The organism is Microbacterium barkeri (assembly GCF_027921765.1).
Classification (GTDB): Bacteria; Actinomycetota; Actinomycetes; order Actinomycetales; family Microbacteriaceae; genus Microbacterium; species Microbacterium barkeri.
Map to the genome: position 1 here is coordinate 1 of NZ_BSEJ01000020.1, position 51,874 is coordinate 51,874.

Annotated in this window: 48 protein-coding genes and 1 tRNA gene; 19 read left to right on the top strand and 30 right to left on the bottom strand. The window is 71.4% G+C overall.

Features of this window, described 5'->3' with window-relative positions:
• Positions 1–166: 166 nt before the first annotated feature.
• The 9 genes from PKE79_RS15410 to PKE79_RS15450 all read right to left on the bottom strand — a co-directional run bounded on the left by PKE79_RS15410 (position 167) and on the right by PKE79_RS15450 (position 8,760).
• Positions 167–1,036: a dihydrodipicolinate synthase family protein gene (locus PKE79_RS15410; RefSeq protein ID WP_271174594.1), complete on the bottom strand. Its 870-nt coding sequence runs from the start codon at positions 1,034–1,036 to the stop codon at positions 167–169.
• Positions 1,033–2,688 carry a tripartite tricarboxylate transporter permease gene (locus tag PKE79_RS15415; protein WP_271174595.1) on the bottom strand — a complete coding sequence of 552 codons (1,656 nt, stop codon included), beginning with the start codon at positions 2,686–2,688 and terminating at the stop codon, positions 1,033–1,035. The genes PKE79_RS15410 and PKE79_RS15415 overlap by 4 nt, the downstream gene beginning before the upstream one ends.
• Entirely contained in the window at positions 2,685–3,203 is a 519-nt protein-coding gene (locus tag PKE79_RS15420) for a tripartite tricarboxylate transporter TctB family protein (protein WP_271174596.1), read from the bottom strand. Before PKE79_RS15420 ends, PKE79_RS15415 begins: the two co-directional genes overlap by 4 nt.
• Complete coding sequence (locus PKE79_RS15425) at positions 3,203–4,162, bottom strand: tripartite tricarboxylate transporter substrate binding protein (protein ID WP_271174597.1); 960 nt, start codon at positions 4,160–4,162, stop codon at positions 3,203–3,205. The genes PKE79_RS15420 and PKE79_RS15425 overlap by 1 nt, the downstream gene beginning before the upstream one ends.
• Positions 4,163–4,269: 107 nt before the next feature.
• The gene (locus PKE79_RS15430; RefSeq protein ID WP_271174598.1) at positions 4,270–4,932 is read right to left on the bottom strand and encodes a GntR family transcriptional regulator; all 663 of its coding nucleotides are present in this window, start codon (positions 4,930–4,932) and stop codon (positions 4,270–4,272) included.
• Positions 4,933–5,016: 84 nt separating this feature from the next.
• Positions 5,017–6,006, bottom strand: a complete 990-nt coding sequence (locus PKE79_RS15435; protein ID WP_271174599.1) for an SRPBCC family protein — start codon at positions 6,004–6,006, stop codon at positions 5,017–5,019.
• Between the two features lies 1 nt (position 6,007).
• Entirely contained in the window at positions 6,008–6,367 is a 360-nt protein-coding gene (locus PKE79_RS15440; RefSeq protein WP_271174600.1) for an ArsR/SmtB family transcription factor, read from the bottom strand.
• 53 nt (positions 6,368–6,420) lie between these two features.
• Positions 6,421–7,779 (bottom strand): aldehyde dehydrogenase, encoded by a 1,359-nt coding sequence (locus PKE79_RS15445; RefSeq protein ID WP_271174601.1) that lies wholly within the window; start codon positions 7,777–7,779, stop codon positions 6,421–6,423.
• Between the two features lie 39 nt (positions 7,780–7,818).
• Positions 7,819–8,760 (bottom strand): LysR family transcriptional regulator, encoded by a 942-nt coding sequence (locus PKE79_RS15450; RefSeq protein WP_271174602.1) that lies wholly within the window; start codon positions 8,758–8,760, stop codon positions 7,819–7,821.
• A 120-nt stretch (positions 8,761–8,880) separates the two neighbouring features.
• Here PKE79_RS15450 and PKE79_RS15455 point away from each other — a divergent pair, with 120 nt between their 5' ends.
• The 3 genes from PKE79_RS15455 to PKE79_RS15465 are packed head-to-tail and all read left to right on the top strand — an operon-like array spanning position 8,881 to position 11,496.
• Positions 8,881–9,873, top strand: coding sequence for a DUF1852 domain-containing protein (locus PKE79_RS15455; protein ID WP_271174603.1), 993 nt, complete (start codon positions 8,881–8,883; stop codon positions 9,871–9,873).
• A 17-nt stretch (positions 9,874–9,890) separates the two neighbouring features.
• Positions 9,891–10,931, top strand: a complete 1,041-nt coding sequence (locus PKE79_RS15460) for a methionine synthase (RefSeq protein ID WP_271174604.1) — start codon at positions 9,891–9,893, stop codon at positions 10,929–10,931.
• A complete protein-coding gene (locus PKE79_RS15465) occupies positions 10,918–11,496 on the top strand; it encodes a flavin reductase family protein (protein WP_271174605.1) in 579 nt (192 codons plus the stop codon). Before PKE79_RS15460 ends, PKE79_RS15465 begins: the two co-directional genes overlap by 14 nt.
• A gap of 21 nt (positions 11,497–11,517) precedes the next feature.
• Here the strand turns inward: PKE79_RS15465 and PKE79_RS15470 are convergent, their stop codons facing one another.
• The 4 genes from PKE79_RS15470 to dnaK all read right to left on the bottom strand — a co-directional run bounded on the left by PKE79_RS15470 (position 11,518) and on the right by dnaK (position 15,538).
• Positions 11,518–11,955, bottom strand: coding sequence for a heat shock protein transcriptional repressor HspR (locus PKE79_RS15470; RefSeq protein WP_271174639.1), 438 nt, complete (start codon positions 11,953–11,955; stop codon positions 11,518–11,520).
• Between the two features lie 45 nt (positions 11,956–12,000).
• A complete protein-coding gene (locus PKE79_RS15475; protein WP_271174606.1) occupies positions 12,001–12,981 on the bottom strand; it encodes a DnaJ C-terminal domain-containing protein in 981 nt (326 codons plus the stop codon).
• 77 nt (positions 12,982–13,058) lie between these two features.
• Positions 13,059–13,679, bottom strand: coding sequence for a nucleotide exchange factor GrpE (locus tag PKE79_RS15480; protein WP_271174607.1), 621 nt, complete (start codon positions 13,677–13,679; stop codon positions 13,059–13,061).
• Positions 13,679–15,538, bottom strand: a complete 1,860-nt coding sequence (dnaK, locus tag PKE79_RS15485) for a molecular chaperone DnaK (protein WP_271174608.1) — start codon at positions 15,536–15,538, stop codon at positions 13,679–13,681. Before dnaK ends, PKE79_RS15480 begins: the two co-directional genes overlap by 1 nt.
• A gap of 310 nt (positions 15,539–15,848) precedes the next feature.
• Here dnaK and PKE79_RS15490 point away from each other — a divergent pair, with 310 nt between their 5' ends.
• From PKE79_RS15490 to PKE79_RS15500, 3 genes are read left to right on the top strand one after another with little or no spacing between them, the layout of a single operon-like run.
• Complete coding sequence (locus PKE79_RS15490; RefSeq protein WP_271174640.1) at positions 15,849–17,246, top strand: MFS transporter; 1,398 nt, start codon at positions 15,849–15,851, stop codon at positions 17,244–17,246.
• Between the two features lie 24 nt (positions 17,247–17,270).
• The gene (locus PKE79_RS15495) at positions 17,271–18,101 is read left to right on the top strand and encodes a Cof-type HAD-IIB family hydrolase (RefSeq protein ID WP_271174609.1); all 831 of its coding nucleotides are present in this window, start codon (positions 17,271–17,273) and stop codon (positions 18,099–18,101) included.
• Positions 18,102–18,143: 42 nt separating this feature from the next.
• A complete protein-coding gene (locus PKE79_RS15500; RefSeq protein ID WP_271174610.1) occupies positions 18,144–19,028 on the top strand; it encodes a helix-turn-helix transcriptional regulator in 885 nt (294 codons plus the stop codon).
• A gap of 294 nt (positions 19,029–19,322) precedes the next feature.
• Here PKE79_RS15500 and PKE79_RS15505 read toward each other — a convergent pair whose 3' ends face one another.
• Positions 19,323–20,534, bottom strand: coding sequence for an MFS transporter (locus tag PKE79_RS15505; RefSeq protein ID WP_271174611.1), 1,212 nt, complete (start codon positions 20,532–20,534; stop codon positions 19,323–19,325).
• Between the two features lie 269 nt (positions 20,535–20,803).
• On the opposite strand from PKE79_RS15505, the gene PKE79_RS15510 reads away from it, so the two are divergent.
• Positions 20,804–23,122, top strand: coding sequence for an immune inhibitor A domain-containing protein (locus PKE79_RS15510; RefSeq protein WP_271174612.1), 2,319 nt, complete (start codon positions 20,804–20,806; stop codon positions 23,120–23,122).
• A 55-nt stretch (positions 23,123–23,177) separates the two neighbouring features.
• On the opposite strand, the gene PKE79_RS15515 is transcribed toward PKE79_RS15510, so the two are convergent.
• Both PKE79_RS15515 and PKE79_RS15520 read right to left on the bottom strand, forming a co-directional pair.
• Positions 23,178–23,507, bottom strand: a complete 330-nt coding sequence (locus PKE79_RS15515; protein ID WP_271174613.1) for a TfoX/Sxy family protein — start codon at positions 23,505–23,507, stop codon at positions 23,178–23,180.
• A gap of 92 nt (positions 23,508–23,599) precedes the next feature.
• Positions 23,600–24,166: a MarR family winged helix-turn-helix transcriptional regulator gene (locus tag PKE79_RS15520; protein WP_271174614.1), complete on the bottom strand. Its 567-nt coding sequence runs from the start codon at positions 24,164–24,166 to the stop codon at positions 23,600–23,602.
• Between the two features lie 88 nt (positions 24,167–24,254).
• Here PKE79_RS15520 and PKE79_RS15525 point away from each other — a divergent pair, with 88 nt between their 5' ends.
• Positions 24,255–24,854, top strand: coding sequence for a winged helix DNA-binding protein (locus PKE79_RS15525; RefSeq protein ID WP_271174615.1), 600 nt, complete (start codon positions 24,255–24,257; stop codon positions 24,852–24,854).
• A 52-nt stretch (positions 24,855–24,906) separates the two neighbouring features.
• Positions 24,907–25,275 carry a YchJ family protein gene (locus tag PKE79_RS15530; protein WP_271174616.1) on the top strand — a complete coding sequence of 123 codons (369 nt, stop codon included), beginning with the start codon at positions 24,907–24,909 and terminating at the stop codon, positions 25,273–25,275.
• Position 25,276: 1 nt separating this feature from the next.
• Here the strand turns inward: PKE79_RS15530 and PKE79_RS15535 are convergent, their stop codons facing one another.
• The 3 genes from PKE79_RS15535 to PKE79_RS15545 are packed head-to-tail and all read right to left on the bottom strand — an operon-like array spanning position 25,277 to position 28,101.
• Positions 25,277–26,050, bottom strand: coding sequence for a hypothetical protein (locus PKE79_RS15535; RefSeq protein ID WP_271174641.1), 774 nt, complete (start codon positions 26,048–26,050; stop codon positions 25,277–25,279).
• Positions 26,051–26,087: 37 nt separating this feature from the next.
• Positions 26,088–26,813 carry a lytic murein transglycosylase gene (locus tag PKE79_RS15540; RefSeq protein ID WP_271174617.1) on the bottom strand — a complete coding sequence of 242 codons (726 nt, stop codon included), beginning with the start codon at positions 26,811–26,813 and terminating at the stop codon, positions 26,088–26,090.
• Between the two features lie 52 nt (positions 26,814–26,865).
• Positions 26,866–28,101, bottom strand: a complete 1,236-nt coding sequence (locus PKE79_RS15545; RefSeq protein WP_271174618.1) for an MFS transporter — start codon at positions 28,099–28,101, stop codon at positions 26,866–26,868.
• 57 nt (positions 28,102–28,158) lie between these two features.
• Between PKE79_RS15545 and PKE79_RS15550 the strand changes: the two genes are divergently transcribed.
• Positions 28,159–28,698, top strand: coding sequence for an NUDIX domain-containing protein (locus tag PKE79_RS15550; RefSeq protein ID WP_271174619.1), 540 nt, complete (start codon positions 28,159–28,161; stop codon positions 28,696–28,698).
• A 1-nt stretch (position 28,699) separates the two neighbouring features.
• On the opposite strand, the gene dcd is transcribed toward PKE79_RS15550, so the two are convergent.
• Both dcd and PKE79_RS15560 read right to left on the bottom strand, forming a co-directional pair.
• Positions 28,700–29,305: a dCTP deaminase gene (dcd, locus tag PKE79_RS15555; RefSeq protein WP_271174620.1), complete on the bottom strand. Its 606-nt coding sequence runs from the start codon at positions 29,303–29,305 to the stop codon at positions 28,700–28,702.
• Between the two features lie 32 nt (positions 29,306–29,337).
• Entirely contained in the window at positions 29,338–30,318 is a 981-nt protein-coding gene (locus tag PKE79_RS15560; RefSeq protein ID WP_271174621.1) for a hypothetical protein, read from the bottom strand.
• 84 nt (positions 30,319–30,402) lie between these two features.
• On the opposite strand from PKE79_RS15560, the gene PKE79_RS15565 reads away from it, so the two are divergent.
• Positions 30,403–30,476 (top strand) — tRNA-Gly (locus PKE79_RS15565).
• Positions 30,477–30,501: 25 nt separating this feature from the next.
• Here PKE79_RS15565 and PKE79_RS15570 read toward each other — a convergent pair.
• Positions 30,502–31,074 (bottom strand): TetR/AcrR family transcriptional regulator, encoded by a 573-nt coding sequence (locus PKE79_RS15570; protein WP_271174622.1) that lies wholly within the window; start codon positions 31,072–31,074, stop codon positions 30,502–30,504.
• 50 nt (positions 31,075–31,124) lie between these two features.
• Here PKE79_RS15570 and PKE79_RS15575 point away from each other — a divergent pair, with 50 nt between their 5' ends.
• Positions 31,125–31,451, top strand: a complete 327-nt coding sequence (locus PKE79_RS15575) for a DUF952 domain-containing protein (protein WP_271174623.1) — start codon at positions 31,125–31,127, stop codon at positions 31,449–31,451.
• Between the two features lie 9 nt (positions 31,452–31,460).
• Here PKE79_RS15575 and PKE79_RS15580 read toward each other — a convergent pair whose 3' ends face one another.
• Complete coding sequence (locus tag PKE79_RS15580) at positions 31,461–35,045, bottom strand: ATP-binding cassette domain-containing protein (RefSeq protein ID WP_374727756.1); 3,585 nt, start codon at positions 35,043–35,045, stop codon at positions 31,461–31,463.
• 160 nt (positions 35,046–35,205) lie between these two features.
• Between PKE79_RS15580 and PKE79_RS15585 the strand changes: the two genes are divergently transcribed.
• From PKE79_RS15585 to PKE79_RS15595, 3 genes are read left to right on the top strand one after another with little or no spacing between them, the layout of a single operon-like run.
• Positions 35,206–36,321, top strand: a complete 1,116-nt coding sequence (locus tag PKE79_RS15585; RefSeq protein WP_271174625.1) for a Fic family protein — start codon at positions 35,206–35,208, stop codon at positions 36,319–36,321.
• A 58-nt stretch (positions 36,322–36,379) separates the two neighbouring features.
• Entirely contained in the window at positions 36,380–36,928 is a 549-nt protein-coding gene (locus tag PKE79_RS15590; protein WP_271174626.1) for a hypothetical protein, read from the top strand.
• Entirely contained in the window at positions 36,925–39,768 is a 2,844-nt protein-coding gene (locus PKE79_RS15595) for an ATP-binding cassette domain-containing protein (RefSeq protein ID WP_271174627.1), read from the top strand. Before PKE79_RS15590 ends, PKE79_RS15595 begins: the two co-directional genes overlap by 4 nt.
• On the opposite strand, the gene metH is transcribed toward PKE79_RS15595, so the two are convergent.
• On the bottom strand, positions 39,683–43,303 hold the full coding sequence (metH, locus tag PKE79_RS15600) for a methionine synthase (RefSeq protein ID WP_271174628.1): 3,621 nt from the start codon (positions 43,301–43,303) through the stop codon (positions 39,683–39,685). The genes PKE79_RS15595 and metH overlap by 86 nt on opposite strands.
• A 231-nt stretch (positions 43,304–43,534) precedes the next feature.
• On the opposite strand from metH, the gene PKE79_RS15605 reads away from it, so the two are divergent.
• On the top strand, positions 43,535–44,254 hold the full coding sequence (locus PKE79_RS15605; RefSeq protein WP_271174629.1) for a hypothetical protein: 720 nt from the start codon (positions 43,535–43,537) through the stop codon (positions 44,252–44,254).
• A 10-nt stretch (positions 44,255–44,264) separates the two neighbouring features.
• Here the strand turns inward: PKE79_RS15605 and PKE79_RS15610 are convergent, their stop codons facing one another.
• The gene (locus PKE79_RS15610; protein ID WP_271174630.1) at positions 44,265–45,176 is read right to left on the bottom strand and encodes a dihydrodipicolinate synthase family protein; all 912 of its coding nucleotides are present in this window, start codon (positions 45,174–45,176) and stop codon (positions 44,265–44,267) included.
• A 38-nt stretch (positions 45,177–45,214) separates the two neighbouring features.
• Positions 45,215–45,943 (bottom strand): MBL fold metallo-hydrolase, encoded by a 729-nt coding sequence (locus PKE79_RS15615; RefSeq protein ID WP_271174631.1) that lies wholly within the window; start codon positions 45,941–45,943, stop codon positions 45,215–45,217.
• Positions 45,944–46,223: 280 nt separating this feature from the next.
• Here PKE79_RS15615 and PKE79_RS15620 point away from each other — a divergent pair, with 280 nt between their 5' ends.
• Positions 46,224–46,652 carry an SRPBCC family protein gene (locus PKE79_RS15620; RefSeq protein WP_271174632.1) on the top strand — a complete coding sequence of 143 codons (429 nt, stop codon included), beginning with the start codon at positions 46,224–46,226 and terminating at the stop codon, positions 46,650–46,652.
• Positions 46,653–46,656: 4 nt separating this feature from the next.
• Here the strand turns inward: PKE79_RS15620 and PKE79_RS15625 are convergent, their stop codons facing one another.
• Positions 46,657–47,184: a DUF488 domain-containing protein gene (locus PKE79_RS15625; RefSeq protein WP_271174633.1), complete on the bottom strand. Its 528-nt coding sequence runs from the start codon at positions 47,182–47,184 to the stop codon at positions 46,657–46,659.
• Between the two features lie 43 nt (positions 47,185–47,227).
• Positions 47,228–48,019, bottom strand: coding sequence for a helix-turn-helix domain-containing protein (locus tag PKE79_RS15630; protein WP_271174634.1), 792 nt, complete (start codon positions 48,017–48,019; stop codon positions 47,228–47,230).
• Positions 48,020–48,092: 73 nt separating this feature from the next.
• Between PKE79_RS15630 and ilvD the strand changes: the two genes are divergently transcribed.
• Both ilvD and PKE79_RS15640 read left to right on the top strand, forming a co-directional pair.
• Positions 48,093–49,949 (top strand): dihydroxy-acid dehydratase, encoded by a 1,857-nt coding sequence (gene ilvD, locus PKE79_RS15635; RefSeq protein ID WP_271174635.1) that lies wholly within the window; start codon positions 48,093–48,095, stop codon positions 49,947–49,949.
• Between the two features lie 31 nt (positions 49,950–49,980).
• The gene (locus PKE79_RS15640) at positions 49,981–50,475 is read left to right on the top strand and encodes a GNAT family N-acetyltransferase (RefSeq protein WP_271174636.1); all 495 of its coding nucleotides are present in this window, start codon (positions 49,981–49,983) and stop codon (positions 50,473–50,475) included.
• A gap of 65 nt (positions 50,476–50,540) precedes the next feature.
• Here the strand turns inward: PKE79_RS15640 and PKE79_RS15645 are convergent, their stop codons facing one another.
• Positions 50,541–51,098: a hypothetical protein gene (locus PKE79_RS15645; RefSeq protein ID WP_271174637.1), complete on the bottom strand. Its 558-nt coding sequence runs from the start codon at positions 51,096–51,098 to the stop codon at positions 50,541–50,543.
• Between the two features lie 267 nt (positions 51,099–51,365).
• Positions 51,366–51,536 carry a CsbD family protein gene (locus tag PKE79_RS15650; RefSeq protein ID WP_271174638.1) on the bottom strand — a complete coding sequence of 57 codons (171 nt, stop codon included), beginning with the start codon at positions 51,534–51,536 and terminating at the stop codon, positions 51,366–51,368.
• Between the last annotated feature and the right edge of the window lie 338 nt (positions 51,537–51,874).

The following is a 51,874-nucleotide window of genomic DNA, read 5'->3' on the forward strand; positions in this document are numbered from 1 at the left end:
GGTCGTTCAGCACGCGCGTCACCGCGGACTCGAGCGCGACCTGCGTGGGCCATCCTGCGACGTTCGCGGACTCGCGCAGATCGCCCGACGCGATGAGATACGCCGTCTTCGGGGCGAGCGCGGGCCGCGTGGACGGTTCAGGGAATGCGTAGGACATGGGGCTCCTTCAGCGGTGCGTCGCGATGACGCGGTCGATCTCGGCGAGGGCGGCGGCGTCCGGCTCGTCGAGGGCCATGCGGCAGCGGCCATCCGCGACCCCCATCGCGCGGTAGGCGGCCTTCATGCGCGGCATGTCGCCGCCGATGACCGACACCACGTCGTCGACGGCGGCCTGCGCACGGGCGATCGCGTCCGCATCACCGGAGTCGGCAGCGGCTGCGAGTGCGCGGAACGGCTTGGGCAGCACCGACGAGACTCCGGACACCACGCCCTGAGCGCCGACCTCTCCGGCCGCGACGAGGTCGCGATCCGCTCCCGTGTAGATGACGAAGTCCGCGGGCACCGCCGCGCGATAGGCCGCGATCTGCTCGAGGGAGAGCTCGCTGGCCTTGATCCCGACCACGTTGGGCAGCTCGGCGAGTCGGGCCAGAAGCTCTGGCGAGACGGGGTTCCCCGTGCGGGCCGGATACGCGTAGACGTACAGCTGCCCGTCGCCGACCGCCTCGGAGATGGCGGCGAAGTACGCGAACAGACCGGCCTCCGACGAGGGGAGGTAGTAGGGGGTGACCGCGGCGAACTCGCGGGCACCCAGGCGGCGGGCGATCTGCACGCGGCGGACCGCCTCGAACGCGCTGGTCGCCCCGACGTGCACGACGACGCGCATGGCGTGGGCGAGATCCGCCAGCGCGGCCTCGACGAGCTCGGCGAACTCGGCGTCGTCGACGGCCGGGAACTCGCCCGTCGTCCCGAGGACGAAAGCCCCTTCGTTCCCCGACTCCGCGACGTAGCGGAAGATCGCGCGGCTCCCCTCGAGGTCGAGTCGGCCGTCCGCGAGGAACGAGGTCGGCACGGCGGTGAGGATGTCTCGGCGGGTCATGAACGGGGCTCCTTGCGGTTCTTTCGCGCCGTGCGCTCGTGCGCAGGGTCGGCTTCGTCGTTGCGGATGGTCGATGTGAGCAGATCCGGGCGCGCACGCAGCTCGTCGTGCGCCTCCTCGATCTCGGCGACGGTGTCCTCGCTGAGGACCGATTCGGCGAAGGACCGACGCTGCTCGGGCGATCGCCGCGCGTTGCGGACGACCGGCACGATGATCGAGGCGATCGCGAGAGCGATGAGCACGAGTGCGATCGGGCTGACCACGCTGAAGAACGGCTCGGTCGGGAGGATCGCCAGCGTGCGAGCGAGATTCTGCTCTGCGAGGGGGCCGAGAAGAAGGCCGAGCACCACGGGGCCTGCGGGGATCTCGAGGCGCTTGAAGGCGAGCCCGACGACACCGAACACGAGCATCTGGATGACGGCCGAGAGGCTGTTCGACGTGGCGTAGGTCCCGATGATGCAGAACACGAGGATGCCGCTCCACAGATAGGGCCGCGGGATGTCCAGGAGCTTCACCATCCCGCGCATGCGCACGAGGCTCAGCGCCAGGGAGAGCACCGTCGCGACGATCATGATCGTCGCGATCGAGACGACGAGCTCCGGGCGTTCGGCGAAGAGCGTGGGCCCCGGGGTGATGCCCCAGATGATCATCGAGCCGATCATGACGGCCATGACCGAGTCGCCCGGGATGCCGAGCGCCATGGTGGTCGTGAGGGACCCGCCGAGAGTCGCGCTCGAGGCGGTGTCCGAAGCCGCGACTCCCTCGATCGATCCCTTGCCGAACATCTCGGGGTGCCGCGAGACCGCGCGCGCTCGTTCCCATCCGATGAGACCGGCGATGTCGCCGCCTGCCGCGGGAACCAGACCCACACCGAGGCCGACCGCGCCGCTCACGGCGACCGCTCGCCCGGTCTGCCGCAGCTCGCGGCCGTTCGGGAACCAGCGCCCGAGCGACGAGATGGGACGCACCTTCGATGCGTGATGCGTGAGCAGCTGATCGAGCAGTTCCGCGATGCCGAAGAGCCCGATGATGACGGCGATGAAGTTAAGGCCCTCCGACAGCTCGAGCACTCCGAAGGTGAAGCGCTGGTCCGCCGTCGCGGCATAGGTGCCCACGGTTCCGAGCATGAGCCCGATCAGGCCCGCGAGGATCCCCTTCATCATGGACTTCGACGAGATGCCGATCATGATCGCGATGCCGAACACCACCAGGGCGAACAGCTCGGGCGAGCGGAAGTGGTTCCTGGCCAGCGTCGCGATCGGCACGGCGAGTGCGGCGAAGAGGATGACGGAGGCGAGGATCCCGACCGCGCTGACGATCGCCGAGATGGTCAGGGCGAGCCCCGCTCTTCCCTGTTTCGCCATGGGGTATCCGTCGAGCGTGGTCGCCACCGACGCGGGTGTGCCGGGCGTGTTCACGAGAATGGCCGGCACCCGGTCGCCGAAGTTCGCGGCGACGTAGATGGTGAGCAGGACCGCGAGTCCCTGGACAGGGTCGAGCGTCATGGTGAACCCGGCGGCGAGCGCGACGGCCATCGTCGCGGTGATGCCGGGGAACGCTCCGACCAGGAAGCCGAGGAGGAGTCCCACGCACATGTACAGGAGGACGGAGATGTCCATGAGGGACGACAGGCCCTCGATCAGCGGGTTCATAGCGGGATCCTCAACAGCAGGCCGAAGACGACGTAGACGAAGGCCGTCACCGCGACGGGATAGACGATGAGTCCGATCAGGCGCCGCTGTCCGAAGAGCAGCAGCAGGGCGACCAGGTAGATCGCCGCCGCGATCGGGAACAGCTGGATGCGGTACCCGAATGCGATCACATCGGAGAACGACCAGAGAGCGAGGAACCCGCCCGAGACGAGCAGCGTGAGCACGACCCTGAGCGGGCCGCCGACGGCGACGCGCTCCAGGTCGCTCCTCGTCGACGGCGGTCGGGTGATCGCGATCGCGACGAGCACGAGCGAGACGACGATTCCGAGGACGCCGAGGACGAGCGGCCAGGTGCGCGCGTCCATCTGACCGGGCACTTCGCGCCGCAGCTCGATCTGCAGCCCCAGCGCGAAGTAGACCACGCAGAAGACCAGGGCGGTGCCTGCGAAAGCGATCTCGAGTGCTCGAGAGGGGCGGGGCGTTGTGCCCGGCTCCGCCTCAGCGTCGACGTTCATCAGCCGAGCAGCTCCTGGAAGCGAGTGAACTGCTCGTCGACGAAGGTCGTGAACTCCGCGGAGTCGCGGTACACCACGAGGTTGCCCGAGCTCTTCTGGAAGTCCTGGTAGGACTCGGTCTCGACCGCCTCCGCGATCGCGGACTCGAGGGTGTCGTGCACGTCGTCAGGAAGCCCTGCGGGGGCGTAGATCCCACCCCAGCCGCCGAACTCGATCTCCTCGCCGATCGCCTCCGCGACCGTCGGGACGTCGGGCAGGTCGGGATGACGCTCGTCGTGCATGATGGCGAGGATCCGGACCGACTCAGCCTGAGCGAGAGCCTCGCCGACTCCGGAGACCGCGGCCACGACCTCACCCGATGCAGCGGCGCTCACCGCCGTCGCGCCGCCGTCGTACGCGACCGGAGTGAACTGGGCCCCCGTCGCGTCGCCGAGGCCGAGAGTGGCGGCCTCCCAGATCGAGCCGGCGCCGGAATTGGCAACCGTCAGCGCGCCGGACTCACCCTGCGCGATGAGATCCTCGAGCGTCTCGATGCCGCTGTCAGCGCTGACCGAGATGACGCCGGGCGCGAGCATGATCTGTCCGAGGAGGTCGTAGTTCTCCGGGAGCACGTCTGCGTTCTGGGTCGTGTTCAGCATGGAGATCTCGACCGGACCGAAGCCGATGACATAGCCGTCGGGCTCCTGCTCGGCGACGTACTCCATCGCCAGCGCTCCGGATGCCCCGGGCATGTTCTCGGGGATCACGCTGACGCCGAGGATCTTCTCGAGCTCCGTCGCGAGCGCGCGCGATGAGAGGTCGGAGCCGCCTCCCGCGTCAGCCTGGATGATGAGGCGGATGTCCTCTTCGGGATAGGACGAGCTGTCGCCGCCCTCAGCCACCGGCGTGCAGGCAGCCAGCGCGGTCGCGGCCAGGCCTGCCGCCGCGAACGCTGCGGTGAAACGGATGTACCGGGGCATCATTGCTCCTCTCGGCGCGGAACCGACGGGCTCTGTCGGCTGAGCCGAGTCTTGCACGTTTACTGTTAACAGTCAACGTTGACCGCGCTCAGATCATCCGAGGAGAGTCAGCGCCGAGCGACGAGCTCCAGCCGCATGCGCTCCTCCGCGCCTCGCAGATGCTCGATGAGCTCCGCCTCGGCGGCGGCTCGATCACCGGAGCGCAGCACGTCATACAAGCGCCGGTGCGCCTCGGACGACTCGTGCAGGTCGTCGTCGTGGTTGATCGTCACGTCGAGCAGAGCGGCGAACGTCGGCTCGTACTGACGCCAGGTCGCGAGAAGACGCGGATGCCGCGCCATCTCGTAGAAGAGCGAATGGAACTCGACGTCGGCCTTCTGGAAGGCGGGATGATCGCCCTCATCGGCTGCGACAGCCATCCGCTCGACGCATTGCCAGACGCGGCGCCACGGCTCGTCGTCCGTCACATCCATCGCGCGCTGAACGGCGAGCCGCTCGAGCGCGCCCCGCAGGCTGTAGAGCTGCTCGACGTCATCGGCCGACAGCCCGAGGATGTAGATGCCCCTCGGGCGCCGCACCTCGACGAGGCCCTCGTAGCTCAGCTGCGAAACGGCGTCGCGCACCGGCCCGCGGCTCACCTGGAACTCCTCGGCGACACCCTCCTCCGTCAGGCGGTCGCCGGCCTGGAGCTCGCCGCGCACGATGCGCTGCCGGATGATGTCCGCGACCTGCGTTCCGAGCGATACGCCGCGCTCGACCTTGTCCCGCATCGTGCCTCCCTGAACGTCGTTGACTGTCAACAGAGTACGCCCAGAACGCGGCCGCGCCACCTCGGGTGACGCGACCGCGGCGAGTCAGCGACCGGAGGCGACGAGCACGTCCCTCTCGAGGCGGGCGTACGAGGCCTCCATGCCGTCGGCCATCCCGGTCGCGAGGATCATGTCGCGCGTCCCCTTGTCGGGGTACTCGATGAGGAGCGTGATGAGGGTCGCGCCATCCTCTTCGTACAGGTTGAGGTCGTTGAGCGTCTCGGGCCCTTCGGTGCCCTTCATGCGCTCCGTCGTGACAGCGCGCCGCGGAGCCTCGACGAGGAGCGCCTCCCCCTCGAAGCCGAAGGCCTCGCCCTCGGTCTCGCCGACCGGCGCCCACGACGTGCTGTGCCGGTCACCGGGAGCGAGCGCGACGACGCACTCGGTCATCTCCCACCCGTCGGGACCGAGCATCCACTGCCGCAGCAGGTCGGGGTCGTGATGGGCCCGCCACACGAGCTCCCGCGGGCCCTCCACGAGGCGCGTGATCCGCACGTGGGTGTCGTCGAGCTCCTCGACGCGTGTCCCCTTCCCCTGCGCGTAGGCGCGCAGGTCCTGGAGCACGGCATCCAGCTGGGCCATGGCCATCCGCGTGCCCTCGATCGCGCCCATCTCGACGACCTGCTCGAGCGCCTCGATCGAGTCGAAGTGGCTCGTGGTGACCATCCGCGTGCCGTCGCCCGCTTCCTCGAAGGAGAACGTCATGCGCAAGGAGGGAAAGCCCTCGAGCGGACGGCCCTCGTCGTCGACGAACCGGTCGATCACCGCGAACCCCCGCGGCTCGTCGATCTCGAGGAACTCCCACGACCCCGAGGAGCGCTCGCCGCGCGGGCCGGCCATCGTGTACTGCGCCATTCCCCCGACCGTGTGGTCGAAGGCCGTGAACGTCGCAGGCCAGCCGGGAGGACCCCAGAAGCGCTCGAGCTGGCGCGGGTCGGCGTAGGCGCTCCACACGCGCTCGATGGGCGCTGCGAAGTCTGCGACGACGGTCATCGTGAGACTCTCGGCGTCGGTGGTGACATCGGTGACGGGCATGTCAATCTCCTGATCCAGTGGTGTCGTGCGGTTCGGCCAGCAGGTCGTCGAGGCGCGCGATGCGGGCGCGCCACAGCTGCTCGTATCGGCCCAGAAGGGCCCTGGCGCGCGCGATCATCTCGGGGTTCGCGCGGACGAGCCGCTCGCGCCCCTCCGCGCGCTTGACGATGAGCCGCGCCTCTTCGAGCACGGCCACGTGCTTCTGGACCGCGGCGAACGACATGTCGTAGTCGCGGGCCAGTGCGGAGACGGACTGCTCGCGCTCGATCGTCCGACGCAGGATGTCGCGCCGCGTCGCCGCCGCCAGTGCGTGGAAGACACGATCGATCTCCGTCTCGCTCAACTCCATTTGTGCAACCATTTGGTTGTACGTTAGAGCTGCAGAGGGCGCGTGTCAAGGGGTGCCGGCCGCGATCAGAGCGGGTATGCGCCGGGGAGGGTGTCGACGGTGATCCAGCGCAGATCGGTGAACTCCGCGATGCCGGCCTCGCCGCCGAAGCGGCCGTAGCCTGAGTCGCCGACGCCGCCGAAGGGCATGTGGGCCTCGTCGTGCACGGTGGCGCCGTTTATGTGGCACATCCCGGCGTGAAGCCGCTGCGCCACGGCGAAGGCGGTCGCGATGTCGCGCGTGAACACGGAGGAGCTGAGCCCGTACGCCGTGTCGTTGGCGATGCGCACGGCATCTTCGAGGTCGCGAGCCCGGATGACGGAGACGACGGGGCCGAAGCTCTCCTCGCCGTAGACCCGCATGTCCGCGGTGACGCCATCGAGCACCGTGGCGGGCATGAGGCGCCCGTCGCCGACACCGCCTGCCGCGACGGTCGCGCCGCGCTCGGCCGCATCCTCGACGAGGCCCCGAACGTGATCCGCGGCTTTGTCCGACACGAGCGCTCCCAGCGGATGGTCGCCAGCGCGAGGATCGCCGGCCGTGAGCGCCGCCGCCGCGGCGGCGAAGCGGGACACGAACTCGTCGGCGACCGCGTCGACCACGATGATGCGCTCCGTCGACATGCAGATCTGGCCCTGGTTCATGAACGCGCCGAAGCGGGCGGCTGTGACCGCCTCGTCGATGTCGGCGTCCTCCAGCACGATGAACGGCGCCTTGCCGCCGAGCTCCAGCAGGGCCGGCTTCAGGTTCGCCGCGGCGCGCTGCGCGATGACGCGCCCCACAGCCGTCGATCCGGTGAAGTTGACCCGCCGGACGGCCGGCTCGTCGATCAGCGCTCCGACGACCTCGGCGGCCTCAGCCGGGTCGTTCGTCACGAGCATGAGGATGCCCTCTGGCGCCCCGGAGCGGCGGAACGCCTCGACGATGAGCCCGTGCGTGCGGGGGCAGAGCTCGGAGGCCTTCAGCACCACGGTGTTGCCGCACGCGAGCGGGGTCGCGATCGCCCGCACCCCCAGGATGATGGGCGCGTTCCAGGGAGCGATGCCGAGCACGACCCCCGCGGGCACCCGCAGCGACATCGCGAGCGCCCCCGGCTTGTCGGAGGGGATGGTCCGCCCCTGCACGGCTGTGGTCAGGGCTGCCGCCTCCCGCAGCATGTCTGCCGCCAGCCCGATGTTGAACTGAGCCCACCCGAGCGTGGCGCCGAGCTCATCCTGCATGGCGTCGATGATCTCCGGCGCCATCGCGACGAGCTCGTCGGCAGCGGCGGACAGCACGGCCCGGCGTGCGCCGGGCCCCTGCGCCGACCACAGCGGGAACGCGGCGGCTGCGTCAGCGACAGCCTGGCGGGCGTCGGCGATCGAGGATTCGGATGCGGTCGTCATGTGGAGAATCCTCCCGCACGGAGCCGCCCGAGTCGATGGCTATCCCAGCACCTCCACACCGAACCCGGCGACGACCGCGCGCACCTCGTCGAGGTAGCGCTGCGCCTGCTCCGTCAGCGGGATCGCGGCGTGATCGATCCACCCGATCTCGATGCGCTCGTCGACGTCGAGCGGGATCGCGACGATCTCCGGATCGAGCTCGTCGCTGATGATGCCGGTCGAGATCGTGTACCCGCCGAGGCCGATCATGAGGTTGAAGATCGTCGCCCGATCGGAGACCCGGATCTCGCGCCTGCTCGACATGGTGGAGAGGATCTCCTCGGCGAAGTAGAAGGAGTTGTCCGCCCCCTGGTCGAAGGTGAGTCGCGGCAGATCCTCGAGGTCGGCGAGGGTCGCGCGCTTCCGGGAGGCGAGCGGGTTGCGCCGTGAGATGAAGATGTGCGGCTCGGCGAGGAACAGCGGATGGAACGCAAGCCCGGAGTCGCGGAGCAGCTTGTCGATCACCTTCCGGTTGAAGTCGTTCCGGTAGAGGATGCCGATCTCGCTGCGGAGCGTGCGGACATCCTCGATGATGTCGCCCGTCCGGGTCTCCCGCAGGGAGAACTCGTACTCGGCCGCCCCGCTCGCCTGGACCATCCGCACGAACGCGTCGACCGCGAACGAGTAGTGCTGCGCCGAGATGCCGAGCAGACGCCGCGACGGGGGCCGGTCGAGGTAGCGCTGCTCGAGGAGCTCCACCTGCTCGACGACCTGCCTCGCATAGCCGAGGAACTCCGCCCCGTCGAGGGTGAGCGTCACGCCGCGTGCGGAGCGCACGAGGAGCGTGCGCCCCACGCGCGCCTCGAGCTCCTTCATCGCCGCCGACATCGTCGGCTGCGCGACGTAGAGCAGGTCGGCGGCACCCGAGATCGAGCCCTCGGCGGCGACCTCGATGAAGTAGCGGAGCTGCTGCAGCGTGAGACCGCTCGTTCCCTGTGCCATAGCCAAAGACTATATGGAGGGATAGCGTCGTCTTCTTACCCGATATCGCCCGAATCCCGGCACGATGGAGGCTCCGACGACCGAGGATCGACCCGACCCTCATCACCCCTGGATTGGCCCATGGCGAGCGCATTCGAGTTCAGCATCACGACCACCCCCTTCGACGAGGACTACACGCCATCGGAGAGCTCCCGGATCACGACCAACTTCGCCAACCTCGCGCGCGGCGAGCGCCGTCAGGAGAACCTCCGCAGCACCCTGACGATGATCGACCGGCGGTTCAACGACCTCGCGCACTGGGACAACCCGACCCGCGACCGCTACACCCTCGAACTCGAGATCGTCTCCGTGCAGCTGCGCACGTCGGCGGATGACGAGGCTCAGCCGTTCCCGCTGCTGGAGGTCCTCGACACGCGGATCATCGACCGGCACACGGGCGCCCGCCACCACGGGATCGTCGGCAACAACTTCTCGTCCTACATCCGCGACTACGACTTCAGCGTCGTCCTGCCCGCGGCGAAGGATGGCACGGGCGCGCCCGCGCTCCCCCGCGACTTCGGCGTCCTGCATGGCAGGCTCTTCCAGCACTTCCTCGACTCGGATGTCTACCGGCAGCGCTTCCCGCAGGCGCCCGTCATCTGCATCAGCGTCTCGACGAGCAAGACCTACCACCAGACCGGCAACAGCCACCCCGTCCTCGGCGTCGAGTACCAGCAGGACGAGCACTCCCTGACCGACGAGTACTTCGGCAAGATGGGGCTCCGGGTGCGCTACTTCATGCCGCGCGGAAGCGTCGCGCCGCTCGCGTTCTACTTCCGCGGCGACCTGCTGAACGACTACTCGAACCTGCAGCTCATCAGCACGATCAGCACGATGGAGACGTTCCAGAAGATCTACCGCCCCGAGATCTACAACGCGAACTCCGCCGCCGCCGCCGTGTACCGCCCGAGCCTGGGCGCGCAGGACTTCTCGCGGACGCAGATCTCCTACGACCGCGAGGAGCGCAGCCAGCTCGCCGTCACGCAGGGGAAGTACGCGCAGGAGCACTTCATCGAGCCGAACCGCGAGCTGCTGGAGCAGTGGACCGCCGGCGACCCCGTTCTCGTCGCATGACCCCCGGAGGACCATCCATGACCCCCGCGCTCCTGCCGACCTCGATCGTCGGCAGCCTTCCCAAGCCGTCGTGGCTCGCCGAGCCGGAGACGCTCTGGTCCCCCTGGAAGCTCGAGGGCGCCGCGCTGATCGAGGGCAAGCAGGATGCGATGCGCATCGCCGTCCAGGAGCAGACGCGCCGCGGCATCGACATCATCGGCGACGGTGAGCAGACGCGCCAGCACTTCGTGACGACGTTCATCGAGCACCTCGACGGCGTCGACTTCGCGCAGCGCAGAACCGTGCGCATCCGCGACCGCTACGACGCGAGCGTTCCGACGGTCGTCGGCGCGGTGCACCGCGAGCGCCCCGTCTTCGTCGACGACGCGGCGTTCCTCCGTGCGAGCACCGACCGCCCGATCAAGTGGACGCTGCCGGGCCCGATGACGATGGTCGACACGCTCTACGACGCCCACTACCGCAGTCGCGAGAAGCTGGCGTGGGAGTTCGCGACCATCCTCAACCAGGAGGCCAGGGAGCTCGAGGCCGCGGGCGTCGACATCATCCAGTTCGACGAGCCCGCCTTCAACGTCTTCCTCGACGAGGTCAAGGACTGGGGCGTGGCCGCCCTCGAGCGCGCGTGCGAGGGGCTGCGCGCCGAGACCGCCGTGCACATCTGCTACGGCTACGGGATCAAGGCGAACACCGACTGGAAGGCGACGCTCGGCTCGCAGTGGCGCCACTACGAGGAGTCGTTCCCGCTTCTGCAGCGGTCGGCCGTCGACATCGTCTCGCTCGAGTGCCACCACTCCCGCGTCCCGCTCGAGCTCGTCGAGCTCGTCCGCGGCAAGAAGGTCATGCTCGGCGCGATCGACGTCGCGGACACGACGGTCGAGACCCCCGAGGAGGTCGCCGACACCCTCCGCCGTGCGCTCGCCTATGTCGACGCGGACAAGCTCGTGCCCAGCACGAACTGCGGCATGGCGCCGTTCCCCCGGGAGGTCGCGCTGCGCAAGCTCAGCGCGCTCAGCGCGGGCGCGGCCATCCTGCGCGAGGAGCTGGCCGATGCGCGCGTCTGAGGCGTCGCCCGCCGACGCACCCGCCGAGACCCCGCGTCACGGCTTCGCGCCGTCGCTGTCGCCCGACGACTTCAAGTCCCTCTTCCGGGGGCACCCCGGGGGCGTCACCGTCATCACGGCGGATGCCGGTGACGGGCCCGTCGCCCTGACGGCGACCTCGGTCGCGTCGGTGAGCGCCGAGCCCCCGCTCCTGGTGTTCTCGATCTCGGCGCTGTCGTCGGCGTCGGACGTCCTCTCGCGCGCCGAGACGGTCGTCGTGCACTTCCTCGACGCGCACGATCTGGAGGTGGCGAAGCTCGGCGCCGCGAGCGGTGTCGACCGCTTCGCCCAGGAGCACTCGTGGACGCGCCTCGCCACGGGCGAGCCCGTGTACGAGGGCGTGCGCGCGTGGGTGCGCTGCGCCGTCATCGACCGGATGGATGCGGGCACGTCGACGGTCGTCGCGGCCCACGCACTGCAGTCGCACATCGAGCGCGACATCCACCCGGGCGACGCCGGCGACGCGCTGGTCTATCACAACCGCACGTGGCACCGCCTCGGCGAGCACTCGCGCATCGAGCCCTGACGGGCGCGCACGCCTGCGGCGTCAGTCGGTGGGACGCCAGAGCACCACGTCGGTCTGCCGGCGCACGCGGGTGCCCGCGCGCAGCGTCACGACTGCGCCGTTCGCGCTCGTCACGAACACGCGCGCGCCCGGACGCTGCTCGCGCTCGGCGCGCAGCTCGCGCTCGAGCTCCCGGACACGGCCGCGCAGCTCCTGCACCTCGTTCTCCATGTGCAGGATGCGCTCGATGACGGCGAGGCGCACACCCTCGGACGACAGCCGCGCGACCTCGCGCAGCTGCTCGATGTCGCGCAGCGAGTAGCGCCGCGATCCGCCGCGCGTGCGCCCGGGGACGACGAGGCCCATGCGGTCGTACTGCCGCAGGGTCTGCGGGTGCATGGCGGCGAGCTCGGCAGCCGCCGCGATGGGGAAGATCGGCGCATCGGGGTCGATGTCGGCCGGGTCGACCGGGATCGGCATGGTGCTCACCTCCTGAAGGTGTCGGGGGCGGATGGCGGCAGCGGGCTACTGCTTCGCCTTCGCCATCATCTCAGCGCGGGGGTTCTCCTTCGGCTCGGCCTCGCGGTAGGCGAGGAGCGCCTCGCGCGCGGCGTCGTCGAGATGCGACGGCACAGCCACCTGCACCTCGGCGAGGAGATCGCCTGTGCCCTTGCTGGACGCGATGCCGCGTCCCTTGACGCGGAGCACGCGGCCGGAGGGCGTGCCCGGGGCGACACGCAGCTTCACGGGGTCTCCGCCGAGCGTCGGAACCTCGATGGTCGCGCCGAACACCGCCTCGGTGAACGTGATCGGAACGGTCACGCGGACGTTCAGGCCGTCGCGCGCGAAGACGGGGTGCGATCGGACCGCGACCTCGACGACGATGTCGCCGCTCTCGCCTCCGTCCGGCGAGGGACGCCCGCGCCCGCGCAGGCGGATCTTCTGGCCATCCGCGACGCCCGCGGGGATCTTGACCTTGAACGGCTTGCCGTCCTCGCCCTGGAGCGTGATGGTCTCGCCCTTGGCGGCCGTCGTGAAGTCGATCGTCGTGCGCGCACGCACGTCGGCGCCGCGCTGGGGGCCGCCGAAGCCGCGGTACCCACCCGTCGACTGCCCGAAGCGGCCGGAGCCGAAGCCTCCGCCCCCGCCGGAGAACATCGAGAAGATGTCGTCGAAGTCGCCGGGGGACGCCGTGCGCTGCTGCGTGAACCGGCTGAAGACGTCGTCGAACCCGCCGCCAGCGCCGCCGGGCGCGGTGAACCGCGCGCCCGAGCCCATCGCGCGCAGCTCGTCGTACTCGTTGCGCTGCTCGGGGTCGGAGAGCACCGAGTACGCCTCGCTGATCTCCTTGAACCGCGACTCCGCAGCCGCGTCGCCCGGGTTCGAGTCAGGGTGGTACCTGCGCGCGAGCTTGCGGTAGGTCTTCTTCAGATCCGCGTCGCTCACGTTCTTGTCGACGCCGAGGATCTTGTAGAAGTCCTTGTCGAACCAGTCCTGACTGGCCATCTGCACCTTCTTCTTGCGAATGCTCTACGCGTGATCCGGAAAGCGGTCGGCCCCGCCGCAGCGGGGCCGACCGGGAGTCATTCCGCCGGGACGGCGACGACGACCTTGGCGGGGCGCAGCTCGACGTCGCCCAGCAGGTAGCCGACCTCGACGACCTCGAGGATCGTGCTCTCCGTCGTGCCGGGGACCGGCTGCTGGAAGATCGCCTCGTGACGCTGCGGGTCGAACGTCTCGCCGGTCGCGCCGAACGCGACGACGCCCAGGCGCTCGGCGACGCCGCGCACCTTGGCAGCGACAGCCGAGAACGGGCTGCCCTCGGCGAGGTCGCCGTGCTTCTCGGCCCGGTCGAGGTCGTCGAGCACGGGGAGGAGGCCCTTCACGGCCTCGCCCCTCGCGCGGGAGATCTCGATCTCGCGCTGCTCCTCGGTGCGGCGACGGTAGTTCGCGTACTCCGCCTGGAGGCGCTTGAGGTCGTGCAGGAGCTGCGTCTCGTAGTCGCTCTTCTCCGCCTCCGCCGCCTCGTCGGTCTGCTCGGCGCCGAGGATGTCGTCGACGGTCAGGCCGTCGCCCTCCTCCGCGGTCTCAGCCGGCTGCGCCGCGGGGTCGGAAGCGGCGACCTCCGACCCCTCGGCGTCCGGCTGGACCTCGTCGCCGTCGGGCTGCTCGCCCTGGGGCTCCTCGAAGTCCTTGTCCGTCATCAGCTCTTCTTCTCGTCCTCGTCGTCCACGACCTCGGCGTCGATGACGTCCTCATCCGCCGAGCTCTGCTCGCCGGCCGGGGCGTCCTGCGGCGCCTGCTCCTGCGCGGCCTGAGCCTGCTGGTAGATCGCCTCGCCGAGCTTGGTCTGGCTCTCGTTGAGCTTCTCGAACGCGGCCTTCACGGCGTCGTCGTCCTCGCCCGCGAGCGCGGTCTTGAGCGCGTCGACGTCGGCCTTGACCGAGTCCTTCACGTCGGCGGGGAGCTTGTCGTCGTTCTCCGAGATGAGCTTCTCGATCGAGTACGCGAGCGTCTCGGCCTGGTTGCGGACATCCGCGGCCTCGCGGCGCTTCTTGTCCTCGGCCGCGTGCTCCTCGGCGTCGCGGACCATCCGCTCGATGTCCTCCTTCGAGAGCGACGAGCCGCCCGTGATGGTCATCGACTGCTCCTTGCCCGTGCCCTTGTCCTTGGCGGACACGTGCACGATGCCGTTCGCGTCGATGTCGAACGTGACCTCGACCTGCGGCACGCCGCGGGGCGCCGGCGCGATGCCGGTGAGCTCGAAGGTGCCGAGCGGCTTGTTGTCGCGGGTGAACTCGCGCTCGCCCTGGAAGACCTGGATGGCCACCGACGGCTGGTTGTCGTCCGCGGTCGTGAAGGTCTCGCTGCGCTTGGTCGGGATGGCCGTGTTGCGCTCGATGAGCTTGGTCATCACGCCGCCCTTGGTCTCGATGCCGAGGCTCAGCGGGGTGACGTCGATGAGGAGGACGTCCTTGCGCTCGCCCTTCAGCACGCCCGCCTGGATGGCGGCGCCGACGGCGACGACCTCGTCCGGGTTGACGCCCTTGTTGGGCTCCTGGTTCGTCTCGCTCTTCACGAGCTCGCTGACCGCGGGCATGCGGGTCGAGCCGCCGACGAGCACGACGTGCGCGATGTCGGAGACCTTGATGCCCGCCTCGCGGATGACATCCTGGAACGGCTTCTTCGTGCGCTCGAGGAGGTCCTTCGTGAGGTCCTCGAACTTCGCGCGCGAGATCGTCTCGGACAGCGACACGGGGCCGTTCTCCGTGAGCGACAGGTACGGCAGGTTGACGCTCGTCGACGTCGAGCTCGAGAGCTCCTTCTTCGCCTGCTCGGCGGCCTCCTTGAGGCGCTGCAGGGCGATCTTGTCGTTCGAGACGTCGACGCCCGTGGAGTCCTTGAACTGCTTGATGAGGTAGTCGACGAGGCGCTGGTCCCAGTCGTCGCCGCCGAGGCGGTTGTCGCCCGCCGTGGCACGCACCTGGATGGTCGAGAAGTCGTCGTCCTTGCCCACCTCGAGCAGCGAGACGTCGAAGGTTCCGCCGCCGAGGTCGAAGACGAGGATGAGCTCGTCCTCCTTGCCCTTGTCGAGGCCGTACGCGAGGGCGGCGGCCGTGGGCTCGTTGATGATGCGCAGGACGTTGAGGCCCGCGATCTCGCCGGCCTCCTTCGTGGCCTGGCGCTCGGCGTCGTTGAAGTACGCGGGCACGGTGATGACGGCGTCGGTCACCGTGTCGCCCAGGTACTGCTCGGCGTCGCGCTTCAGCTTCTGGAGGATGCGCGCCGAGATCTCCTGCGGCGTGTACGACTTGTCGTCCACCTTGAACGTCCAGTCGGTGCCCATGTGGCGCTTGACCGACGCGAGGGTGCGGTCGACGTTGGTGACGGCCTGGCGCTTCGCGGTCTCGCCGACGAGCACCTCGCCGTCCTTGGTGAACGCGACGACCGACGGGGTCGTGCGGAAGCCCTCGGCGTTGGCGATGACCTTCGGCTCGCCGCCCTCGAGGACCGAGACGACCGAGTTGGTCGTCCCGAGGTCGATACCCACAGCACGTGCCATGTTGCTTCTCCTTCTGTCGCTGCCTGAAGTCTGCGCGCGATCTTGAGTCGCGCTGACTCAAGCGTACGGCGACAGCCGGGGGAAGTCAAGAAACTTGATACAGCCCGACTCAACTTCACCCCGCGCCCTCGAGACTAGCGCCGGTCATCGAGACCGGTGTAGCGGGCGTCCGAGACTAGCGCCGGTCGTCGAGACCGGTGTCGGGAACACAGGTCTCGACGCCGGACACTAGTCTCAGCGGGAGAACGGGCGGCAGACGGCGCGACGGCGCGCCACCGCGCGTTCACCGAGGAGGCCTAGCGTGACCGACATGCCCGAGCCCGCCCGCCCCTCCGCGCCGCCCGCGGCCGCCGACACCGCCGCGCTGACCGTGATGGGGCTCGAGCTCCCTCAGCGCGCTCCCGCATCGCGCGGCACCGTCTTCGCCTGGGCGCTCTGGGACTGGGCGACCCAGCCGTTCAACACGGTCATCCTCACGTTCATCTTCACGGCGCTCTACCTGACGACAGACGCCTTCCTTCCGCCCGATGTGCAGGGTCTCGCCGACGAGGACCCGGTCAAGGTCGCGGCTCTCGCCGACCTCGCGTCGGGCCTCGGATGGGGCACCACGGTCGCGGGCCTCCTCATCCTCCTGCTCGCCCCGGTTCTCGGACAGCAGGCGGATGCCGCGGGCCGGCAGAAGCTGTGGCTCGCGATCGGCACGGGGGCGCTCATCGTCTGCATGCTCGGCCTGTGGTTCGTCGAGCCCACCCCCACCCTGTTCTGGCTGGGGGTCGCGCTGATCTCAGCGGGCATGGTGTTCGGCGAGATCGCGGCCGTCAACTCCAACGCCATCCTCGTCGGCATCGCGACGCCGAAGACGATCGGGCGCATCTCGGGCCTCGGCTGGGGGTTCGGGTACCTCGGCGGCATCGTCGCCCTCGCTCTCGTCATCGTCTTCTACCTGGGCGACTGGTTCGGGCTCTCATCGGAGGGCGGCCTCCCGTTCCGCGTCATCGCGGTCGGCTGCGCGCTGTGGACGATCGCGTTCGCCATCCCGATCTTCGTGAAGGTGCCCGAGCCCTCGCTCGGGCGCCCCGAGCGCCGCGTGGGCTTCGTGCAGTCGTACGCGCTGCTCGTGAAGGATGTCGCCGGCCTCTACCGCTCCCCCGCCACGCGCCCGACCTTCTGGTTCCTCCTCGCGAGCGCGGTCTTCCGCGACGGCCTCGCCGGGGTGTTCACGTTCGGCGCGGTGATCGCCGCGACCGTCTTCGGCTTCGGCACGCTCGAGCTCATGATCTTCGGCGTCGCCGCGAACGTCATCGCGGGCGTCTCGACGATCATCTCGGGTCGCCTCGACGACCGGTTCGGGCCCAAGCGCATCATCCTCTTCTCGCTCGGCGCGATGACCCTCGCGGGGCTCGCGGTCTTCGCACTCGCCGATGCCGGGCGCACCGTGTTCTGGATCGGCGGGCTCATCCTGTGCGTGTTCGTCGGACCGGCCCAGGCGGCGTCGAGGTCGTTCCTCGCCCGGGTCACGCCCGCGGGCCGCGAGGGCGAGATCTTCGGCCTCTACGCGACGACGGGGCGCGCCGCGAGCTGGATGGCCTCGGCCGCGTGGGCGCTCCTCATCACCGTCACGCACCAGACGACGTTCGGCATCCTCGGCCTCGTGCTCGTCCTCCTGCTCGGATTCCTCCTGCTGCTGCCCGTGAAGGCCGCGCGGTGATCAGGGGCGGGTAGCGTCGGGAGCATGCCCCGCACCGCCCGCCGTCGCATCGTGTTCCTCGACATCGACGGGACGATCCTCGACCACGACGGGACCATCCCGCCCTCGACGCCCGATGCCATCCGCCGCGCTCGCGCCAACGGCCATCTCGTGCTGCTCGCGACGGGGCGGACGCCCTACGAGGTCGACGTGCAGGTGACCGACATCGGGTTCGACGGCATCGTCGCGGGCGCCGGCGCCTTCGTCGAGTACGACGGCGAGTGGATCGTCGAGCGCCTCATGCCCGAGGCGTCCTGCCGGAGGCTGCGCGAGGAGTTCGACGCGCTCGGGCTGGACTACGTGCTCCAGGGGCGCGAGTACTTCTATGCCACCGCGGGCATGCAGCGGCACCTGCGCCGTCAGCTCGGCGTCTCGGATGGCGAGGGCGTCTCGGATCGCGGGCTCGGCCGGTACCTCGGCGAGATCCCGCCGCTGCGCCACGACCGCACGGCGAAGGCCGTGTTCTCGGGCGACGACCTCGGGGCCTACGACGCCGTGCAGCGTGCCGTGGGCGCCGAGTTCACGGTCATCACGGGCACGATCCCCGGCATGGGCACGGCGAGCGGCGAGGTGTCGATGCCCGCGGTGACGAAGGGCAGCGCGATCCGCGAGCTGGTCGATCGGATCGGGATGGACCTCGCCGACGCGATCGCGATCGGCGACAACAACAACGATCTCGAGATGCTCGAGCTCGCGGGTGTCGGCATCGCGATGGGCAACGGCACGCTGCAGGCGAAGGAGGCGGCCGACGAGGTGACCGCTCCGATCGACGAGGACGGCCTCGCGAAGGCCTTCGCGCGGCACGGTCTCCTCTGACGCAGACGGAATAGGGGCGCGCCGACGGCGGTTCACGCCGGTGTGACGCTGCTGACCTCGCTCCCCGCACTGCGCGACGGCGATGCGCTCGAGCGCCTGCTGTCGTCGCTCGAGTGGGAGGTGCGCAGCACCGACCGGCTCCGCATCGAGCGGGAGATCGCCCTCGGCGCGGGCGATGCCGCGCTCGTGTACGTGCTCGAGGGGGCACTGGCCCTGCCGCCGCGCGCCTACGACTGCGGCGCGCGCGACGGAGCGCCGCCGACCGAGCTCGTCGCGGGCGACACGCTTCTCTCCCTGGGCCGCGAGCCGATGCGGATCCGCGGCGACGGAGCCTTCGTGATCGTCTCGCGGCTGAGCGCATCCGAGTCCGTCCAGCGGCAGCTCGCGATCGTGCCGGATCTCGTGTCGGTCAGCGGGTTCTCGCGCATCGAGCCCGCCGCCGCGGCGCTCGCAGCCCACCTCGGCCTCCCCGCGGTGACGAGCGCGTACGCCGGGGCGGCTCCCGTGATCTGCCGCCTCATGGCGACGACGCTCGCTCTCGCGACGCTGCGCGCGTGGGCCGTCGCCGGCTGCGCACCCGACGGATGGCCCGCGCGCACCGCGGATCCGTTCCTCGCGCGCGTGATCGAGGCCATCCACGCAGAGCCCGGGCGCGACTGGACGGTCGAGCGGATGGCCGCGATCGCGGCCATGTCTCGCTCGGTCTTCGCCGAGCGGTTCCGCTCGGTCGTCGGACAGTCGCCGCTCGGATACCTGACGGAGGTGCGCATGGCGGCCGCGCAGGACCTGCTCGCGGGCGGTGCCGGGGTCTCCGAGGTCTCCCGCCGCCTCGGCTACGCGTCGGACGAGGGCTTCAGCCGCGCGTTCCGGCGCCACACGGGTGTCACGCCGTCGACGTGGCGTGCGCGAGCGCTCGTCCGCGCGTAGCCGCGACCGGCCCTACCGGCGACCGGCGAGGCCGAGCGCTCGTCCGCGCGTAGCCCCGGCCGGCGTGACCGGCGCTCGCGGTCGCCGCCGCGCGCCGAGCGCCGACGCTTGCCCCGAGCGGCCGCCATCCGTCTTCCTGAGCGGCCGCAAGCGGCAAGCGCCCGCGGTTCCGCGCCGACGCTTGCCCCAAGCGGCCGCCATCCCAACCCCAGAGCGGCCCCGAGTGGCAAGCACCCGCGCCCCGGACGCACACCGCGTCCCGGACCGAGTCCGCGCCCCGGACGGGGTCCGCGTCTACCGGCGACCGGCGAGGCCGAACAGCAGTGCGCCGAGGGCGACCGCGACGGCTCCCGTGATGTAGGCCGCGTCGACCCCCGCGGCGTCGACGAGCACCCCGCCGATACCGGCCGCGAGCATGATCGCGAGCTGGAATCCCGCGACGACCAGGCCTCCGCCGGCCTCGAGTCGGTCGGGCAGGCGGCGGCCGATCCAGGCGTTCAGCACGATGAGCCACGCCGAGAACGCGACACCCCACACGACCACGGCGACGCCGACGACCGAGAGCGAGGTCGGCCACAGGATGACCGCGACGATCGGCGCGCCGACGAGCACCGGCACGGCAGCCGAGAGCAGGCCGAGGTGGCGGTCGACGATCACGCCGGTGACGACGTTGCCGACGAGCCCGCCGACGCCGAAGAGGGCGAGGAGGAGCACGATCGCCCCCTCGTCGAGCGGCGTGCGCTGGGGGCCCTCCGTGATCCGCTCGAGCGCGAGCCGGATGTAGGTGTACGCGGTGAAGTGGCCGAGAACCGTGAGCACGTGGCCGGCGAGGCCCAGTGCGATCCCGGGCCGGCGGAGGGTGCTGCCGAGGATGGCGAGGCTCGCTGCGCTCTGCGCCGGCACCTTCGGCAGGAGCACGCGGAGCGCGACGGCGACGGCGGCCGTGACGACGGCAGCGCCCGCGAAGACGGCGCGCCAGTCGGCGAACGTGCTGAGGAGCACGCCGAGCGGAACCCCGAGCACTGTCGCCAGGGAGGTCCCGGCGGTCGTGAACATGACCGCGCGCCCGAGCCGCTCCGGGCCGGCGATGCGCGAGGCCACCGTGAGCGACATCGACCAGAACCCGCTGAGCGCCGCGCCGAGCAGGACCCGCGACGCGAGCACGATGCCCAGGGACGGCGCGAGCGCGACGAGCAGGTTCGACACGGCGGCCGCGACCGCGAGCCACACGAGCAGGTCCCTGCGGTCGAGGCGCGGCACGAGGAGGCCGATCGTCGGGGCGACGAGGAATCCGACGAGGGCGGTCACGGTGACCGCCTGTCCCGCCTGGCCCGCCGTCACACCGAGGTCGCGCGCGAACTCGGTGAGCACGCCGTTCGGAAGGAACTCCGCGGTCACGAGCACGAAGCTCATGACCATCATCGTCACGAGCGCGCCGTAGCGGAGGCGCTCGCGCGGAGGTGAGAGGCGTTCGTCGACGGTCGGAAGCGAGGCGGTGTTCGTCATGCCCTCCAGCGTCGCGGAGCCCGGCGCTCGCTGCCCGACCGCGCGTCCGGGCCATCCGACCGATCGTCCGCATCCGCGTGGATGAGCGGAACGACGCACCGAATGGGCACCTCATGGGCAGAACTCCCCATCGCGGTTCTACAGAATGTCATTTCTGTGAAACACCTGGGTCTCTAGGTTGGGTTCATCCGTCTGCGCACGGCGACGACGCCGTGTCGCAGGCATCCGGGCGCCGACCTCGCGGTCGACGCGTGAAACCTGGAGGAAGAGTGAAGTCACGCACCGCATGCGCACTGGGAGCAGCGATCCTGCTCGCCGGGGCGCTCGCACCGACGGCCGCCACCGCGGCACCGAGCGACACCGACACGGCTCCGCCGCTCGACCCGACCGTCCCCGCACAGCAGGACGACCGCCCCGATCCGCTCGCCGAGAAGCGCACGGCGGAGAAGATGCGGGCGGCTGAGCTGGTCGCGACCGGCCAGGCCGAGGTCACCGAGCGCGGCAAGGGGAAGAACAAGACCCGCGTCGTGGAGATCGCCCCCGATGACTGGGTGGAGTACGGCGTCGAGGAGACGGCCCAGCTGTTCTCGATCCTCGTGGAGTTCGGCGACACCCCCGACGAGCGGTTCCCCGAGGCCCCGGCCGCGGGTCCGCTGCACAACGAGATCCCGGAGCCCGCCGCCGACGACAACTCGACCTACTGGGAGGAGGACTTCTCGCGCGAGCACTTCCTCGAGATGTTCTTCACAGGCCTCGAGGATCAGGGCGGGGAGTCGTTCCGCGGCGTCTACGACGAGATGTCGTCCGGCCGCTTCGACCTGCAGGGCGACGTGTCCGACTGGGTCACCGTGCCGTACGCGGAGGCGTCGTACGGGCAGACCGAGTCGCAGGACGACATGACGCGCTTCATCCAGGACTCCGCGGACGCCTGGTACGCCGACCAGCTCGCACAGGGCAAGACGCACGACGAGATCGTGGCGTACCTCCAGACGTTCGACGTGTGGGACCGGTACGACCTCGACGGCGACGGCATCACGAACGAGCCCGACGGCTACATCGACCACTTCCAGGCGATCCACGCCGGCGAGGGCGAGGAGGCGGGCGCTCCCGAGTGGGCGATCTGGTCGCACCGCTGGGCGGCGAACCAGGCAGGCCTCGGCGTCGACGGACCGGCCGACCACCCGAAGGCGGGCGGCGTCCGCATCGGCGACACGGACATCTGGATCCGCGACTACACGACCGAGCCCGAGAACGGCGGCCTCGGCGTCTTCGCCCATGAGTTCGGGCACGACCTGGGCCTTCCCGACTACTACGACACCGACGGCGGCGACAACGGCACCGCCTTCTGGACGCTGATGAGCTCGGGCTCGTGGCTCGGGCACGGCGACGGCACGATCGGCACGACCCCGAACCACATGGGCGCGACCGAGAAGCTGTTCCTCGGCTGGCTCGACTACGAGACGGTCGAGGCGGGCGAGTCGGCGACCGTCGATCTCGGACCGGCCTTCCACGCGACGACGCGCCCGCAGGCCGTGATCGTCAACCTGCCTCCCGGCGAGCAGTTCGTCGAGACCGGGCCCGCGGCATCCGGCACGAAGTACTTCTTCTCGGGCAGCGGCGCCGGGCTCGACAGCACCGTCACGAGCCCTGCGTTCGAGGTGCCGGCAGGCGCCGCGCTGACCGCACAGGTCGACTACGACATCGAAGCCGACTGGGACTACGCGTACGTCGAGATCTCGACCGACGCAGGGGCCAGCTGGACGCCGCTCGCGACCGACCACTCGACGACCGAGGACCCGAACGGGGCGAACCTCGGCAACGGCATCACGGGCGCGACCGAGGGCTGGACGGCCCTCACCGCCGATCTGGGGGCCTACGCGGGGCAGACCGCGCAGATCCGCTTCCGGTACGTCACCGACGGCGCGGTCAACAACCCCGGCTTCAAGGTCGACGACCTCGCCGTGGGCGACGCGCTGTCGACCGACGTCGAGGACGGCGCAGCGGACTGGGAGCGCGCCGGCTTCGAGCTCATCGAGGACGGCGGGTACACCGTGCAGTACGACCACCGCTACATCGCGGAGAACCGCGTGTACGGCGGCTACGACGCGACGCTCGCCGAGGGCCCGTACAACTTCGGCTGGTCGCAGACCAACCCGAACCGGGTCGAGCACTTCCCGTTCCAGGACGGCCTGCTCATCTGGTACGTGAACGGGCTCTACGAGGACAACAACACCTCGGCGCACCCGGGCGGCGGCCAGGCCCTGCCGGTCGATGCGCGTGCGCAGGCGCTGACCTGGACGGACGGGACGATCGCGCGCAACCGCATCCAGACGTTCGACGCGACGTTCGGGCTCGACAAGACCGACAAGCTGTCGCTGCACCGCGAGACCGAGGAGGGCATGACCACCCTCGAGCTCAAGAAGCAGAAGCCGGTGTCGCTCTTCGACGACTCCGACCCGTACGCCTACTACGACGAGGCCAACCCGCAGAACTCGGTCATCGTCGGCGGAACGGGCACGACCATCCAGGTCGTGGGCGCTGACCGACGCGAGGGCACGATGACCCTCGAGGTCAACGCCGGGTCCTGACGACGGCACGACACCGAGGCCGGGTCGCCCCTCCGGGCGGCCCGGCCTCTCCGTGTCAGCGGGGCGCCTTCTTCTCCTTGGGAGGCAGGGCGAGTGTGCGCGCGACGGACTCGCGGATCCACTCGTCGAGCTGCTCGTCCGTCGGCGACCGCACCCCTGCGAACCCCGTCATCGTGCGCGTCCCCATCTGCATCTCATGCGCTCCCCGCGCGAGCGCGTCGGCCATCCCGTCTCGCCCGACGGGGATCATGAGCTCGTCGCGCGTGATGCCCGCGACCATGTGCCCGCGAAGCGTCCAGCAGAGTCCGCCGAACATCCGGATCTCGACCGCGTCAGCGGGGACGAACGCCCGGATCCGGTCGGCGAGCTCGTCGTCGTATGCCATGCGCACACGGTAGCCCTCCGCGAGACCAGAGCGCAGGAGATTCTCATCCGAGCGGGAGCGGCGGATCGCGTGCCAGCGGAGCCCGGGCCGGCTCAGCCCTGCGGACGGCGCGGGTCGGGCCACGCGTCGGCGAAGCGACCCAGGAGGTCCGCGAGCTGCGCGCGCTCTTCGGCGGTGAAGCCGGCCAGTGCCTGCTCGACGGCCTCCGTGCGCGCGCCGTGCGTGCGCGCCGCGATCGCGCGGCCCTCGTCGGTGAGCGCGATGAGCGTCCGACGTGCATCGGCAGGATCGGCCTCCCGACGAGCATGTCCCGATTCCACGACGGCCTGCACGAGCCGGCTCGCGCGAGGCTGATCGACGCCGAGGCGCTCGCCGATCTGCCCGACCGACAGCGGACCATCCGCCGTGGCGAGGATCTCCAGCAGCCGCAGACGTGCGATCGAGCGCCCGAACGGACCGCGCGGGTGATCGCCGTGCGGACCGCCGTGCCCATGGTGCGCACCGAGCGGACCGCCGTGCGGCCCGGCGTGGGGGCCTCCGAACGGGCCGCCGTGAAGCGGATGCCCGTGCTCGAACGGCCCCTCCCCGCCGCGGCGCCCGAGCCGCAGCCGCGCGAGGGCGGCGGCGATGCGGGCTGCGGGATCGGTCGGCTCTGCCACCCCTCTAAAGTACATGACACTTGACATGGAGATCCGATGCATGTCATCCTGCATATACATGCACGATGACATTGATTTGGAGACCTCCATGACCACCGACACCACACACCGCACCCCGCAGGACGACGGCCGCCCCCTCGGCTTCTGGCTGAAGGCCGTCGACTCCCTGCTCTCCCAGCAGATCGACGCCGCGCTCGAGAGCGAGGGCATCGACCACCGCGACTGGCGGCTGCTGAACGCACTCGCGGGCACGGTCGACGCGCCGGGTCTGCACGACCGACTCGCCCGCAAGCCCCACCGCGTCACGATGCTCGCCGAGCACGGATGGGTCGAGCTCGTCGACGGCGAATGGACACTGACCGACGAGGGGCGCACGACGCTCGATCGGCTCGCGCCCCGGGTCGCCGCCGTGCGCGAGCGCGTCGCCGCCGCCGTCTCTCCCGAGGACTTCGCCACGACCCTCGCCTCACTCGAGGCCATCGCCCGCGAGCTCGGCTGGGAGGAGGGCAAGCCCCTGCCCCGCCGCAAGCGTCCCCGCGGCCGACACGGCCACGGCCCGCACGGCCACGGCTTCGGCCCGCACGGCCACGGCTTCGGGCCCCACGGGTTCGGGCCCCACGGCCACGGCTTCGGGCCCCACCGCTTCGGCGCGCGCGGCTTCCACCACGGCCACCGCGACGCGTCGTGACGCGTTCTCCCTGCACACGGGCGGTCTCGGCCCCGGACCGTAGGCTCGAGTCATGAGCTTCGCCGAGACCTGCCCGTGCGGGAGCGGGCGGCCGTATCCGTCGTGCTGCGGCGCCCTCCACTCCGGCGCGCGCCTCGCGGAGACCCCGGAAGAGCTCATGCGCTCGCGGTACAGCGCCTTCGCGAAGGGCGATGTCGACTACCTCGCGCGCACCTGGCACCCGCGCACGCGCCCCGCCGACCTCGCGCTCGACGACAGCACGATGTGGACGCGCCTCGAGATCCTCGAGGCCGCGGGCGACGAGGTCGCGTTCGTCGCGCACTTCACGACGGCGGATGGCCCTGGCCGGCTCGAGGAGCGCTCCCGTTTCGCGCGCCGCGGCGGCCGCTGGGTCTACGTCGACGGCGACGTCGCCGGCTGAGTCACGCGCCGCTCCAGCCGCGCACGCGGTGCAGCCGCGCCGTCTTCGGGTAGGAGCCGCCGCGCCCGCCGACCTCGAACAGGTCGACGAGCAGGAACAGGGGGCAGTCGGGGGCCTGCGGGATCCGGCGCACGACCACGCCCTCGCATCCGATGACGGTCTCGCCCGCGCCCCAGATCGCGGTCCACGTGTGCGGTCTCGCGGCGTCGAACGGCAGCGTCACCTCGGCCATGTCGGTGCGCAGCCCCGGGTCGCCGTGGGCCTTGATGCCCGTGCGGGCGACAGTCGATGACCCCACAGCCTCCGCGTCGATCTCGAAGATGCAGATCTCGCCCGCGTCCTCTGCGCGCTCATGCTCCGTCCCGACGAGCCACGCGGCGAGCATCGCGCCCTCATCCGTGCTCGCACTCACGGTGATGTCGACGCGGCCCGAGCGCGGCGCCCACAGCAGGCGCGCGGGTGTCTCGGTTCGAACCGAGAGGCCATCGGGGCGATGCCGATGCGTGCCGCGCGTCGACCCGAGCGGCCCCGAGAAGACCCCGGTCTGCAGATTCGAGACGCGCAGCGGGGCGTCCTCGGGGCGCCAGTCGAGCTGGGCCTCATCGATCCGGAGGCGCAGGCTATCCGCGGCGACGTCGAACCGCGCCGCGGAGCGGTCGGGCGTCGTCCAGTGCGGCAGGTAGTGCGCGACCCAGAGCGCGGGATCGGGGCCGTCGGCGAAGTCGTCCTCGACGTCGGGGCGACGCGACGGAGGAGGCAGCAGGGGGTCGCGCATCACGGCGCGACCTTAGCGCGAGCGGGCGACATCGGGTTCATCCGCCTTCGGCATACCGCGTCGCAGCCTCGGCGACCTGCCGCTGGTAGTCATCGGTGTCGTTGTACGAGCGGATGGCGCCGATCCAGGCCTCGGGCGAATCGAGCGTCCCGTGCGCCTGGCAGAGGTAGCGCGCGGCCGTCGCCGCGGCGTCGTCGATGTCGTGCGGGTCCGTGCGGCCGTCGCCGTCGGCATCGACGGCCCAGATGGCCCAGGTCTCCGGGATGAACTGCAGGGGCCCGACCGCGCGATCCCAGACCGCGTCCCCGTCGAGAGCGCCGCCGTCGGTGTCGGGGATGGCCATGGTGCGGTTCGTGCCGTCGAGCGGGATACCGATGATCGCCGGGCGGGCGACACCGTCGCCGTCCACGGCTCCGCCCTCGAGCGCCCCGTGCCGGCTCTCGACCCATCCGATGCCGGCGAGCGTGTTCCATCCGACCGCGCAGCCGTAGGTCGCCCGCGCGCCGAGGTCGGCCGCCCCGTATGCCGCGAGCGCGCGTTCGGGGATCCCCTGCGACGCGGCCGTCGCCGTGAGCCACTCGGCGTCGACCGCGACGCCGTCCGACGACGGCGTCGCGAGCGCGGCGGCCGAGGTGGGTGCGGGCCGAGTGGGCTCCGCGGGCCGCACAGCCAGGGCGATCAGCCCGACGAGCACGCCCGCACCCACGACGCCGCTCACGACGACCGCGGCGGCCTGCGTCGTGCTCCTCCGGCGCCTGCTCACGCCCTCAGCGTGCCGCAGTCTCCTGACGGTCCGCCCGGCGCCCGCCGTGCGGTCACGCCGGCGCGCGCTTCGCGGCGGCGATGTGGCCGAGCTGCCGCCAGACGAGCAGCAGCGTGATGCCGGCGCCGCCGAACGCGAACCACCACGGGGCGGTCAGGCCCCACAGCTGCGCGATCACGCCGCCCAGCGCCTGGCCCACGACCATCCCGCCGAACACGCACACCATGTTCAGCGAGCTCGCGCGCCCCTGGAGCTCGTTCGGCACCACCCGCTGGCGCACCGTCGTCGAGATCGTGCCCCACACGAACGCGTACGCGCCGAACACTCCCATGATGACGAGCGCGAGCCATCCCTCGGTCGTGAGCGCGAAGGCGAGGTGCATGACCACCTCGAGCGACAGGCACACGCGCATGAGCGTGGCGAACGAGACATGCCGCTCGAGCCATCCGAACGCCATCGTCGAGAGCAGACCGCCCGCGGCGGATGCCGTCGTGAGCATCCCGTAGCCGACGGCGCCCATGTGCAGGTGCTCGGTCGCGTAGAGGACGAGCACGCCCCACGGCGCCGCCCACGTGATGTTGAAGACGAGGATGACGATCGCGAGCGTGCGCATGGGCGGGTTGCGCCAGGTCCACCGCAGGCCCTCCGCGATGTCGCGGCGCACGGGCGGATGGCCGCCCTCGCGCGGCGGGAGCGGCGGGAGGGCGATGCGCGAGACGAGGAGGATCGCGAGCAGGACGCAGACGATCTGCGCGGCGAACGGCCAGGCGGAGCCGGCGGCGAAGAGGAACGCGCCGAGGGGCGGCCCCGCGAACTGGTTCGCGACGAGGTAGCCGCCCTGCATGCGCGCGTTGCCGATGCCGAGGTCGTCGTGGTCGACGAGCATCGGCAGCAGCGTGCTGCTCGCGGAGTCGGCGAAGACCTCGGCGACCCCGTAGGCGAACATCGTGACGAGCACGATCCCGATGTTCACCGCGCCGGTGACGATGAACACGCAGAGCATCGCCACGACCAGCGCGCGGAGCGCGTTCGCGATCATGACGAGCGTGCGGCGGTCGAATCGGTCGGCGATCGCGCCGGCGTGCAGGCCGAACAGCAGCCACGGCAGGTACTGCAGCAGTGCCGCCGAGGCCACGAGGAACGGGGAGTCGGTCAGCGACGCGACGAGCAGCGGCCCTGCCGCGAGCGCGATGCCGTCGCCGATGTTGCTCGTCCACGACGACGCGAGGAGCCATCGGAAGTCGCGCCCCATCCGCCGCGGCGCGACGATCTCACCCAGTGATGCCACGAGAGTCGATCCTGGCACCGATCGGCGACATGCGGGGCGCCTTCCTACGATGGGGCCATGGCCTGGCAGACGAAGCGCACGCGCACCGTGTACGAGAACCCGTGGATCCGCGTGCGGGAGGACGAGGTCGCCCGGCCGGACGGCGGCGAGGGCATCTACGGCGTCGTCGAGCTGCGGCATCCGGCGGTCTTCGTCGTGGCGCTCGACGAGGAGGACCGCGTGCTGCTCGTCGAGGTCGACCGCTACACGGTCGGACGATCGTGGGAGGTCGTCGCGGGCGGCAGCGACGGCGAGCCGGCCGAGCAGGCCGCGCGTCGAGAGCTGCTCGAGGAGAGCGGGCTCGAGGCGGCCGAGTGGATCGAGGTGGGGCGGATGAACGCACTCAACGGCATCTGCGTCGCCCCCGAGACGGTGTTCGTCGCCCGCGGGCTCACGTCCGCTCGCGACGCGGCCGCGCATCAGGCCGAGGAGGGCATCACCGCCTCGCGGTGGGTGCCGCTCGACGAGGCGCTGCGGATGTCCGTGTCCGGGGAGATCTCAGACGGCGAGTCGATCGCCGCGCTCGCGATGGCGGCGGTGCATCTGAAGCGGCTGTAGGTCAGGCCCCGCTCGCGCCCGCGTCGCTCACCGACACGTCCGTCCGGTGGAAGTTCTGGAACGAGCGGGAGGCGGTCGGCCCGCGCTGCCCCTGGTAGCGGTTGCCGTAGGGGCCCGAGCCGTAGGCGTTCTCGGCCGCCGAGGTCAGCTGGAAGAAGCAGAGCTGGCCGATCTTCATGCCCGGCCAGAGCTTGATCGGCAGCGTCGCGACGTTCGCGAGCTCGAGCGTGACATGGCCGGTGAAGCCCGGGTCGATGAAGCCCGCCGTCGAGTGGGTGATGAGGCCGAGGCGGCCGAGCGACGACTTGCCCTCGAGACGGGCCGCGATGTCATCCGGGAGCGTGACCTGCTCGAACGTCGCGCCGAGCGCGAACTCGCCGGGGTGCAGGATGAACGGCTCGTCGGGCTTGACCTCGATGAGGCGGGTGAGCTCGGGCTGGTCCTCCGCGGGGTCGATGAAGGGGTACTTGTGGTTGTCGAAGAGACGGAAGTACCGGTCGAGGCGCACGTCGACGCTCGAGGGCTGCACCATCGCGAGATCGAGCGGGTCGAGCCTGATGCGGTCGGCGTCGAGCTGGGCCTTGATGTCGCGATCCGAGAGCAGCACGGTGCCAGCGTAGTCGGCCGCGGCCATCCGCCTCAGTGCGCGTAGCGCGAGACGCTGTCGATGCGGAACGTGACGCCATCCGGGACCGCCCCGTACAGCGTGACGTCGGCCGCGCCCGTCTCACCCGGCGCGATGTCGGCGGACCAGGCGATCGACGTCGCCGCCTCCGACCCGTCGGGGTTCAGGGCGGTGATGTCGATCGCGTACTCCATCGGCACATCGGCGGAGTTCCGGACGCTCACGGGCAGGACGGGCTCGTCGCCGTCGAGCCTCAGCTCGCCGAGGGTCACGTCCTGCGCGAGGTCGTAGAGGCCGACGACCTCGAGCTCGACGACGTCGAACCGCGCGGAGTCGATGCCGGCGAGGTCGTAGTACGACTCGAAGCCCTCGGGATCGGGCACGGCGAGCGAGACGAGGAGCACGTCGCCGGTCTCGACCGGGCGCCCCTCGGGGTCGACGATGACCGTCTGGTTGTCGCCGACGTACTCGTACGCGGTCGCGGGCTGCCGTGCGCTCAGCGTGACGAGGTGCGCGGCGGCGTCGGCGGGCACGTCAGCCTCGGGTGTGTCCGGGGCGAGGATCTCCGCGTACGCGACGAACCCCTCGCCCACGTGCGCTTCGGGGGCATCCAGGATGGCCGCGAGCCGGGCCGCGTCGACGGGAGGGAACTCGGATGGCTGCGGCGCGGGCGGGGCGGATGGCTCGGCATCGGCATCCTCGGACGGCACGACGGGCTCGGGCTCGTCCGGCGCGCCGCTGATCCACGTCTCGACGGTCTCCACGACGACCGGCCACAGCCCGAAGAGCCGTGTCTCGAACGCCGCCAACACGATCACGACGAGGATCGGGAGGACGAGCCACCCGCGTCCCCGCCGTCGGGGTCGGGAGGCCTGCGGGGTCGGCGCGCGCCGCCCGCGACGGCGCATCTCGTCGAGAGGCGGGATGACGTAGGGCCCCTGATGCCCTTCGGGCACCGAGGTGAAGGTCTCGGTGTACCGGTCGTCGCGTCCCATGAAGCCGACGCTACTTGCTGTCGGGGGATCCCGGGGCGCCCGCAGCCCCTGTTATGCTGACGGAGTCGCGTGCTCCACGCGCGCGGGGCTGTAGTTCAATGGCAGAACTTCTGCTTCCCAAGCAGACAGCGCGGGTTCGATTCCCGTCAGCCCCTCCACAAGGTCATCCTGCGTCGATGCCGCTCACGCGATGTCGCCGAGCACCACGGCCACGGCTTCCGCGATCTGCACGCGGCTCTCCTCAGCCGTCGGCTCCGCGTCGAGCCCGAGCAGCCGGCGCCGATGGCGTTCCCCGAGAAGGAGCGAGAACAGCAGCGGCGCGGACTCGGGCGAGCCTCCGGCGTCGACCAGGTGCTTCGCGAGGAAGGCCTGCGCCACGGCGGGGCCGTTCGCGTAGAACTCCTTCGCGAGTTCCGGGAACGAGACTGCGGCGGCGATGACGACGCGGTGCAGGGCGACGGCCTGGTCGGTCATCAGGGAGCGATGGACCGCTTCCGCAGCCTGAACCAGGTCGGACGGCTCGCTCTCCGGTTCCGTGTACCGGTGCTGCCGCCGGACGACGGCGCAGAAGAGGGCGCTCTTGTCGCCGATCGACTCGTACAGAGTCCGCTTGGCGATGCCGGCCGTTCCGGCGACCGCATCGAGTGAGACCGCTTCGTATCCGCGCGAGAGGAAGAGCTCGGTCGCGACCTCCAGCACACGCTCCTGACGCTTCGCGCGCTCATCCGCCGTGGGCCGCCCTCGCTTGCTCGCCATGAGGGCACGGTACCATAATGACACGACAGCGTTTCATTACAGCAGGAGGCGTGGCGACCGTGGACGTGATCTGCCATGTGGCGATAGAGGACGACTGGGAGATGAGCCGGGGGTTCGGCCAGTACGAGGTCTCCAAGCGCGGCGTCCCCCTCGACGACGCGGGCTATGTCCGCGCGACGACCCCGGAACGCGTGGCCGAGGTGGTGCGCGACGGCTATGCGGACCTGTCGCTCCCGCTTCTGCGCATCGATCTGAGCCTGGCGGGACTGGAGCGCGCGGGGGTCCCGGTCGAGTGGCACGACGGCGACCCTCGCGTGGTCGGTCCGATCCCGATGGACCCTGACGTCGTCGTCGGCGAGGAGCCTCTGAAGCCCTGAGCGCGCGCCTCACCCCGCCAGGTGCGCCCACCGCGGCGCCAGCTCGCGCCAGGGGCCGACGGCCGCGACCTCGCCGTCGGACAGCACGACCACGCGATCCGCTCGGGCCAGCGCGGCACGCTTGGAAGTCGCGCCGATGACGGTCGCACCGCGATCGCGCAGCGCCTGCCAGAGCTCGATCTCCGTGCGCGCATCGAGCGCAGACGACACGTCGTCCGCGAGCAGGAGCTCGGCGTCGGCCGCGAGCGCCCGCGCGAGCGCGAGCCGCTGCACCTGCCCGCCCGACAGGCGCACCCCGCGGTGCCCGACGAGCGCGTGGGCGCCGCCCGCCTCGCGGACGTCCTCGCTGAGCCGGGCGCTGTCGATCGGGCCGTCGACGTCGCGCTCGTGATCGAGGCGCACGTTGTCGGCGAAGGTGCCGCTGAGGACGCGCGGCACCTGGGCGACATGCGCGACCTGGCCGGGGCGGAGGAACTCCTGCGCATCGGCGATCTCGACGCCGTTCCACCGGATCTCGCCCGTGTGCTCCATGAGCCCCGCGAGCGCCGCGAGCAGGCTCGACTTGCCCGATCCGACCTGCCCGAGGAGCAGGACCAGCTCGCCTCGGCGCACCTCGAGATCGACATCCGTCACGCCGAGCGTGCCGTCGTCGTGCACCGCGCTCACCCCGCGCAGCTCGAGCGCCTGCAGCGGCGCGCGACCCGTCGCGGGCGGCTCGGGCGCGGTTCCCGCGACGAGGTCGACGCCGGGCACCGGATCGACGAGGTCGACGCCGCCCGCGAAGCGCGCGGTGGCCTGCTGCCAGCTGCGCGTGCCCGGCGCCTCGGTGACCACCGCTCCCGCGACGACGCCGAACCATCCGAAGCCCGTGACCGCGTTCGCGACCAGGAGGGTGGTCGCGAGATCCCAGACGCCGGAGAGGAATGCCGCCCATGCGGCCACCGCTCCGATGTGCAGGGCGACGATCGGGACGCCGTCGAGGACGGCCTGCACGCGGTGCTCGAAGATCGCCGCGCGCACGCGGCCGCTGTCGACCTCCTGGAGATGACGGTGCACCTCTGGCGTGCGGGCGGCGAGCTTGACCGTGCGCGCGGCATCGAGAGCCGAGACGAGGGAGCGCCCGAATCGCGCGCGGGCAGCCGAGGAGCGAGTCGCCGAGCGACCGGCGATCGGCCGGCCGACCGCGGCCGCGAGCGCGGAGACCACCATGACCGCGAGCAGCACGCCGCCCGCGAGCCAGGAGCGCGAGACGAGCGCCGTGACCGCGGCGATGACCAGGCCGTTCACGAAGTCGACCCAGCGGTCGGCGTACATGACGTAGCGGTCGGCGTCCATCGCGCGCGCGACGATCTCGCCCGCGGGAGTCGTCGGCAGCCGGTGCTGGCGGGTCTGGCCGTACATGACGCGCATGCGGACGCGCAGCAGGTTCTCGACCCACCAGCTCGGGTAGAGGTAGATCGCCCGACCCAGCGCGAGCGGGCTGATGAGCATCAGCACCACGAGCCCGATGAGAAGGGCCGACGGCAGCTCGCCCGCCTGAAGCGCCTCCACGATCCGCCCCCAGAGGAAGCCGGTCAGCGCGCCCTGCGCCGCGGCGAGCGCCGACACGAGGAAGAGCGCCGCGCCCGCGATGCCCCACTGGGGCCGGACGAACAGCACATGCAGGATGCCGCGCGCGAGCGACGGCCCATCGCCGGGCTCCGAGAGCGCGGGCGGAGTGCCGGTGCGGCGCCGCGTGCCCACGCTGGCCCCGGCGTCGGGAGCCGCCGCCGGGGCATCCGCCTCCGCGCCATCCGGCTGCGCGTCGGGCGCGGCGTCGTCGATCTGACCGTCGGACGCTGCCGCCTCGCGCAGGCGGCGGAAGGGGCCGTCCGCTGCCGCGAGAGCTTCGCGCGGCCCCTGCTGGACGATGCGCCCATGGTCGAGAACGGCGACGAGGTCGGCGCGCTCGATCGTCGTGAGGCGGTGCGCGACGAGCACGCCCGTCCGCCCCCGCAGCAGCCGCTCTGACGCCGCGACCACGCGCGCCTCGGTGAGCGGGTCCATCCGCGCCGTCGCCTCGTCGAGGACGACCACCTGGACGTGGCGGACGAGCAGGCGCGCGAAGGCGACGAGCTGCTCCTCGCCGGCGGAGAGCGCGGTTCCGCCCGGCCCGAGCGCGGTGTCGAGCCCGTCGGGCAGGCCGGCGACCCAGTCGGCGATGCCGAGCTCCGCGACGGCCGCCTCGATCTCGCGCCGGTCGACCGGCGCGAACAGAGCGATGTTCTCCGCGAGCGTGCCCGACAGGATCTCGGTGCGCTGCGTCACGACGCCGACGGCGGCGCGCAGCCTCTGCAGATCCAGGTCGCGCACATCGACGCCGCCCAGCAGCACCGTGCCGCGCGGCGGCTCCTGCGCGCGCGAGATCAGCGCGGCGAGCGTCGACTTGCCCGACCCCGTCCGCCCCACGAGCGCCACGGTCTGCCCGGCCGGCACATCGAGCGACACCCCGGCGAGGGCGAACGCGCCCTCCTCATAGGCGAAGTCGAGGTCGCGCACCTCCAGCCCGACCTGGCCGGGCGGCACGTCGAGTCCACCCACCGGCTCGGGCTCCACCTCGAGCATCTGCCGGATGCGGATGAGCGCGCCGATGCCCTCCTGGATGTCCGGCAGGTGGTGGACGAGGTTCGACACCGACCCGACGAGCAGGGCCGTCGCGAGGAAGAGCGTGACGAGCTGCTCCACGGGGAGGCTGCCGCCGAAGGCGAGCACCGCTCCGGTCACCGCGACGCCGCCCAGCAGGGCGTGCAGCAGCACCTCCGCCCGGTTGATGAGCCGCATCTCGAGGCCCGTCAGCGTGCGGAGCCGCGCGTGCACGACGGCCGAGATCTGCGCGAGGCGCCGCACCGCGAACGCCTGGCCGAGGCTCGTGCGGAGGTCGTTCCGCGCGGCGACCGCCTCCTCGAACGCGGCGGCGTGGTCGGTCCACGCCTCCTCCTCCGCGACCTTGCGCAGGGCGATCTCGCGCAGCAGCGGGCGGGCGACGAGCGCCACGATCACACCGAGGACGGGGAAGAGGATCCACGCGGGCCACCACGTCGTGCTCGCCACGATCCACAGCGGCACGACGCCGACGAGGGTCCGCCCGGCTCCCCACAGCTGACGCCGCACGAGCGAGCCGACCGCGCGCGTATCGTCGTCGACGCGGTCGAGCACCTCGCCCACCGCCTGCTCCGACAGCACCGCCAGCGGCTGGCTCATCGCGGCCGTGAGCAGATCGCCGCGCAGGCGCCCCTCGGCGCGGTCGACGACGCCCGCCCACAGCACCTGGCCGACGCTGTCGACGACCGCGCCGCCGACGACGCACAGGGCGAAGAGGAGGAGCGCGTCCACCGTGGGGTCGCCCGAGAGGCGCCCCGCGATCACGGTCCCCGCGGCCTGGCCGGTCGTGCCCGCGACGAGCAGGACGATCGCGGCGAACGCAGCGGGCCCGCCCAGCCGACGCCAGCCCAGTCGGCGCCAGGCGGGGCGCTCGGATGCGCTCCGCGCCGCGTCAGCGGGACGACGGGGGCCGGAGGGCGCGGGAGAATCGGGAGAGGCTGCGTCGGACATCATCGCCAACGCTACGGGCAACGACCGACAGGCGGGCGCTGCCGGGGGCAAGGACAAGGGGTCCTGCCAACCTCATGGCAACTCGGTTGACACGTCCGCGCAACGTGTGAAAATTCGGCGGCATTTTTTACACGTTACGGTCACGTCGTCGTAGGCTTTCCACATGACATGGTCGCCTTCGGAGCCGTACAACGCGCTTCCGCTGCTCCCGCCGAACGCGGAGATCGAGACGAAGGCGGTCCTCCGCGACACGATCCGCGCCCGCGCCGCACTTGCAAGCCTGAACGAAGCGGCGAAGCGGATGCCCAATCCGCTCGTGCTCGTGAACTCGATCTCGCTCCTCGAGGCGCAGGCGAGCTCGGAGATCGAGAATATCGTCACCACGACCGACGACCTCTTCCGATATGCGCACGACCCCGCGGCAGCCGCCAGCCCGGACACCAAGGAGACTCTGAGCTACCGCGCTGCCCTGTTCGCCGGTCTGGAGATCATCGCCCGGCGCCCCCTGTCCGCCTCAACCGCCATCGAGGTCTGCACAACCATCCACAGGCGGGAGATGGATGTCCGGACTCTTCCTGGCACCTACATCGGGAACCCCGCAACGCACGAGGCGATCTACACTCCCCCCGTCGGAGAAGGCGTCATCCGCGACAAGCTCTCGAACTGGTCTGAGTACCTCCACCGAGATGATGAGATCGACCCGCTCGTGCGGATGGCGATCTCGCACTACCAGTTCGAGGCCATTCACCCCTTCGAGGACGGCAACGGCCGCACAGGCCGCATCCTCAACGTCCTCTACCTGGTGCAAGCGGGGCTCCTCGACGCTCCGATTCTCTATCTGTCCCGCTACATCATCCGGAACAAGAACGACTACTACCGCCTTCTCCTCGCGGTCACCCAGGACGGCGCGTGGGAGGACTGGGTGCGGTTCATGCTGCGCGGACTCGAGCAGACCGCACAGGAGACACTGGGCAAGATCGACGAGATCCAGTCGCTGCAGGAGGCGGTGCGCCAGGAGATCCGCGATCTGACCACTGCCGGCAGAAACTCCGACCTGCTCGACGTGCTCTTCGAGAATCCCTACGCACGCATCGCGAACGTGATCGACCGGTGCGGTGTCTCCCGCCCCACCGCGGCCTCGTGGTTGAACGCGCTCGTCGCGGGCGGCGTCCTCCGAGATCTGCGGCTCGGCCGGGATCGTCTCTTCATCAACGCGCGCTTCCTGGACATCCTCGCGCGCAGCACGCCGCCCCCGCGATCTGCGGAGGTGCTCTTCTGACCGGTCTCCTATTACGCGCGGTTCCGACCACCGCCGCCGCGCGCCCTACGCTGAGTCGGTGACCAAGACACTGCGCGCCCTCTCGGGCCTCGCCGGCGCGATCGCCCTGCTCGCCCTGGCATCCTGTGCAAGCCCCGCATCCGAGGAGCCGGCCGAGTCGGCACCGGCCGAGACCCCTGCGGCCGAGACGGTCGTCGACGGCGCGTGCGCCGACGACGAGGGGATCACGCTCATCGTCGACAGCACCGCGCTCGAGGGCGGCGAGCGCAGCGAGCGCTGCGTCCTCGCGGACGAGCCGCAGGTCGCGGCCGACGTCCTGGCCGAGGCCGGCGTCGAGACCGAGGGCACGGAGGAGTACGGCGACGAGGTGCTCTGCCGCGTGGACGGCCTGCCGTCGGCGACCGAGCCGGTCGGCTCGACCGAGGACCCGGCGTACGTCGAGGAGTGCGCGTCGATGCCCGCCGCGTTCGCCTACTGGTCGATCTGGATCCAGCCCGCCGACGGCGAGTGGGGGTACGCGATGGAGGGCCTGTCGACCCAGGAGGTCGCACCGGGCGAGAGCCTCGAGCTCCTCTTCACGCTGGACGGCGCACCCGCGGCACCGTGACCACGCGATCCGCGGCGGTGAGGACCGCGGCCGTCGTGGCCGCGGGCTTCATCGTCGTCCGGATCGTCTACCGCATCCTCTTCCACGGCGCCGACGGCGACGGCGCCGTGCTCTGGGCGCTGCCCGAGCTGCGCCTCCCGCCGCCCTTCGCGCATGTGCGCCTGCTCGGCGAGGTCACGGCGGATGGCCTGGCGGACGCCGCGCTGAGCGCGGTTCCGATCGCGCTCGTCATCCTCGGGATCGGCGTGCTCACGGCGCTCGTCGACGTGCCGCGCCTCCTCGCGCACGGCGCGCGCGGGCGCTTCCTCGGCGGAATCTGCCGCGCCCTCGCCATCGCGTGGGCCACCGTTCCCTCTCTCGCCGACGCTGTCCGCGCCGCGCGGTTCGCCCAGCGACTGCGGGACGAGCGGAACGCCGCGCGCCTCCTCGCGCCCGTGCTCGAGCGCGCCCTCGAGCGCGCGACCGCGCTGAGCGCGGCACTCGAGCTCCGCGGCTACGCGGGCCGGCCATCCCCCGCGGCACGCGCCGAGACGGCCGTCCTGCTCGATGGCGTCCGCGCGGGGTTCGGCCCCGTCGAGGTCGTGCGCGTCGATGCGCTCTCGCTGCCGCGGGCATCCGTCGTCTGCCTCTCGGGGCCGACCGGCGCCGGCAAGTCGACGCTCCTGCGGCTCATCGCGGGGCTCCACACGCACGTCGACGGCGGATGGATGGCGGGACGCGCGGAGGTCGTCGGCCGCGACCGCAGCGCGGTGCCGCCGCGCGACCTCGCGCGAGACATCGGCGTCGTGCTGCAGCAGCCCCGGCAGGCGTTCGCGGCGGCTCGCGTGGCCGACGAGATCGGCTTCACCCTCGAGCTGCGCGGCGTCTCCGCAGCGGACCGTCGCAAGAAGGTCGCCGACGTCGCGGAGCGGATGGGCATCGCGCACCTCCTCGAGCGCCCCGTCCGCGGGCTCTCGGCGGGCGAGGCGACCCTCGTCGCCCTCGCATCGGCCATCGTCGACGACCCGGCGCTCCTCCTCGTCGACGAGCCGCTCGCCGACCTCGACGCCGACTTCCGCGGCCGGATCGTCGCGCTCCTCGACGCGCTCGCCCATCGCGACGGCATGTGCGTCGTCGTCGCCGAGCACCGGATGGCCGAGCTCGCGTCGATGGCCGACCTCTCGCTGCGGATCGAGGATGGGACGGCGGGGCCTGCCGACCTCCCTTCCGGCCCCGAGCGAAGCAGAGCGCCGCGCCGCACGCCGCCGCCCGCAGGCGTCGTGGCCCTCGCGGCCCACGACGTCACCGTGCGACGCGGGACGCGCATCGCCGTCGACGAGGCGAGCCTCGAGCTGCACGCGGGCGAGGTGCTCGTGCTGACCGGTCCCAACGGGGCGGGCAAGTCGAGCCTCCTCGAGGCGCTCGCGACCGGAGCGCCCGGGGTCGCGGTCGCGGGCGGCGCGCGCCGCGGCGTCGCGCTCGTCCCCGATGCGTCCGACGACCTCCTCCTGCGCGACACGGTCGCCGCGGAATGCCGGGCGGCCGACCGGCGCTTCCGCCCCGCCCAGCCCACCGCCGAACGGCTCGCGGCGTTCCTCGGCCTCGAGCCGGAGGGGCCGGCGTTCGCGCGCATCCTCCGCACACACCCGCGAGACCTCTCCGCGGGGCAGCGGCGCTGCCTGGCCATCGCCCTCCAGACCGCACGCAGCCCGAGGGCGCTGCTCATCGACGAGCCGACGCGCGGACTCGATCCCGCGGCCCGCGCGCTCGTCGCACGCGCCGTGCTCGCCGAGGCTGACGCCGGCGTGGGCGTGCTGCTCGCGACGCACGACGCGGCGTTCGCGGAGCTCGTCGCGGACCGCCGGCTGGCGATCGCGGACGGGCGCGTGGGTGCGCCGGGGAGGGAGGGGGACGGCGTTTCGGCTCACGGCGTTTCGACTCGCTCCGCTCGCTCAACGACCGGGGGCAGGTCGCTGCGCTCCCCGAACGAACCGACTCGCTCCGCTCGCTCAACGACCGGGGGCAGGGCGCTCGCGGAGGGAGCCGGCAACCTCGCGCTGCTCGCACTCGCCAACCTCGTCGCAGCGGGGGCCTTCCTGTGGCCCCTCTTCGCGAGCGCCCTCCCGACCGAGGCCCAGGCCGCCGTCCCGTACGTGGCGGTCGCCGTCGCGCCGCTCGCGGTCATCGCCGTGCTCGCCCTCCTCGACGGCTCGGTGCGCTCCGCCCACACGCTCGCGCACCTGGCCGTCCTCGGCGCCGTGGGCGCGGCCATCCGCATCGTCGGGACGGGCGTCGGCGGCGTCGAGGCCCTGTTCGTGCTGCTCATCCTCGCGGGCCGCGTGCTCGGGGCGCGCTTCGGCCTGCTGCTGGGCGCCGTGTCGATCGGGATGTCGGCGCTGCTCTGGGGAGGCGTCGGCCCGTGGCTGCCGTTCCAGATGTTCGCGTGCGGATGGGTCGCGGCGGGGGCGGGGCTCCTCCCCCGCCGCGTGCGCGGCCGGGTCGAGATCGCGATGCTGTGCGTCTACGGGGTCGCGGCGTCGTACGCCTTCGGGCTCATCATGAACATGTGGTTCTGGCCGTTCGCGGTCGGGGCGGGCACGGGAGCGTCCTACGCGCCCGGGGCGCCGCTCGCCGAGAACCTCGCGAGTTTCCTCGTGTACTCGCTCGTGACCTCCACGCTGAGCTGGGACACGCTGCGGGCGATCACGACCGTCGTCGGGCTCGCCCTCGTCGGCACCGCGTGCCTGCGCGCGCTGCGGCGGGCGAAGCCGGCCGTCACACCGAGAAGTACTTCGCTTCCGGGTGGTGGAAGACGAACGCGTCCGTCGACTGCTCGGGATGCAGCTGCAGCTCCTCGCTGAGCTCGACGCCCATCCGCTCGGGCCGCAGCAGCTCGACGACCTTGCGGCGGTCCTCCATGTCGGGGCACGCGGGATAGCCGAGGGAGAAGCGCGCCCCGCGGTACTCGAGCTTGAACAGCCCCTCGGTGCTCGTCGGGTCCTCGGCCGAGAACCCCAGCTCGTCGCGGATGCGCGCATGCCAGAACTCGGCGAGCGCCTCGGTGAGCTGCATGACGAGGCCGTTCAGCTCGTAGTAGTCGCGGTACCGGTTCTCGGCGAACATCCGCGCGGTCACCTCGTCGATCCTCGCGCCCGCGGTCACGAGCTGCACGGGCAGCACGTCGACCTCGCCCGATGCGCGTGCGCGCACGAAGTCAGACAGGCACAGGTGCCGATCACGGCGCTGGCGCGGGAAGTGGAAGCGCAGCCGGTCGGAGCCGACCGACCCGCCCGAGCCTCCGTCGGGCGCGAGCAGCCCCGCGCGGCCGATGCGGCCATCCGGATCTTCTCCGTGATGGAGCACGACGAGGTCGTCGCCCTCCGAGACGACGGGGAAGTACCCGTACGCGACCGACGGATCGAGCATGCCCTCCGCGAGGATGCGGTCGAGCCAGTACCGCAGGCGCGGCCGGCCCTCGCGCTCGACGAGCTGTTCGTACGACAGTCCGTCGTCGCCGCGACCGGGCTTCAGCCCCCACTGGCCCATGAAGGTCGCGCGCTCGTCGAGGAAGGCCGCGAAGTCAGCCAGCGCGATGCCGCGCACGATTCGCGTGCCCCAGAACGGCGGCGCCGGCACGGGGTTGTCGGCCGCGACGTCGGAGCGCTCGGGCATGCTCTCCGGCTCGGTGAGCGTGAGAGCGGCGCCCTTGCGGTGGATGCGCTTCTTGAGGGGCGGGAGGCCCACCTCGTCGGGCGAGGCGCCGCGCGCGATCGCGACGAGCGGCTCCATGAGGGCGAGGCCCTCGAACGCGTCCTTCGCATAGCGCACCTCGCCCTCGAACAGGCTCGCGAGGTCGTCCTCGACATAGGCGCGCGTGAGCGCCGCACCGCCGAGGATGACCGGCCAGCGCCTCGCAAGGCCCCGCGCCTGCAGCTCCTCGAGGTTCTCCTTCATGACGACCGTCGACTTCACGAGCAGGCCGCTCATGCCGATCACGTCGGCGTCGTGCTCCTCGGCCGCGGCGATGATGTCGGCGATCGGCTGCTTGATGCCGAGGTTGATCACCTCGTACCCGTTGTTCGTGAGGATGATGTCGACGAGGTTCTTGCCGATGTCGTGCACGTCTCCGCGCACGGTCGCGAGGACGATGCGGCCCTTGCCCGCGTCGTCGCTCTTCTCCATGTGCGGCTCGAGCAGCGCGACGGCGGTCTTCATGACCTCGGCCGACTGCAGCACGAACGGCAGCTGCATCTGGCCCGACCCGAAGCGCTCGCCGACGACCTTCATGCCCTCGAGCAGGTGGTCGTTGATGATGCCGAGTGCGGTCATCCCCTCGGCGCGCGCGAGGTCGAGGTCCTCCTCGAGCCCCTTGAGCTCGCCGTCGATGATCCGCCGCTGGAGCCGCTCTCCCGTGGGCAGCGCGGCGAGCTCGGCCGCGCGCTGGTCGCGGAGGGCGGCGCTGTCGACGCCCGCGAAGAGGTCGAGCATGCGGGCGAGCGGGTCGTAGGTCAGGGTGCCGTCGGCGTCGTACGCGCGGCGGTCCCAGACGAGATCGAGCGCGACCTGGCGCTGCTCCTCCGGGATCGACGCGAGCGGCACGATCTTCGCGGCGTCGATGATGCCCGAGTCGAGACCCGCCTGCGACGCCTCGTGCAGGAACACCGAGTTCAGCACCGAGCGGGCGGCCGGGTTGAGCCCGAACGAGACGTTCGAGACGCCCAGCGTCGTGTGGATGCCGGGGTACTTCGCGACGAGGGCGCGGATGGCCTCGATCGTCTCGATCGCATCGCGCCGGGTCTCCTCCTGGCCGGTCGCGATCGGGAAGGTGAGGCAGTCGACGATGATGTCGGAGACCTTCATGCCCCACTCGCCGACGAGCTCGTCGACGAGGCGCGAGGCGATGCGGAGCTTGTCCTCCGCGGTGCGCGCCTGCCCCTGCTCGTCGATCGTGAGCGCGATCACGGCCGCGCCGTGCTCCTTGACGAGCGGCATGATGCGCCCGAAGCGCGAGGTCGGGCCGTCGCCGTCCTCGTAGTTGACCGAGTTCACGACAGGGCGACCGCCGATGAGCTCGAGACCGGCCTGGATGACGGCGGGCTCGGTCGAGTCGACGACGAGCGGCAGGGTGGAGGCCGAGGCGAAGCGCGAGACGATCTCGCGGATGTCGGCGACGCCATCGCGCCCGACGTAGTCGACGCACACGTCGAGCAGGTGCGCGCCGACGCGGATCTGCGAGCGCGCGATCTCGACGCAGTCGTCCCACCGGCCCTCGAGCATCGCCTCGCGGAACGCCTTCGACCCGTTGGCGTTCGTGCGCTCGCCGATCGCGAGGTACGACGCGTCCTGATCGAAGGGCACGTGCTGATAGAGCGAGGCGACGCCGGGCTCGATCTGCGCCGACCGCTCGGCGGCGGATGCCCCGCGCAGCCGGTCGACGACGGCCTGCATGTGCTCGGGCGTCGTGCCGCAGCACCCGCCGACGAGGCCGAGGCCGAACTCGCGCACGAACTGCTCGTGCGCCGTGGCGAGCTCGGCGGGCGTGAGGGGGTAGTGCGCGCCATCGGCCGTGAGCACGGGAAGGCCGGCGTTCGGCATGCACATGACCGTGACGGGCGAGTGCTTGGAGAGGTGCCGCAGGTGCTCGCTCATCTCCTGCGGCCCCGTCGCGCAGTTCAGGCCGATCGCGTCGACGCCGAGCGGCGCGAGAGCCGTGAGCGCGGCGCCGATCTCCGAGCCCATGAGCATGGTGCCGGTCGTCTCGACGGTCACCTCGACGAAGATCGGCAGGCGGATGCCGCGGGCGACGATCGCCTGCTTGCACGCGTTCACGGCGGCCTTCGTCTGGAGCAGGTCCTGCGACGTCTCGATGAGGAGGGCGTCGGCGCCGCCGTCGATCAGGCCCTCGGCCTGCTGCGCGAAGGTCTCCTTGAGGTGCGCGTAGGTCGTGTGCCCGAGCGAGGGCAGCTTCGTGCCCGGCCCCATCGACCCGAGGACCCAGCGCATCCGGCCATCCGCCGCCTCCGCCGCATCCACCCGCTCGCGCGCGATGCGGGCGCCCGCCTCGGCGAGCTCGTGGATGCGGTCGTCGATGTCGTAGTCGGAGAGGTTCGACCAGTTGGCGCCGAAGGTGTTCGTCTCGATCGCGTCGATGCCGGTCGCGAGGTAGTCGTCGTGGATGCGGCCGACCATGTCGGGGCGCGAGACGTTGAGGATCTCGTTGCACCCCTCGAGCCCCTGGTAGTCGTCGAGCGTCGGCTCGTACCGCTGCAGCATCGTGCCCATCGCGCCGTCGGCGATGACGACGCGCGTCGCGAGCGCGTCGCGCAGCGCCTGCGCGCGGGGCGCGTACGGGATCCCGTCGATGTCGAGGGGGTGGCGGAGCGAGGGGGTCGGCACGGGGTCGATCTTAGGGCGCGGGCGCAGGCCAGACCGTTGACAGCTCGACCGACGACGTGGTGAAAGTCCTTTAACCGAAACAGGCATTCCATATTATGGAACTTTCGTCATCCCTCTCCCCTGACGACGATGTCGAGGAAAGGAAGGACCAGTCCGGCAGCAGCTGAGCCCTTGACCGCAGACGCTGTCAACGGGTTCCGCCGAGACCGCCCGCTTCTGTGGGATGGACGCATGCATCGCATCGCCTCGCTCACCGGCACGGTCCTGAAGGCGCTCTTCTCGGGACTCGTGCGCGTGCGCCATCCGCGCCCCGTGCATCCCCATGGCGTCGCGCTCACGGGCGAGATGCGATGGCTCGGCCCGAGCGGCTCTGGGATCGCGTGGGTCGACGAGCCGCCGAGCGGCCCGCAGCGCGTGTCGGCCCGAGCATCGCGCTCGATCGGCGTGCCCGCGCCCCTGCCCGACGTGATCGGCCTCGCGCTCCGCGTGGACGATGAACGCGGCCCCGTGCACCTCGCGCTGGCGTCGACGGGGCGTGGGCCCGTCTCCCGCTGGCTGCTCATGACCCATCGGTCGCCCTCGTCGGCATGGCTGAGCACCTTCCTCCCCTACACGGGCTCCCGGGGCTCTCTGCTGCTCGCCGCGCGGCCGCTCGCGCCGAGCGATCTGCCGAGCGAGCCATCCGCCCTGGCCGCCGCCCTGCGCGAGACGCCCTGGCGCCTGCTCCTGCACGTCGCCACCCCGACCGGACGCTGGCATCCCTTCGCCGAGCTCACCCTCTGGCACGAGACCGGCGCGCTCGACACGTCAGAGCGCATCGACGTGGGCGCGCACATTCCGCCGGGCGCGACGGTGGGGTCATGGATCCACGCGATCCGCGACCCGTCGTACCGCGAGGTCCAGGCGCGGACGTCCGGCGAGCCGAGCGGTCGGCCTCAGCCGGACGGGTGACCCGCCCTCCTCAGAGCTCCTCGTCGAGGCCCAGCTCGTGCGCGACCTCGACGGCCCGCCGCCGCGCGTCCCCCTCGAGCGCGCGGAGCGGTCGCGGCAGCGGGTCATCCGCCGTGAGACCGAGATGACCCGCGAGCGCGGCGACGACGCGCAGGCTCCCGTGGGCGCGGAAGAGCTGCCACAGCGGCTCGAGGCGCTCGGAGGCAGCCGCCGCGGCGGCGTGATCGCCGCGGCGGGCCGGCTCGGCCATCGCCATCGCCGCCTGCGGGAAGAAGCCGCCCACGACCGAGTACCAGACGGCGCAGCCGGCGGCGAGGCCCGCGGCGGCGAGCGGGTCGACGGAGATGCCGACACTCACGCTCTCCGGGATGCGCCCCCGCAGAGCCCGGACGCGCTCCCGGGCGGCGAGCGGCTCGGCCGGCACGCCGGGGATCTTGATCGAGGCGATGTGCGGCAGCGCCGCCACGCGCTCGAGGAGATCGTCGGTGAAGGCGAAGCCGGTCGTCGTCGGGTTGTCGTAGACGACCACGGGCACCGACACCTCGGCCGTCACCGCCTCGAAGAGAGCGAAGACCTCGTCGTGGGTCAGAGGCTGGTAGCTCAGCGCGGGCAGGAGCAGACCCGCCGCTCCCGCCTCCTGCGCGTCCGCGGCGAGCGCGCGTACCTCGCTCGCCCGCAGCGCGCCGATCCCGACCAGCACGGGCTTCTCGCCCGCGCGCTCGACCGCGATGCGCGCCGCCTCCGCACGCTCGGAGCGCGACAGGTACGGGGAGCAGCCTGTCGAGCCGAGCGCGGTGATCGTGTCGACCTCGCTGCGCGCCAGGCGCTCCACGAGGCCCGCGTACGCGGCGTAGTCGAGCACGTCGTCGCGCAGCGGCGTGAGCGGGAACGCGCTCACGCCCGTGAATGCCTCAGAGGTCATAGGTGCACCATAGTGCACTGGCGGGGCGGGTGCCAGCGTCAGCGAGCACCCGCGGCCCGGGCCAGACGTGCGGCCGCCCGGACGCCGTCGCGCCACGGCTCGCCGTGACCGGGCAGCATGAGCGGCGCCTCGACCTGCGCGAGCGCGTCGAGCGAGGCGAGCGCAGCCCTGCTGTCGGCCGTCGCGGCGTTCGCGACGAGGCGCGGCCCGGTCTCGGCCGTGTACGGGTCGAGCGTGACGATCGCGTCGCCCGAGAAGAGGATCCCGATGTCGTCGAAGAGAAGCGCGCAGTGCCCGTCGGTGTGCCCCGGCGTCCACAGCGGCACGGGCGATCCCGGCACATCGAGCGGATGGCCGTTCGCGAGCGACGCGCGAGCGGTCACGCCGCGCACGCCGAGCGCTCCGCGCAGGACCATGTCGCCGAGCACGGGGAGCGCCTTCGGATACCGGGCGAGGTACGGCGGCCGGTCGCGCTCGGGGCGGTAGAGGTACGGATGGCGCGCGAGGCGTCGATCCCGCGCGTGGACGTGCACGGGCGTCTCGTGCGCGCGCTGCAGCCGCCGGGCGATCCCGACGTGATCGAAATGGCCGTGCGTGAGAACCACGGCGTCGATGTCGGCCGGTGTCGCGCGGAGGTGGCCGAGCACTTCCCGGAGCGCGCCCCACGTGCCGGGCAGACCCGCGTCGACGAGGGTCATGCCGTCGGGGCGCACGACGAGATAGCAGTTCACGTGCGCGACATCGAGCCGGTGGACCCCCTCGGCCACCACGCTCCAGGATCTCGATCGATCGCGCATGAGAGCACCCTGCGTCCGCGTCGCCGCGTCCGCCAGGGGCTTGCCGTGCGCCGATCGGATGGCACCGACGGGAGGAACCGATGGCAGCACGCGAGCGGCCATCTCCCTGCGCCGTGAGCGGCGGATGGCGGCGGTCGCGCGCGTGAGGAGAAGTGGACCGCTCGTCAACCCCATTAAACCCGCGCCGGAGCAGAGCATAGCCTCGGGTCCACGAAGAGAGCACTCCATCATGCGACCAGCCGAGGCACACATGCGCACAGCACTGACCGGAGAGATCGACGTCGACGCGCCTCCCGGGGAGGTGTACGCACGCTGGAGGGACGTCGAGGGGTTCCCCGAATTCGTCGAGCTCGTGGAATCCGTCCGCCGCGTGGACGACATCCGCTCGTTCTGGACGGTGCGGCTCGGGCGGACGCCGCAGACGTTCTACGCCGACATCGTCGACGACGTGCCCGAACGGCGCATCTGCTGGCAGAGCACCGACGGCGCGCTCCACTCCGGACGCGTCGAGTTCGCGCCGCGCGACGGCGGCACCCATGTCGCGCTCGAGACGACCTGGGATGCTCCCGATCCGTTCGCCGCGATCGGCCTGCCGCTCGACCTCGACCACGACCTCGCACAGCGTGACCTCGAACGCTTCAAGCGCCTCGTCGAGGAGCGCAACCGCGCCGCCCACTGAGGACTCACGCCGGGTCGTCCTCCGGCGGGTACCAGACGCGCTCGCCCTCGACGCGCGCGAACGACGTGAGCGTGTGCGGCCGGGACGCGGTCGGGCTCATGATGTCGACGACCTCGATCCCGCGCACGAGCAGCGCGTCGCCCACGAGCGAGCGGTGGCAGCGCCACGGAACCGCCTCGGCGCACATGATCGCGGTCCGCTGCCGCTCCGCGAGGCGGATGAGCTCGTCCACGCCGCGCGCGAACGGCTCGGTCTGCATGTAGTCGGCGTACGCGCGGAAGCTGCGGTTGCGCCAGGCTCCGTTGATCGACTCCTCGCCGACCCGCGTGTAGCGACGCCCGCCGAGGTCCTCAAGGCGCCGGTACATCAACCCCGCGTCCTCGAGCGCGCGCGGAAGCTCGTCGCGCCCGAACTGCGGATTGCGCCGTGACCCCACGACCGAGCGGATGTCGCACACGAGCTCGATCCCGCTCGCGGCGAGCATCGCGAGGAACTCCTCGATCGGCCGGTTGGAGTGCCCGACCGTGAACACACGGTCGTCGTCAGCGGAAGCATCCTCTGCAGTATGTCGCGGTTCAGGTCGTGACGGGCACGTACATCACGACGTGGAGGTCGGAGGCGTCGGATGGCACGAGCCGATGGTGCTCGAACGCGAGCAGACCCGCCTCGCGATGGCGGAACATCCGCCGCCGCGACGCGAAGCGCAGGATCTCGAGCTCGGCCCACTGGACGCGGAAATCATCGCTCGCCTCGCGCAGCCGCTCGACGATCGCGCGATGCCGCGGGGTGGCGAGGCGCACCCCGGCCTCGGCGCGGAACTCCGCGAGGAACCGCCGGCTGTCGCGCTCCCAGTCGGGCAGCATCTCGCGCAGCTCGGGGTCGGTGTAGACGAGCCACAGCAGGTTGCGGTCGGCATCGTCGAGGGTCGCGATCCGCGGGTACAGCCACGCGTACCGGGCGTTCCATCCGGCGATCGCCCAGTCCGTCGCGACGATGAATGCGGGAAAGTCGAGGGCGTCGACGAGCCGCTGAAGATGGTCGGGCACCGCCTCGCGCTCGGGCGCGGGCTCGGCTGACTCCTGCTCGGCGAGCGCGAAGACGTACTCCGTCTCGACCGAGGTCAGCCCGAGCACGCGCGCGACGGCGGCGAGCACCTGGCGGGAGACGTTGATGTCGCGCCCCTGCTCGAGCCACGTGTACCAGGACCCGCTCACGCCGGCGAGCGTCGCGACCTCCTCGCGGGTGAGACCGGCGTCGCCGCGGCGGGCAGTCAACGGCAGCCCCAGGGCGGAGCGGCTCGTCGTGCGACGGCGCGCGAGAAGGAATTCGCCGAGCTGCTCGCGACGAGGAGTGCGCGGCCGGATCACGCTTTGATGGTACTGCGAGTACCGGTACTGACCGCATCTCCCGCTTCTTCCTGCGACGTGCGGAGATGGGAGCATGCCCGCACTCCGCTCTCGCACCATCACGCACGGCCGCAACATGGCCGGCGCCCGCGCACTGCTGCGCGCCGCCGGCGTCCCCGGCGCCGACATCGGCCGGAAGCCGATCATCGCGGTCGCCAACTCGTTCACCGAGTTCGTGCCCGGCCACACGCACCTCGCGCCTGTGGGCCGCATCGTCTCCGACGCGATCACCGCCGCGGGCGGGGTGCCGCGCGAGTTCAACACGATCGCGGTCGACGACGGCATCGCCATGGGCCACGGCGGCATGCTCTACTCGCTGCCGTCTCGCGACCTCATCGCCGACTCGGTCGAGTACATGGTGAACGCGCACTGCGCCGACGCCCTCGTGTGCATCTCGAACTGCGACAAGATCACGCCCGGGATGCTGCTGGCCGCTCTGCGCCTCAACATCCCGACCGTCTTCGTCTCGGGCGGGCCCATGGAGGCCGGCCGCGCGACGCTCGTCGACGGCACCGTGCGCACCCTCGATCTCGTCGACGCGATCTCGGAGGCCGTGAACGAGAACGTCTCTGACGCAGACATCCAGCGCATCGAGGAGTCGGCCTGCCCCACCTGCGGATCGTGCTCGGGGATGTTCACGGCGAACTCGATGAACTGCCTCACGGAGGCGATCGGCCTCTCGCTCCCGGGCAACGGCTCGGTGCTCGCGACCCACACCGCGCGCCGCGCGCTCTACGAGAAGGCCGGCTCGCTGGTCGTCGACATCACGCGCCGCTACTACGACGAGGACGACGCCTCGGTCCTCCCGCGCAGCATCGCGACGCCTGCCGCATTCGGCAACGCGATGGCGCTCGACATCGCGATGGGCGGGTCGACGAACACGATCCTGCACCTGCTCGCGGCCGCGCACGAGGCCGGCGTCGCGTTCGGGCTCGATGAGATCGACGAGGTCTCGCGCCGCGTGCCGTGTCTCGCGAAGGTCGCGCCGAACGTCGCGAACGGCCGGACCTACTACATGGAGGATGTGCACCGCGCGGGCGGCATCCCCGCGCTCCTCGGCGAGCTGCGCCGCGGCGGGCTCCTCGACGAGAACGTGCACACGGTGCACGCGCAGACGCTGGGCGCCTGGCTCGACGAGTGGGATGTCCGCGGCGGCTCCGCGAGCGACGAGGCCGTCGAGCTGTGGCACGCGGCGCCCGGCGGGCGCCGCTCGGCGACGGCCTTCTCGCAGTCCGAGCGCTGGGCGGCGCTCGACCTCGACGCCGAGGGCGGCTGCATCCGCGACGTCGCGCACGCGTACTCGAAGGACGGCGGCCTCGCGGTCCTGCGCGGCAACATCGCCGTCGACGGCGCGGTCGTGAAGACCGCGGGCGTCGACCCGTCGATCTGGACGTTCTCGGGCCCCGCGGTCGTGTGCGAGTCGCAGGACGAGGCGGTGCAGAAGATCCTCGCGAAGGAGGTCGCGGAGGGCGACGTCGTCGTGATCCGCTACGAGGGCCCCAAGGGGGGCCCTGGCATGCAGGAGATGCTGTACCCGACGTCGTTCCTCAAGGGGCGCGGCCTCGGCAAGAGCTGCGCGCTCATCACCGACGGCCGCTTCTCGGGTGGCACGTCGGGTCTCTCGATCGGACACGTCTCCCCCGAGGCCGCGGCGGGCGGGCTCATCGCGCTCGTGGAGGACGGCGACATCATCTCGATCGACATCCCCACGCGCGCGATCTCGCTCGACGTCGCACCCGAGGAGCTCGAGCGCCGTCGCGCTGCGCTCGAGGCGGGCGGGGGCTACCGGCCGAAGAACCGCGTCCGCGAGGTCTCGCCCGCGCTGCGCGCCTACGCGGCCTTCGCGCAGTCGGCCGACAAGGGCGCTGTCCGGATCGTCCCCGAGATCTGATCGGGGCATCCGGATGCGAGAGGATGGTCGGGTGCTGCGCCCCGCTCAGACCGACGACGCCCCGGCCATCCTCGCGCTGCGCGATGCGCTCGCGCGCTGGCATCTCTCGCGCGGCATCCGCCAGTGGACGCCCGGGCAGGTGCCGCTCGCCGAGATCCAGGCGCAGATCGCGGTTGGCCAGTGGCACGTCCTCGATGATCGCGACGGGATCGAGGCGACCGTGCGGGTGCTCGACGACGACCCGCTCTTCTGGCCCGACGCCGAGGGAGACGACGCCGGATACATCCACGGCCTCATGGTCGCGCGGTCGCGCGCGGGCGAGGGCCTCGGCGGGCGCGTCCTCGCGTTCGCCGAGGGGATGATCCGCTCACGAGGGTGGGCCGCGGCGCGGCTCGACTGCGTCGCGTCGAACGCGGATCTGCGCGGCTACTACGAGGGCCGAGGGTACGTCTTCCAGGGCGTCCGCGAGTTCCCGCCGGACATCGGGCGGGTGCCGGCCGCGCTCTTCGAGAAGCCGCTCGACTGAGGATCGTGGGCGGAGTCCCCCGCTCCCCCGCTCGGTGAGAAGGGGCGTCCGCCCACGATCGGCCGTCAGGAGGGGATCGCCACCGTGAGCTGGCGCATCCGCTCGCGCTGCGACGCCGCCTCGGCATGCTCGACATGGAAGCAGTCGGCGTGCGCCGCACGGAGCGCCGCCATCACCTCGCGCGAGACGTCGAGGCGATCCACGGGCTGCGCGCCCTGGGGGAACGCCCGCACATCGTCGAAGTCGTTGTCATCGAGCAGCAGCAGGAAGTAGGGCGGGATGCCCTCGGGCGTCGCGAGCGGAACCAGGGCGTACCCCGTGGCGCCCGTGTCGGCGAGGACGGTCGCGAAGCGCTGCGAGACGATCGGCGCGACGGGCGTGCTCGACCAGAGGATGTCGCCGAGGCGGCCGCCGCGCTCGAACGCGAGTCGCAGCGGCGGGAGCGACGCGATGTCGCCGGCGGCGAGGACCTCGTCGATCGCGCGCCCGTCTGGCAGCTCCCACCAGCGCTCGTCGTCCCATCCGTCCCAGGCGATGAGAGCCCAGGCGTCGTCATCCGCGCAGCAGCCCTCGATGACCTCGCGGCCCGCGTAGCCGCGGCGGCCGCCGATCTGCTTGAGCACGGGTCACCGCCCCGTCGGACGGTGGTAGCCGTCGGTCAACGGCGGGAAATGCGGGATGGGCACTGGCCGCTGCGACGGGTGCCTCCCGTTCGCGGCGCCGGCACGGCGGAAACCGTCGCGTCTGTGGGGGTCTGCGTTCTGCAGGGGTTCGATCATGGTGCACGTCCTCGTCTGTCGTGTGGTCTTCGTCGATCACGCGATGTCGCACTCCCGGGTGCGAGGGCAACGCCGGCGGCGCGAGTGCGCCGCCGGCGTTGAGGAGGCCTCTTACTTGAAGGCGTCCTTGACGTTCTCTCCGGCCTTCTTGAGCTTCGCGCCGAACTGGTCGGCCTCGCCCTCGGCCTCGAGCTCTTCGTTGTCCGTGGCCTTGCCGGTGGCTTCCTTCGCCTTGCCCGCGATGTCCTGCCCGGCGTTCTCGATCTTGTCGTCGAGTCCCATGGGGCCTCCTCTCGTCGTGCCTTCGGTCGTGCAGACCATTCGACTACACGCGACGGGCAGGCAGAACGGGGTTGACAGAGCGAGGAGGAGAAGGCAGGGGCCCTGCGCGCCTCTCATCGCTCGTATCTCTTTACGAATCTGGAGTTATCCACAGGTCTGGATTGTTCGGTGGAATGTCCGATGGGGTGGGTAGTGTGGGGGTATGTCGAGGACGATGCCGCGGGAGGATGCGGGGGTGGGCTGGGAGCCCACTCCGGCGGAGGTCGCGGTGACGCGTTCGGCGGTGGAGCGGGCGCGTCGGGCGCGGGCTTTGCGGGCGGAGGCGGATGCGCTGGAGA

Coding starts and splice junctions, on each gene's coding strand:
- PKE79_RS15410 (WP_271174594.1), bottom strand. CDS start 1,036: ATGACCCGCCGAGACATCCTCACCGCCGTGCCGACCTCGTTCCTCGCG.
- PKE79_RS15415 (WP_271174595.1), bottom strand. CDS start 2,688: ATGAACCCGCTGATCGAGGGCCTGTCGTCCCTCATGGACATCTCCGTC.
- PKE79_RS15420 (WP_271174596.1), bottom strand. CDS start 3,203: ATGAACGTCGACGCTGAGGCGGAGCCGGGCACAACGCCCCGCCCCTCT.
- PKE79_RS15425 (WP_271174597.1), bottom strand. CDS start 4,162: ATGCCCCGGTACATCCGTTTCACCGCAGCGTTCGCGGCGGCAGGCCTG.
- PKE79_RS15430 (WP_271174598.1), bottom strand. CDS start 4,932: ATGCGGGACAAGGTCGAGCGCGGCGTATCGCTCGGAACGCAGGTCGCG.
- PKE79_RS15435 (WP_271174599.1), bottom strand. CDS start 6,006: ATGCCCGTCACCGATGTCACCACCGACGCCGAGAGTCTCACGATGACC.
- PKE79_RS15440 (WP_271174600.1), bottom strand. CDS start 6,367: ATGGTTGCACAAATGGAGTTGAGCGAGACGGAGATCGATCGTGTCTTC.
- PKE79_RS15445 (WP_271174601.1), bottom strand. CDS start 7,779: ATGACGACCGCATCCGAATCCTCGATCGCCGACGCCCGCCAGGCTGTC.
- PKE79_RS15450 (WP_271174602.1), bottom strand. CDS start 8,760: ATGGCACAGGGAACGAGCGGTCTCACGCTGCAGCAGCTCCGCTACTTC.
- PKE79_RS15455 (WP_271174603.1), top strand. CDS start 8,881: ATGGCGAGCGCATTCGAGTTCAGCATCACGACCACCCCCTTCGACGAG.
- PKE79_RS15460 (WP_271174604.1), top strand. CDS start 9,891: ATGACCCCCGCGCTCCTGCCGACCTCGATCGTCGGCAGCCTTCCCAAG.
- PKE79_RS15465 (WP_271174605.1), top strand. CDS start 10,918: ATGCGCGCGTCTGAGGCGTCGCCCGCCGACGCACCCGCCGAGACCCCG.
- PKE79_RS15470 (WP_271174639.1), bottom strand. CDS start 11,955: ATGCCGATCCCGGTCGACCCGGCCGACATCGACCCCGATGCGCCGATC.
- PKE79_RS15475 (WP_271174606.1), bottom strand. CDS start 12,981: ATGGCCAGTCAGGACTGGTTCGACAAGGACTTCTACAAGATCCTCGGC.
- PKE79_RS15480 (WP_271174607.1), bottom strand. CDS start 13,679: ATGACGGACAAGGACTTCGAGGAGCCCCAGGGCGAGCAGCCCGACGGC.
- dnaK (WP_271174608.1), bottom strand. CDS start 15,538: ATGGCACGTGCTGTGGGTATCGACCTCGGGACGACCAACTCGGTCGTC.
- PKE79_RS15490 (WP_271174640.1), top strand. CDS start 15,849: ATGCCCGAGCCCGCCCGCCCCTCCGCGCCGCCCGCGGCCGCCGACACC.
- PKE79_RS15495 (WP_271174609.1), top strand. CDS start 17,271: ATGCCCCGCACCGCCCGCCGTCGCATCGTGTTCCTCGACATCGACGGG.
- PKE79_RS15505 (WP_271174611.1), bottom strand. CDS start 20,534: ATGACGAACACCGCCTCGCTTCCGACCGTCGACGAACGCCTCTCACCT.
- PKE79_RS15515 (WP_271174613.1), bottom strand. CDS start 23,507: ATGGCATACGACGACGAGCTCGCCGACCGGATCCGGGCGTTCGTCCCC.
- PKE79_RS15525 (WP_271174615.1), top strand. CDS start 24,255: ATGACCACCGACACCACACACCGCACCCCGCAGGACGACGGCCGCCCC.
- PKE79_RS15530 (WP_271174616.1), top strand. CDS start 24,907: ATGAGCTTCGCCGAGACCTGCCCGTGCGGGAGCGGGCGGCCGTATCCG.
- PKE79_RS15535 (WP_271174641.1), bottom strand. CDS start 26,050: ATGCGCGACCCCCTGCTGCCTCCTCCGTCGCGTCGCCCCGACGTCGAG.
- PKE79_RS15550 (WP_271174619.1), top strand. CDS start 28,159: ATGGCCTGGCAGACGAAGCGCACGCGCACCGTGTACGAGAACCCGTGG.
- PKE79_RS15560 (WP_271174621.1), bottom strand. CDS start 30,318: ATGGGACGCGACGACCGGTACACCGAGACCTTCACCTCGGTGCCCGAA.
- PKE79_RS15570 (WP_271174622.1), bottom strand. CDS start 31,074: ATGGCGAGCAAGCGAGGGCGGCCCACGGCGGATGAGCGCGCGAAGCGT.
- PKE79_RS15580 (WP_374727756.1), bottom strand. CDS start 35,045: ATGATGTCCGACGCAGCCTCTCCCGATTCTCCCGCGCCCTCCGGCCCC.
- PKE79_RS15585 (WP_271174625.1), top strand. CDS start 35,206: ATGACATGGTCGCCTTCGGAGCCGTACAACGCGCTTCCGCTGCTCCCG.
- PKE79_RS15605 (WP_271174629.1), top strand. CDS start 43,535: ATGCATCGCATCGCCTCGCTCACCGGCACGGTCCTGAAGGCGCTCTTC.
- PKE79_RS15610 (WP_271174630.1), bottom strand. CDS start 45,176: ATGACCTCTGAGGCATTCACGGGCGTGAGCGCGTTCCCGCTCACGCCG.
- PKE79_RS15620 (WP_271174632.1), top strand. CDS start 46,224: ATGCGCACAGCACTGACCGGAGAGATCGACGTCGACGCGCCTCCCGGG.
- ilvD (WP_271174635.1), top strand. CDS start 48,093: ATGCCCGCACTCCGCTCTCGCACCATCACGCACGGCCGCAACATGGCC.
- PKE79_RS15650 (WP_271174638.1), bottom strand. CDS start 51,536: ATGGGACTCGACGACAAGATCGAGAACGCCGGGCAGGACATCGCGGGC.